Below are 55943 nucleotides of genomic sequence, written 5' to 3'. Positions count from 1 at the left end.
GCTGATGCGCTTCGCCGGGCGCGGCACCCCCGCGAAGCGCGGCGGTCTGTTCAGCCGTGCCAAGAAGGAGCCCGAGCTCAAGCCGGGCGTTTATCTCGACGGCGGGTTCGGTGTCGGCAAGACCCACCTGCTGGCCTCGATCTACCACGCGATGCCCGCTCGGCGGAAGTACTTCGGCTCGTTCATCGAGTACACCGCGCTCGTCGGGGCACTCGGGTACAAGAACACCGTCGACCTGCTCAAGGGCGCCGATCTACTCTGCATCGACGAGTTCGAGCTCGACGATCCGGGCGACACCATGGTGATGACCCGCCTCCTGGGGGAGCTCGTGCCGACCGGCACTCGGCTCGCCGCGACCTCGAACACCCCGCCGAACGCGCTCGGCGAGGGGCGTTTCGCCGCGCAGGACTTCCTGCGGGAGATCCACGCCATGTCCGACAGCTTCCAGACGCTGCGCATCGACGGCGTCGACTTCCGCCAGCGCGCTCTCGACGGACACGCGGTCGTCCTCGACGATGACGCTTACTCCTCGGCGGTCGCGACGGCCGGTGCGGCAGCCGCGGTCTCGGATGACCGGTTCGACGACCTGATCCGCCACCTCGCCCAGGTGCACCCGTCGCGCTACATCCGACTCATCGACGGACTCGGCAGCGTGGGTCTGCGCGATGTGCGCCAGCTCACGGATCAGTCGGAGGCGCTGCGCTTCGTCGCGTTCGTCGACCGTGTGTACGACGCACAGATCCCGATCCTCGCCACCGGGCGGGGGCTCGACGCGGTCTTCTCCGATGAGATGCTCGCCGGCGGGTACCGCAAGAAGTACCTGCGCGCCATCTCACGCCTCAACGCCCTGACACATTCTGCGTAAGCCCGAAGCCTCGCGTAACGCGATGTTCACGGGCGGAGCGGTGCTGTAACAGCGGGGAAACAAACCTCACGCATTGACGAAACCGCAGGTCGTCACACTGAAGCTCTCAATTACTTCGGATGTGAGGTTTTCCTATGGATGCTCCCGGCAACATCTCGTGGGCGATCACCGCGACAGCGCTGGTTCTGCTCATGACGCCCGGCGTCGCCTTCTTCTATGGCGGTCTCGTCAAGGCGAAGAGCGTCGTCAGCATGATGATGATGAGCTTCGGCTCCATCGGACTCGTCGCCGTGCTGTGGATTCTCTTCGGCTTCTCGATGAGCGCCGTCGACAGCCCGACCGCCTTCGCGGGCAACCCGTTCGCCGACTTCGGGCTCTCGAGCCTGGCCGAGGGTGAAGGGTCGAACGTGGCGCTCCTGGGCGTCGCCTACGGCGCCACCTTCGCGATCATCACCGTCGCGCTGATCTCCGGTGCCATCGCGGACCGCGCGAAGTTCGGCAGCTGGCTGATCTTCGCCGGCATCTTCGCGACCGTCGGCTACTTCCCGGTCGCCGCATGGGTCTGGGGCGGTGGCTGGATCATGAACCTCGGCACCACGCTCTTCGGCGAGGACAGCGGCATCGGCGTGATCGACTACGCCGGTGGAACGGCCGTGCACATCAACGCCGGTGCGGCGGCTCTCGCCCTGGCACTGGTCCTCGGCAAGCGCATCGGCTTCCAGAAGGGCATCCTCAAGCCGCACAACGTGCCACTGACGCTCCTCGGCGCCGCCCTGCTGTGGTTCGGCTGGTTCGGCTTCAACGCCGGTGCGGAGTGGCTCGCGGAGGACATGGGCGGAGTCGGACTCATCGGTCTGAACACCCTGGGAGCCACGGCTGCCGCCATCCTCGGCTGGATCCTGGTCGAGAAGATCAAGGACGGCAAGCCGACCTCGGTCGGAGCAGCCTCCGGTGCGGTCGCCGGTCTGGTCGCGATCACTCCCGCGTGTGCCAACCTGACGCCGGGTTGGGCGCTGCTGCTCGGTGCACTCGCCGGTGTCGTCTGTGCCCTCGCGATCGAGCTGAAGTTCCGGCTCGGCTTCGACGACTCGCTCGATGTCGTGGGTATCCACCTCGTCGGTGGTCTGATCGGAACGCTGTACCTCGGCTTCTTCGCCACCGAGACCGGCCTGTTCGTCGGCGGTGACGCCCGTCAGCTCGCCGTGCAGCTGATCGCTGCTCTCGGAGTGCTGATCTACTCCTTCGTCGTCGCCTTCATCATCGGCTTCGCGATCGAGAAGACGATCGGCTTCCGCGTCACGAACGAAGACGAGATCGCCGGGGTCGACCAGGTCGTGCACGGCGAGGAGGGCTACGCACTCGCCGACGCGTGATCTGCGGTTAGGGTGACCGTGTGAGCAAGACCAACGGCATCCTGTCAGCACTCGCGGAGATCCTACTCAAGGCAGTGGGCTCCGGCCGGGCGTCTCGGACATCAGATCCGAGACGCCCGGACGCACGTCTGCGGCCGTCTGCGGAGCGCTCCGCACCCGCCGACACCGGCGCCGATCGAGGACGCGCACGCGGCACCGAGACTGTCCGCATCGCGCCGGACCGGATCAAGAACCTCCAGGTGGCCTACGCGCCGCAGCGGGACGACGCCCCGGACGCCGGGGAGATCATCTGGACCTGGGTTCCCTATGAGGAGAACGACGGGCGCGGCAAAGACCGGCCCGTACTGGTGATCGGCCGGGAGTCCGCGGAACGTGTGTATGCGGTGCGGATGACGAGCAAGCCGCATGACGGGGAGCGCGACTACCTCACTATCGGCACCGGAGCCTGGGACTCGCAGGGACGGGAGTCCTGGGTCGATGTCGAACAGCTGTACAGCGTGCACGAGCGAGGACTGCGGCGAGAGGCTGCCGTCCTCGATCGCGGGCGCTACGACCGTGTCGCAGCCGCTCTCACGCGGCGCTACGGGTGGTCCGTCGGGGGCTGAGGGTCGGGAAAGCCTGCAGCACCATCTCCACGAGCTCGCTCAGCGGGCGCGTCAGCGGATCGGTCGCGGGAAGGCCGGTGTCGAGCTCGATCTCGTCGATCGCCGCGGCGAGCTGCGCCGCCGTGAGGTTCTCATGGTTCACCGTGACGCCGATGACCTTGGTGTCGGCGAAAGCCTCGATGAGGGTGATCTCGCTCGTGACCGTGGGCATCGCGACCATGGGGAAGTCGCCGAGCACCCTGCGGCCGGGGGCATGCTGCACGATGACGCCCGCGGGCTGGCTGCCGCGGAGGATATGGGCCGAGGTGATGTAGGCGGGGTGGCTGAGTGCCCCCTGGCCCTCCACGATGATGACGTCGGGATCCTCGCCCTCGAAGGCTGCGACGACCTGGTTCTCGACCTCGCCGGAGCAGAACTGCGGGACGAGCGCGTCGAGCGCGACACCGTAGCGCCCACCCTGGATGATCGTGGTCTGACCGGTGCCGACCATCACGGCATGGATGCCCTGCTCGTTGAGCGCACGCACGAGGATCGTCGCCGTGGTGCGCTTGCCGATCGCGCCGTCGGTACCGAGGATCGTGATGCGCGGGCAGGTCACATCGAAGATGCGGCCGGAGAACAGATGGAGATCCTTCTTGTCGCGGGGGCGACGGATGTCCGTGATCGTGACCTCGGCAAGGAGGGCCGCCGCGACGAACTCAGCATCGTCCGTGAGGAACTCGTGAAGTCCGTTGATGATGTGCATGCCGCGGGCGATTCCGTCGAGCAGCACGGTGCGCTGGTCGGGGGAGAGCAGCCCATCGGCGGGTGCGACCCCGCAGATCAGGTAGTCCGGAACATGCCCCGCATGGGCGATCGCCGTGGGGAGACCGTTCAGGATCGGGATGCCGTTCGCGAGCCCGTCCAGAAGCACGCCTGCATCCGCGCCGGCGTGAGTGCTGTCGATGACGCTGAGGATCTCGTACTTCTCGGAGTGACGGACCAGGCCGTTCGCGGTCTTGCCGTCCTGCTCGCCGAACTGACCTTCGCAGTAGACGATCGCGGTCGTCCCCGACGGGAGAGCAATGGGGGCTGCCCACGCGTGCGCAGGGTCGCTGAAAGAGGGAACTGACGGGGTGGGCATGACGCTCCTCGGGCTCACACAGAGGAGGCGACGGAGAACGAAATGACCGATGAGGGCCCGTTGGTCGACAAGAAGTCTTCCCTGATGCCGGCAAGATACCGGCATGTTCACCGTAGCAGTGCTGCCTGGGACCGGGCCGCGAGTGCACGGCGGCCCGGTCCGGTGCCGCTGACGGACGTGAGCGAGCCGATGACGATCGGAGACGGTCAGAGGAGCAATCCGATCCGGGGCGGGCTTCGAACCAGTGGTGAGTCGCGGAAGCGGCGCCACACAAGGAGGAATCATGCGTTTCATCCCCACCAAAGTCCACGGAATTCTCGACTACATCGTCGGTGTCGCTTTGATCGCTGCTCCCTGGCTGTTCGGCTTCGCGAACGTGGGCGGAGCAGCCGTCATCATCCCGATCGTCCTCGGGGTCGGCCTCATCGTGTACAGCCTGTTCACGAAGTACGAATGGGGCCCCTTCGGATTCATCCCGATGCCGGTCCATCTGGTGTTCGACATCGTCGCCAGTCTCTTCCTCGCCCTCTCGCCGTGGATCTTCGGTTTCGCGGGCGAGGCGCTGAACGTCTGGCTCCCGCACGTCGTCGTCGGCGCCGCCGTGATCGTCGTGGTGTTGTTCTCGCAGCCGCAGCCCGCGACCACCCGGGGGCGTGCCGCCACGGCCTGATCCCCGCAGAGACGCGGTGCCGGGCGACTGGACTTCCCGAAGCAGTCGCCCGGCATCGTCACGTCCGGGTACGCGTCACGGGGCATCGAGACCACGGAGCGCGTTGCTCAGCCATCGCCCGTAGAGCGGCCACGGCTCGCCCTCGCGGCGGAGGGCGTCGATGTGCGTCCGCAGCTCGTCCGTCAATGTGAACCACTCTCCGCCTTCGCGGATCGAGGCGAATTCACGGTGTCGCTGCTGCTCCACCGGGCGTCCGCCCCGCTCGAAGGCGAGAAGCTCGTCGTGTCGGATGCTCGCCAGCCGCTGTCGGGGTCGTCGGCTCGTGCCGATCTTCACCCGACGGTCGAAACGGATGTAGTAGACGACGTCGACACGGGGGAGTGGCAGGTCGGGATCGGGGGCATCCCCGTAGCGCCATCCGCACGAGGCGCAGCGCCAGGAGTCGTCGCTGCGGGCGCCACTCGTGCCTCCGCAGAGGGCGCAGGGTCCTGGAAGAGCACGTTCCTTCGGCACGGTGGCAGGCTACGCGCCCCCGCGGACACTGGCCTCTTCTGCGGAGCGCGCCGCGCGCCTAATGTCGAACGGGAAGATGAAGGGATCGGCGATGACCACGACGCGGAGGGCGCGGAGGACGCCGGCCGATCCGTGTGTTGCCACGGTCGCTCTTGTGGCGGGCGCTCTCGTCGCGATCGCTCTCGCTGCGTGCGCTCCGACGTCTCCCGCCTCGACCTCTCCCGCGCCGCTCACGCCGTCGCCGTCCGCCGGGTCGGGCAGCATCGCGCCAGGGCGGGCGTCCACGATCGCGGGGGGACTGGAGGCGCCGTGGTCCATCGCCTTCTCCGGGAGCACGGCGTTGATCAGCGAGCGGGACACCGCCCGCATCGTCGAGGTGTCCGGCGACGGGGGGCTTCGCGAGCTCGGGGTGATCGACGGCGTCGCGCCTCGAGGAGAGGGGGGACTGCTCGGCATCGCGCTGCGGGACGACTGGCTGTACGCGTACTCGACCGCTGTCGGCGAGAACAGGGTGCAGCGCTTCGCGTTGTCGGGGGCGCCGGGTTCGTTCGAGCTCGGCGAATCCGAGACGATCCTCTCCGGACTCCCCGCCGCCGGGAATCACAACGGCGGCCGCATCGCATTCGGCCCCGACGGCATGCTCTACGTGACGGTCGGCGATGCAGGCGACCGTGAAGGCGCTCAGGATCGGGACTCGCTGGCCGGGAAGATCCTCCGCATCACACCGGATGGGGACGTGCCGGAGGACAACCCCTTCTCGGGGTCACCCGTCTACAGCCTGGGCCACCGCAATCCTCAGGGCCTGGCGTGGGACGCGCAAGGCACGCTCTACGCGAGCGAGTTCGGCCAGGACACCTGGGACGAACTGAACGTGATCGAGGCCGGCGGGAACTACGGGTGGCCGATGGTCGAGGGCATCGCCGATCGTGACGGATTCGTCGATCCGGTCCAGCAGTGGTCGCCGGACGCCGCGAGTCCGAGCGGCATCGCGATCGCGTCGGGGTCGATCTTCATCGCGAATCTCCGTGGAGAGCGGCTCCGGGAGGTGCCGCTCTCCGACCTGCACGCCGCCGGCGAACACTTCGTCGAATCGCTCGGGAGGCTTCGCGACGTCGTGGTCGCGCCGGACGGGGCGCTCTGGGTTCTCACGAACAACACGGACGGGCGGGGCGATCCCGGCGAGGGCGACGACCGGATCGTGCGTATTCCGATCGAGTAGCGCGACGACGGGCGGCGTCGAGGTCAGTCCTCGGGGATCTCACGCCCGAACGTCTCGAGCGTGATGGCCTCGGGCTCAGGCCCGCCGCGCACGCCGGTGTCCAAGGCGTCGATGCGGCCGATCTCCTCGGCGTTGAGCGCGAAGTCGAAGACGTCGAAGTTCTCGGCGATGCGCGCGGGCTTGACCGACTTCGGGATGGCCTGCACCCCGTTCTGGAGGTGCCAGCGCAGCATCACCTGCGCGGCCGTCTTGCCGTGTGCCTCGGCGATCGCCAGGATCGTGGGGTCGTTGAACGTGCTCCGGGAGTCGTCGCCTCGGTAGGACGTGATGCCTCCGATCGGAGACCAGGCCTGGGTGAGGATGCCGTGCTCCGTGCCGAATCGCTGCAGCGCTTTCTGTGTGAAGTACGGGTGCACCTCGATCTGGTTCACGGCCGGCACGATCGTTGTCTCTGTGAGCAGGCGCTCGAGATGGGGCACCATGAAGTTGCTCACGCCGATCGCGCGCACCTTCCCTTCATCGAGCAGGGTCTCGAGAGCCCGGTATGCGGCGATGGTGCGGTCGAAATCGCCAGGGAGGGCCTGATGCAGGATGAAGAGGTCGATCACTTCGCCCTGGAGTTTGCGGACGCTCTTCTCCCAGGCATGGAGCGTCTGGTCGTATCCATAGTCGGAGATCCAGACTTTCGTCTCGAGGAAGACTTCGTCGCGGGGGAGCCCCGACGCACCGAGCGCATCGCCGACCCCGCGCTCGTTCCCGTAGGCGGCAGCGGTGTCGATGAGCCGGTATCCGACGTCGAAGGCGGACGCGACGGCCTCGGCGGTCTCGGCCGGGGGAGTCTGGAAGACGCCGAAGCCCAGCGCGGGCATCACGACGCCGTTGTTCAGGGTGAGGTGAGTGGTCATGGCTTCGACGCTATGCCGGTGCGTCTGAGCGAGGGAGGTACGGGCATTACCCCGATGGCTCCGCACACACGCCTTGTCGACATACGTGCGGAGCCATCGACGATCAGATGATGTCGCGCCCTTCGCGCTTCGCCTGCTTGGCATCCTTCACGAAAGCCCGAACCACGACGACGAGCACACCGACGACGATGATCGGCCACACCAGCACGTACGCGGTCAACAGAATGGTCTCCATCAGGCGTCCTTCCCGGCGAGCGTGACGTCGCCTTTCGCATCGGCGGTTCGTGCGGCCTCCACAGTGTCGAAGCTGCCGGTGCGTTCCTTGATCAGGTCGAAATCGAATCTCCTCGATCTGTTCATCATCGTGAGGGCGACGCAGACGATCGTGCTCACCGCGTACGCGACCAGCGACCCCGACAGCACCGGATACTGGTGCAGGAAGCCGATCGCGAACGGCGCCGACGCCAGCGCGGCCAGCGTTCCGACCACGAGCGCCACCCGCAGGCCGAAGAAGCCGAACGACATCAGGGCCAGGACCACCCCGATCCCGATCACGGAGAGGACGTCACTCGCGAGCCCCCAGCCGCCCGAGAGGGAGATCCACTCGAAACGCACAGGCAGGAACGCGGCGAGAGCGGCGATCACGGCGATGCTGAACGCCGAGTTGGTGACGCGGTCCCAATAGAAACTCGCGATGACGGGGAAGACGAGCGCTCCCCACATGGCTCCGACGAACACCAGCAGGTCGAGGATGTTGAACTGCATCGATGCGAAGCCGAGCGCCGCAGCGGTCGCGCCGATCATGGTGAGTCTGCCGACGAGCAGCATCGTCTTCGGGTTGGCGTTCTTCTTGCCTGCGATGTTCTGCCCGTAGATGTCGGCCATCATGATCGACGAGAGAGCGGTCATGTCGGCATCTGCCGTGGAGGACAGCGAACCGATGATCATGACGAAGAACACGCAGATCAGCAGCGGCGGCAGATACGTCGAGGCCATCTGCGGAATCAGGTTGTTGACGTCGCCGTCCATCGGCTGGATTCCCGCGTACAGGGCGAGCACGCCGAGCATGCCGATGCCGATGATCGACGCCCCATACCCGAAGGTCGCATTGACGAACGTCTTCTTGATCAGATCCTCGCGCACGGCGAACAGTCGCTGTGCGATCGTCTGATTGCCGATGGCGTAGGCGAGCACGGCCGCGATGTAGGGCGCGCCCTGGTTGAAGAACGCATCCGACGAGAAGAAGTCGCTCTGCTGCGGGGTGAGGTTCGACGCTCCGGTGACGAACAGCTCGGGCCCGCCCGCGGCGAAGAAGATCACCGGGACGATGATGGCGACGGCGCCCAGCATGGCGATGACCTGCGCGAAGTCGGTGAGCACGGAAGCCCTGAACCCGGACCACAGCGTGTAGGCGAGGACGCCGATCGCGATGGCGACGATGCCCTGAGTGAAGGTGAACGGCGACAGCATCGCGACGAGTGCGCCTCCGGCGATCAGATTCGAGGTGAGGCTGATCAGGCTGCCGAGCACATTGGAGCCGGCGAGCATGAGCTGGCTCGAACGTCCGTGGCGGGCGAACATCACCTCGGCGATGGTGTGCGCGTGGGGTGCGACCTTGCGGATGCGTCGCCCGAAGGGATAGATGAGCAGGATCATCAGTGCGCCCCAGAGACCGTAGTGGATGGGGCCGGAGATGCCGTAGGTGTATCCGGATGTCGCAGAGGCGTACATCGAGGATGCCCAGATCCAGGTGGCGGTCATCGAAGCGGCGGAGATGCCGAATCCGATCTTGCCGCCACCGGTCATGTATCCGTCGGCGTTCTCCTTCTTCCGGGAGATGCGGATGGACATGTAGAGGCTGCCGCCGAAGAACAGCAGCATGAGCAGGATCACGACTGGTCCTGACAGTGTGTGGAAGTCTTCCACCGGGTACTCGCTTTCTCGTCTTGGTGCGGCGATGCCGCCTGTCGATGGAGAACGAGTCCCGCTAAGTGGGGGAGTAGTGCGTCGTCTGGTGTTGAGGGTTCTGGGGGGATCGGAGAACGGTCGGCATGGCGAGAACGAACCTGGACCACTGAGGCGCAACACAGCACACAGACGAGTAGCCCGGGGTGCGGCTCCTTTCGAGGACGTCCGTTTCCGGGCGCACCGAACGTCGGCGCATCCTCGAACGGGATTCGGTGATCGCGTGGCGCGCGGGTGGCGTCTAACGCGTGGGATCGCGGCGGCCCCGTGATCATCGCTCAGGGGGGTGAGCGTCTTTCCGACCATAGCAAGTTCCCAGGAAGGCCGCCGGAGGGACGATGCCATGGGACAGGAAAACCCCCGGAGTTCCGGGGGCGTGTGGTGGGCGATACCGGACTCGAACCGATGACCTCTTCCGTGTGAAGGAAGCGCGCTACCAACTGCGCCAATCGCCCATACCCGCGGGGTACGTCAACCGATACTACCGGACGCTCGGAGGCCGCGAGGACCACTCCGCGAGACACGCGCGAGATTCGCTTCCGGTTTGGCGGAGTGCGGATCTTCGGCTAATGTTTCATGAGTGCCCGGGACAACCGGGAACAAAATGCGGATGTAGCGCAGTTGGTAGCGCACAACCTTGCCAAGGTTGGGGTCGCGAGTTCGAGTCTCGTCATCCGCTCGAGTGCAGTAGATCTTCTTCGGAAGTTCTGCCGCACGTGGGGTCAATCCACACGGTGGCGTGGCCGAGCGGCTAGGCACCGGCCTGCAAAGCCGTTTACACGGGTTCGAATCCCGTCGCCACCTCACGGAAAACTGAAAAGCCCCAACGGGCGCGATTGGCGCAGCGGTAGCGCGCTTCCCTGACACGGAAGAGGTCACTGGTTCGATCCCAGTATCGCGCACAGACAAACCCCCGGTTCTCCGGGGGTTTTTTCGTGCCCGGAGACGACCGGATGAATGCGGTCGTCGTCCGGCGGCGTTAAGGTGGGGCGATCCGCGAAGATGCGGCTCACGCCAAGGAGATCGGTCATGGGATCGCTTCGATACTCGATCAACGTCACGCTCGACGGCTGCTGCCACCACGAGGCGGGTCTTCCTCCCGACGAGGAGTCGATGCGGTTCTGGACCGCGGAGATGGAGCGCGCCGACGCCCTGCTCTTCGGTCGGGTGACCTACGCGATGATGGAATCCGCATGGCGGAAGCCGGAGACGGGCGTCTGGCCGGACTGGATGAGCGAGTGGGAGGTGCCATTCGCCGAGGCCATCCACAGGGCGAAGAAGTACGTCGTGTCGAGCGCGCTGAGCGTGATCGACTGGAACGCGGAGCTGGTGCACGGCGAGCTTGCAGAGGCGGTCCGACGTCTCAAAGCCGGCTCGGACGGAACGCTGTGGGTAGGCGGCGTCACCCTTCCCGTCGCTCTGGCCGATCTGGGGCTGATCGACGAATACGAGTTCCTCGTGCAGCCGGTGCTCGCCGGGCACGGGCCCACGCTTCTCGCCGGTCTGCGCGAACGCATCCCGCTCGAGCTGATCGCTCGCCAGGAGTTCCGCTCCGGCGCGTTCGCGCTTCGATACCGACCCGCGCGTGACCGGGGGCGGTGACCGCTCGTGCGCCGCGGGATGTCGCTTTGACCGTGCCCGGACGTCGCCGAGCACGGTCAGACGATCACGACAGAAGCGTCTCGCCGATGAAACCGTCCTCCGCGCACCCGGGCGGGATCGCGAATACGGCCGAGCCGATCGGGACCGTCCACTCGTTGAGCAGGTCGAGCTCATCGAGTCGGCGCTGCATCGGGATGAACTGCCGCTCGATGTCGGCCTGGAAAGAGACGAAGATCAGCCCCGACTCGGAGACTTCGGCGTCGACCGGACGCTCGTCGTAGTTGTACGCGCGCCGGAAGATGCGCTCCGACCCGTCGCCACGCGCGCGTCGTATGTGTGCGAACTGCGGGATCACGGGGAAGCCGATCGACGTCTTCGCGTCGAAGTCGGGCTCGTCGAACTCGTCGGTCCCGGTCAAGGGCGCCCCGTTGGCGAGCGTTCTGCCCACGGATGCGTCGCGTCCGCCTCGATCCAGTCTGTCCCACTTGTCGAGGTCCATGCGGATGCGACGGACCACCATGCCGGTCCCGCCCGCGAGCCAGCCATCCGCACTCCACACGACCTCGTCGAAATCCGCTGTGCCCGGTTCGGGGTTGGTCGTGCCGTCCACCTGTCCGAAGAGGTTGCGCATCGTCGTCCCTGGACGCTCCGTGCCGTAGGCGCGGCGGAACCCCTGCTGCGTCCATCGGATGCTCGCGAACCCGCGGGCGTCCTTGAGGAGCATCCGCGTCGCGTGAGCGACGGTGAGCGGATCGTCTCCGGCGATCTGCAAGAGAAGGTCGCCGTCCGAGAACTCGGGCCGCAGCTGATCCACCCTGAAAGCCGGAAGGGGAGCGAGCCAGGAGGGCCCCGCTCCGGCGGCTCGTGCGACGAGCCCGGGGCCGAACCCGAAGGTGATCGTGAGCCGCGCCGGGGAGAGCGCCAGCTCCGGCTCGGAGTCGGCGAGGGCAGGCAGCCCCTGCGTCAGACGAGCCGCGTCATCCGTCAGGATGCGCATCAGGCGGGTGAGACCTTCTCGGTCGACATCCTCGCGGAGATCGAGGCCGAGGAAGATGCCGTGTGCCTGCGCTGCGGTGTCGACACCGGCCTGGTGGACTCCGAAGAACGGCACGGTCAGCTCACCGTTCATCGGGGCGGAGACCGGTTTCGCTGCGCTCTCCTGGCGGTTCAGGGCGAGGTCCACGCCCACGGCCGCGACCGCGCCGACTCCGGCGACAGCGCCTCCGAGGAGGAACTGCCGCCGGGTCGACCCGGCGCGGCGGGAGCGGGCGCCCTCAAGGGGCGCCGACATCAGTGATCCATACCCTCGTGCTCTTCGCCGCCCTCGTAGTTCTCGTTCGCGCCGGAGTAGTCCTTGACAGGAGCGGTGAACTCATACGTGGAGTCGTCGGAGAACGTGAGGGTGAAGGTGACGTCACTGCCCGCGGTGAGAGGACCGGAGAGGCCCATCAGCATGATGTGGTTCGCTCCCGGCTCCAGGGCGAGCTTCCCGCCGGCGGGGATGACGAATCCGCCGTCCTTCTCGCGCATCACCATCTCGCCGGCCTCGTTCTCGACCGTCTCGTGCAGCTCGATCATGTCGGAGGCCTCGGACGTGACGGTGACGACCGTCACGTCGTCGTCACCGCTGTTGAGGAGGGTGCCGAAGGCGGCGGACATCCCCTCGTCCGCGGACTTCACCCAGGCATCCTCGATGGTGACGGCCTCGCCTGCGGGGCGGGAGGCGGACTCGGAGGTGCTGCTCTCCGGCGTGCACCCGGTGAGCGCGAGCAGGGAGACCGCGATCACAGCGGCGAGGCGGGGGAGGTTCTTGGTGGTGTTCACAATGGTGCCTTTCACAGGTCATCTGCCGCGGATCCGCCGTCTTCCGGCGGTGCGGCTGCCGTCCGAGGACGGCGAAGGAATCGAATGAGCACGAGGATGAGGACGGCGATGGCCGCCCCGCCCGCGCCGATGAGCAGCACCCTGACGGCGCTGCCCGAATCTGCGGCGTTCTGATCCGGCTGTTCTGCGGATGCCGAGGGAGCGGCGGCCGTGCCTCCGGACGTCGGAGTCTGCATCGGTTCGGCATCGCCGACCGTGAAGGAGACGACGCCGGCGATCGGATGGCCGTCTTCGGACACGACCTGCCACCGCACCTGGTAGCCGGCAGTCGGCATCCCCGGTGCGAGGGGTGCGGTCACCGTGCGGCCGGCGACCGTGACGTCGCCGGAGACCCAGTCCTTCCCCGATGCGTCGACGACCAGGACGACAGCCCCGGTCAGCGACTCATCGAGCACCAGGAGCTCACCGGAGAACGTCATCGTGATGCTCTCCGGCGGGGACGCCAACTGTTCATCGGCGGCCGGAGTACTGGATATCAATTGGTCGTGGGCAGACGCGGGCGTGGCGATCGCGAGGGTCGCGACCGTCGCCAACGCCAACCCGGCCGCAATCCTGCGGACAGGGGACATGGGAATGGCCTCTCATCAGACGTCGCGTGAGCGGCGTGCATGCATGCATTCAGAACCCGCGCGCGACGAAGGCGCGCGGCGGTGACGCACCACAGGACAGGGGGAAGCCCCGGGCGCGGATCAGATCGCAGCGGAGAGAGGCGGAGCGCGACCTCTGAGGGTCGCGAGGAGAACGAGGTCGCCCGCATTCGCGACGTCGAAGAAACCGTGCAGACGGCGCGAGAGGCGCAGAGCAGGCAGGACCAGGACGTGATCGACACGGCGGCGTAGCCACCGGCCCAGTTGCACGGCGAGGTCGCGCACGGCGATGATCAGGCGCTCGCCCCGATACAGCGCAGCCACCGTCAGCAGTGCGGCGAGCGCGTGGCCCAGCCACATCGACGCGTCGGCGGTGACAGCCTCCGGGATGCCGGTCGTCGCCGGGATCACGAGAGGCGCACCGTGCACGTGGGCCGGGGAGATCCCGGACGGGGTGATGGTGCCGAGCACGAAAAGGGTGTGGAACAGGAACTGGCTCACTGCAACGGAGAGGGTGAGGCGGATGAGCGAGAGAGAACGGCCGGCGAGCAGCACGCAGATCATGAAGGAGAACACCCACGGCACGAGGATGCCGAGCGCTCCGGGCATCTGCCCGCCGCCCGACACGTGGCCGGCAAGTGCGACGAAGATCGCCAGCGACGAGGCAGCGAAGCCGCGGGCGACGGCTGGCTTCCTGGACTCGGTCACAGCTCCAGTCTGGCATGGACGGCGAGTGTGACCCATCGCGGGCTCACCGGCCCTGCCGCCCCCCTGTTCACTCGCGTCCTGACCGCGGCGCTCTCTTGACCAGTTCGTATGCGGCGAGCGCGGCCTTCCGCGTCTCCGCCAAGTCGACGAGGGGTTCGGTGGGCGCGTCAGAGGCCCACCGCGAGATGTAGAGATCCTGTGGGTCGAACTTCTTCGCCTGGAGCTCGGGGTTGAACACGCGGAAGTACGGTGCGGCGTCGGCTCCTGAGCCCGCGACCCACTGCCAGTTGAAGGGGTTGCTGGCCTCATCGGCATCGACGAGCGTGTCCCAGAACCACTGTTCTCCGAGACGCCAGTCGATGAGCAGGTTCTTCACGAGGAAGGACGCGACGACCATCCGTACGCGGTTGTGCATGTAACCGGTGTGCCAGAGCTCGCGCATCCCGGCATCCACGAGAGGAACCCCCGTGTCGCCGTGCTGCCAGGCGTCGAGGTGGGTGGGGTCCAGCGGTGGCCAGGGGAAGGCGTCGAACTCCGGTCGGAGGTTCTCGGTGGCGAGGTCGGGGGAGTGGTACAGCGTGTGCCAGGCGAACTCGCGCCAACCCAGCTCGGAGAGGAATCCGCCGGCGCCATCGACGCCGACCGCCTCATGCCACACCGTGAACGGGCTGATCTCTCCCCAACGGAGGTGGGGCGAGAGCAGGGAAGTGGCTCCTGCGGACGGCTCATCGCGAGCGCGGTCGTACTGCGGGAGGTCCTCATCGAGGAAGCTGCGCAGGCGCCGTCGCGCGGCCGGTTCGCCGGGCTCCCAAGCGGCGCGCAGGCCGCCGGCCCAGTCGGGACGGGTGGGCAGCAGGCCCCAGTCATCGAGAGTGTCGGACGCCGGAGCGCGGTCCGGGCTGTCGAGCGTTCGCGGCTCCGGCAGCGGAGCGCGGGGCGCGGGGAGGGCGAGGCACGCACGCCAGAACGGGGTGAAGACGGAGTAGTGCGTGCCGGATCCGGTCGTCACCGTCCACGGCTCATGCAGCAAAGAGGCGGCGAAGGAGGTGACCTCGAGTCCCTCGGCCCGGAGCGACGCTTTCAGTGCAGCGTCGATCTCGCGCTCGGCGCCACCGTAGCGTCGGTTCCAGAACACGGCTCCCGCTCCGACCTCCGCCACGGTGTCGCGCACGATGCGCTTGACCGGACCGCGACGCAGCACGAGTGCACCTCCACGTTCACGGAGACGCTCGTCGAGCGATGCCAGCGAATGGTGCAGCCACCAGCGGGCTGCACCGCCGAGGGGGCGGATGCCCGGCGATACCTCGTCGAGCACGTACAGCGCGATGACCGGTTCGCCTCGATCGATCGCGGCCCGCAGCGCCGGGTTGTCGGAGAGTCGGAGGTCATCTCGGAACCACACGAGCGAGGGGGAGGTCATGGACACCATTCTCTTCGAGCTCTCGGGAGGGTTCGCCGCTCAACGCCGACGGCGGCTGTGGCGGCGAGGTGCGTCGCCGCCGGTCGACCACAGCGCCCACAGGACGAGGAGCGGCTGCAGGAACAGCCGGCCGAGCCGTCGGGCATCCGTGTCGAGTCCCGGCGTCGAGCGCTTGGTCTGCCATTGGTGGACGTTCCCCGGCATCACGGCGACGAAGAACGCGGCAGTCGCCCATCCGATGCGACGGCGCTCCCTCGGCAGCGCGAGCAGCCCTGCGGCGAGCGCGATCTCGGCGGCACCGGAGGCGATCACGATCGTGTCCTTGTCGAGCCTGGTCAGGCGGGTCGCCCAGTCCGGCACCACCACCCGGAATCCGCGGGTGCTGAGGAAGTGGCCGACCCCGATCGCGCCGAGCGCGATCGCCAGGATCCAACGTGCGACTGCTCTGTCCATCCGTTCACGTTACGTGATGTTCATCGGCTCGAGCCGTGCGCGTTCGCCCGTCACTCCGCGGCGGGCATCCTGGTGCGCTCCCACGACCGGAACTCGTCGACGATGTCCGGCGTATGCGTGTGATGGAGGTAGTGATCTCCGTCGAGCGGCACGACTGTTCCATCCGCGACGGCTCCGGCCTGCTCCTCATGCAGCTCCACCCAGGTGGGGACGGTCGGATTGTTCGCCACGACGAACAGCAACAGGGGGAGGACGTCGGGGAAGCTCGTGCCGAGGGCGTCCTGGAAGTTCGCGGGGAGCAGCGACATCGCGTTCACGTAGGTGGCGCTCAGCGTGTTCCGGTTGGTGAGCAGCGCGATCTGCTCCCGGGCGTCCTCGGAGTACGTGGATTCGTCGTAGCCCGTGCCGCGGAAGGACGCGATGAGGCGCACCAGCCCGAGGTTCTTCGCCGCGGCGAAGAGTCCGACGGGCAGCTCGGTGTCGGATCCTGGCTGACCGGGGACGCTGCTGTCGATCCCGACGAATGCCCGCACCTCGTCGGGATAGCGGTTCGCGAACTGGATGCCGTAGATGCCGGCGATGGAGTGCCCCATCAGGACGTAGTCGTCGATGCCGAGCTCCTGCAGAGCGGAGTGCGTCTCGGTGACGATGTTGTCCGTGGTGCGGGCGCGATCGGTGCCGTCGCTCAGTCCGTATCCGAAGGGCTCCACCACGATCACGCGATGATCCCGCGCGAGCTCGGTGACGAGCGGCTCGAAGTCGAGCACGGGCGATGCGGTGCCGAATCCCGGCAGGAGCACGATGTCCTCCGGGCCCGTACCGGTGATCATGACGTTCATCTCCTGCCCGTCCACGGTGACCTTCTGCCCGTACGGCTCGATGCGATCCTGTTCGACCGCGGTGGCCACCGCATTGCCGACGGTGGTGGCCGCCAGCCCGACGGCGATGACAGCGACGACGGACGTGAGCGCGATGAGCACTCTCTTGACAGGCTTCTTCATGCCGACCTCTCTCGGCGCACGCGCTGTGCGCCCTCGTTCCAGCGTGCCTGCGTGGCACGCGCCGCCGCGTCGCCCGGTCGCAGACACTCGTGTACTGCGATCGCGGTACACGCAGCTCATCCCGGCGGGGGATCCGGCGCCCCCCGTGTCGGGGAATACTGGGATGATGCCGGCACCTCGTCCCCCAGGAATCGCGGCGCAGCTCGGCGACGTGATCGCCGTGGTCGTGGTGGTCCTGTTCGCCGTGTCGCCCTTCCCGGACGAGGCATTCCGCGCGAGTGGATGGCTGCTGGTCGTCGCTCTCGTCCCCGCGGCCGCGATACCGTTCCGACGTCGGCTTCCGCTCATCGTGCTCACCGTGAGTCTGCTGTGCGCAGTGGGCCTGGCATTCGCGGGAGTCCTGTCGCCGAGCGCACTCATCGCCATGGCGATCAGCGCCTTCGCCGTCGTGGACCGTCGAGGGCGACTCGTCGGGTTCGTGGCCGTCGGCGCCGCGACGGCAATCGTCTTCTTCGCCAACGCGCTGCCTCTCGACGGGGATCTCTTCGATCCGCGCGCTCTCCAGTTCGTCTTCATCATCGCTCTCGCCGGGGCACTGGGGGATGCGACCCGGTCGCGGCGGGAGTTCGTCACGGCGATGACCGAACGAGCGGAGCGCGCCGAGCAGGGGCGTGACGAGGAGGCGCGACGGCGTGTCGCCGAAGAACGGGTGCGCATCGCGCGCGACCTGCACGACGTGGTCGCCCACCAGATCTCGGTCATCAGCTTGAACGCCGGCGTGGCGTCATCCGCATTGGAGACCCGCCCGGAGCGGGCGCGGGAGGCCCTGAGCACCATCCGCCGTTCCTCCCGTACCGTGCTCGCCGACATCGGGGGACTGATGGCGCTGCTGCGTTCGGACGATCCGGATGATCTCCGCGATCTCCGCCCCCAGGCGGGCCTCGCCGGGCTTGACAGCCTGGTCACGCAGTTCCGCGAGGCGGGGCTGAACGTCGATCTGCGGGACGATCCCGATCGCCCTGCCCTGTCGCCCTCCAGCGATCACGTTGCCTACCTCGTCGTCCTCGAGGGATTGACCAATGCGCACAAGCACGGTGCGGATGGCACCGCGGTGGTCCGGCTCCAGGCGGAGGACGGGGTGCTCCGTCTGGTCGTCGACAACGCAGTGGCGGCAGAGGCCGACGCCGTATCGGATACCGGTGGCCACGGGCTGCGCGGTCTGCGCGAGCGCGTCGTCGCGGTCCGTGGAGATGTGCGGGCCGGCCGCGAGGGAAGCGCATTCCGCCTCGAGGTGCGGATTCCCCTCGACGGAGGTGCAGGATGATCCGGGTGCTCGTCGTCGACGATCAGCCGTTGGTGCGGCAGGCCGTCCGCGACATCCTCGTCGACGGCGGCATAGAGGTGGTCGGCGAGGCCGCGACCGGACGCGAGGCGATCTCCGCGGCGCGCGATTCGATGCCGGATGTCGTCGTGATGGACATTCGGATGCCGGAGCTCGACGGCATAGCCGCCACAGCGCAGATCATGAGCTCTCCGCTGTCCGCGACGACACGAGTGCTCATCCTGACGACGTTCGAGGAGGACGATTACGTCGTGGCTGCGCTCCGCGCCGGAGCGAGCGGGTTCATCGGCAAAGGTGCGGAGCCGGAGGACATCGTCAGTGCCGTGCAGGTGGTGCACCGCGGAGAGGCGCTCCTGTCGTCGGCCGCGACACGTTCGCTGATCGAGCGCTCCGTGCTGCCGCAGCCTCCGCGAGCCGACGCCTGGCACGACGACTCCCTGCGGCAACTCACGGAACGTGAGCGCGAGGTGCTCCTCCTCGTCGCGGGTGGGGCGTCGAATCAGGACATCGCGGACGGCCTCGTGATCTCGCCGCACACCGCGAAGACCCATGTGAACCGCATCATGTCGAAGCTGCACGCACGCGATCGGGCGCAGCTCGTGATCCACGCCTATGAGTCGGGGATCGTGATTCCATCGCGCGACACCGGCCCGCGCGGCTGAAAGCTGTCCACGGCCGCCGCGACCAGACGACCGCCGCGCGTGTAGCGGTCGGGAGGGCCCGGTCGTGAGAGTAACCTGGGTACCGACCCAGATGGAGAGTTTCTGTGCCTGAAAACGCCCGGCCGAATGACGGCTTCGCCCTGTTCACTGACCGAAACGTCGTCGCGATGCGCGTCAACGGCGATCTCAAGGATCTCGCCACGATCGTCACCGACACCGACGAGGTCGAAGCGGTCACGATCGACAGCGCGGACGGACTGAACATCCTCCGCCATTCCGCGGCCCATGTGCTGGCGCAGGCGGTGCAGCGCATCAACCCGCAGGCGAACCTCGGCATCGGCCCGCCCATCACGGACGGGTTCTACTACGACTTCGGCGTCGAGACCCCGTTCACGCCCGAAGACATCAAGGCGATCACCAAGGAGATGCAGCGCATCGTCCGCGAGGGTCAGCGCTTCGTCCGCCGTGTCGTTACCGATGAAGAGGCCCGCTCCGAGCTCGCGAACGAGCCGTTCAAGCTGGAACTCATCGGTCTCAAGGGTGGGAAGGAAGCCGCCGAAGGCGCTTCCGTCGAGGTCGGCGAAGGCGAGCTGACGATCTACGACAACACCACCCGTGACGGAGAGGTCGTCTGGAAGGACCTCTGCCGCGGCCCGCACCTCCCCAACACGCGCATGATCGGGAACGGCTGGGACCTCACCCGTATCGCCGCCGCATACTGGCGCGGCAGCGAGAAGAACCCGCAGCTGCAGCGCATCTACGGCACGGCCTGGCCGACCAAGGACGAGCTGCGCGCCTACCAGGAGCGCATCGCCGAGGCGGAGCGTCGTGACCACCGCAAGCTCGGTGCCGAGATGGACCTGTTCTCGTTCCCCGACGAGATCGGCTCCGGACTCGCTGTGTTCCATCCCAAGGGCGGCATCATCCGCTACGAGATCGAGGAGAACCTGCGCAGGCACCTGCTGCGCAACGGGTACGACCTCGTGAACAGCCCGCACATCACGAAGAAGGACCTCTTCATGACGTCGGGCCACCTGCAGACCTATGCCGACGGCATGTTCCCGCCGATGCACCTCGACGAGATCGTCGACGAGGAGGGGAACGTCACGCGTCAGGGGCAGGACTACTACCTGAAGCCGATGAACTGCCCGTTCCACAACCTCATCTTCCGTTCGCGCGGGCGCTCCTACCGCGAGCTGCCGCTGCGTCTGGCCGAGTTCGGGACGGTCTACCGCTACGAGAAGAGCGGCACGCTCTCCGGGCTGACCCGAGTGCGTGGTCTGACCCAGGACGACGCCCACATCTACGTCGCTCAGGACCAGGTCAAGGAGGAGCTCACCACCAACCTGAACCTCGTCCTCGACCTGCTCCGCGACTACGGCCTCAACGACTTCTACCTCGAGCTGTCGACGAATGAGGAGGGGAACCCGAAGTTCCTCGGTGAGCCGGAGCAGTGGTCGACGGCGATCGACACGCTGCGTGAGGTCGCGATCGAGTCCGGCCTCGAACTGGTCGCCGACCCCGGCGGCGCGGCCTTCTACGGTCCGAAGATCTCCGTACAGGCACGTGACGCGATCGGGCGCACCTGGCAGATGTCGACCATCCAGCTCGACTTCAACCAGCCGGACCGCTTCGAGCTGGAGTACACCGGACCCGACGGGCAGAAGCACCGGCCGGTGATGATCCACCGCGCACTCCTCGGCTCCGTCGAGCGCTTCTTCGCGATCCTCCTCGAGCACTACGCCGGCGACTTCCCGCTCTGGCTCGCACCCAGCCAGGTAGTCGGCGTCCCGGTCGCCGAGCAGTACGGCGATTATCTGGACGACGTCATCGGGCAGTTGCGCGCTGCGGGCGCCCGGGCCGACGTCGACCACTCGGATGACCGTATGCAGAAGAAGATCCGCACCCACACGACGGCGAAGGTGCCCGTCATCCTCATCGTCGGCGAGCAGGATCGTGCCGCGGGAACGGTGTCGTTCCGCTTCCGTGACGGCACGCAGGAGAACGGCGTCCCTGTCGCGGACGCGGTGCGCCGGATCAGTGCCGCCATCGACACCCACGCCCTCGTGCTGAAGGCAGGGGACCTGGCGTGACCGTGGGGGAGCAGCCGCTGGAGGACGCCGGACGCCTCGCCGGCGTGCCCGACGAGTTCCAGCGGCTGTGGACCCCGCACCGGATGGCGTACATCCAGGCGGGGCCGGAGCCGCTGCGCGAGGAGTGCCCGTTCTGCGAGGCGCCGAAGTTCCCTGACGCCGAACGATTGGTTGTCGCTCGCGGCGAGACGGCCTATGTGCTGCTCAACCTCTTCCCGTACAACTCGGGCCATCTGCTGGTCTGCCCCTACCGCCACATCGCCACCTACGACCAGGCGACGCCGCAAGAGGTCGCCGAGATCGGCGCACTGACGCAGACGGCGATGCGGGTCCTGCGGGAGGTGTCGCGCTGCGACGGCTTCAACCTGGGCATGAACCAAGGTGCGGTGGCGGGAGCGGGTGTCGACGCCCACCTGCACCAGCACGTGGTGCCGCGATGGACGTCGGATGCGAACTTCTTCCCCATCATCGCGAAGACGAAGGCCCTCCCGCAGCTCCTGGGCGAAGTGCGCGAGGCCGTGGCGAACGCCTGGCCGGAATCCGGCCACTGAGGCCGGCGCCTTCGTCTCTCAACGCTCGCTGAAGCGGCGGGCGGCCGTCGAGCGAGCGGTGCGGCGAGGGGGAAGGCGGGCTCAGCGTACCTGACGCGCGGTGAACTGCATCCGCGGGTGGGCGTAGTACTCCTGCGCCTCGACGAGCTGCAGTTCGCGTTCACCCGACTCGAGTGTCGCCTTGAGCAGGTCGTACACGCTGGAGGCCGTGCGCTCGAGAGCGATCTTCGCGCTGCCGGTCTCGACGTAGTGCGCGGTGAACAGTGCGGCGGTCACATCGCCCGAGCCGTTCGCCTTCATCGGCAGATGCGGGGTCTGCACGATCCAGGCGCCGTCCCCGTCGGCGGCGAGCATCTCGATGGTGCCCTCCTCGCGGTCGGGGCGCTCGACACTCGTCACGAGCACGGTGCGCGGACCCATCGCATGGGCGAGATCGACCGACGCGAGAGTGGACTCCAGCGTGTCCGGCTCGGTGTCGGTGAGGAAGCCGAGCTCGAACTGGTTCGGCGTGATGATGTCCGCCACTGGAACGACACGCTCGCGCAGCAGCGCCGGGATGGCCGGGGCGACGAAGCAGCCGGACTTCGCGTTGCCCATGACCGGGTCGCACGCGTAGACGGCGTTCGGGTTCGCGGCCTTGACGCGCATGACGGCGTCGATGATCACGTCGCCGATGCCCTCGCCGCCCTGGTAGCCGCTGAGGAGTGCGTCGATCTGACCGAAGACGCCGCGCTCCTCGATGCCGGTGATGACCTCGCGCACGTCGTCGGGAGCGATCATCGGTCCGCGCCAGGCGCCGTAACCGGTGTGGTTCGAGAAGTTCACCGTGTAGACCGGGAGCACCTCGACGCCGATGCGCTGCAGCGGGAACACGGCGGCGGAGTTGCCCACATGCCCGTAGGCCACGGCTGACTGGATGGAGAGGATCTTCATTCTCCGACTCTTTCGTTCAGGGCGGGCTGGTGCCCGCGACGGATGGTCATCGCCCGGCGGCGACGAGGTCTGCGACGAGGGATTCGGCCTCATCGTCGGAGAGGTCGTGCACGGTCAGGCGCAGATGGTGCGAGGGCGCTGCCTTCTCGTCGAGAGCGAAGTCGTCCCCGGTGCGCGCGAGCCATCCACGGCGCATGAGTCGGTCGGCGACCGTGCGCGCGGCCTGGGGGAACTGGACCCACAGGCTCATGCCGTCGGACACCGCCGCATCGATGCCGTTCGCGCGCAGTCGTGCGGCGAACGCGTCGTTCCGCTCGGCATAGTGCGCGGCGGCCGCAGCAACTTCGGCCATCACCTTCTCGTCGGTCAACTGGGTGAGCGCCAGACGCTGCAGCAGGTGGCTGACCCAGGTGGTGCCGGGGCTCAACCGCATGGCCAGGCGTTCGGCGGTCTCGGCGTCCGTCGCGGCGATGGCGAGGCACATGTCCGGACCCAGGAACTTCGAGACGGAGCGCACGAGCGCGAAACGGCGGTGGTCTGGTCCGATGAGTGATTCGTACGGCCGTTGCGAGAGCATCGAGAAGTGGTCGTCTTCGATGATCAGCACGTAGGGGTGATCGGCGAGCACGGCACGGAGTTCTGCAGCGCGCGACGCGGTGAGGCTGGCCCCGGTCGGATTCTGCGCCCGCGGCGTGCAGATGATGGCTCGTACACCCGCCTCCAGTGCGGAACGCAGGCCGTCGACGGTCATGCCCTCCGCATCGACCGGCACCGGAACCGCCCGGTATCCGCCCAGCCGCACCGTGTGGATGCTCGCCAGGAAACAGGGGTCTTCGAGGGCGACGGCGTCATCACGCATCAGAGCCTGGGCCAGCAGCCGCTCGACGGCATCGACCGCGCCGCTGGTGATCGTGATGCGGAAGTCGACGTCACCGAGGTCGGCAGAGATCCAGCGCCTGGACCACTCCTCGAGCCCGCGATCTATCACGGGCTCGCCGTAGAGCACCGGGCGCGAGGCGATGGTCATCAGCGCCGGTGCCGGATCAGGGATGAGGCGCGGGTCGGGGTTTCCGGTGCCGATGTCGCGGAGCACGGTGTCGGGGGCGTACCCCTCCTGGGCCACGGCTTCGAGGCCGGCGACGATGGTTCCGGCGCGCCCACGGGAGATCACGAGGCCCGCCTGGGCGAGCTGCCGATACGCGGCGACGGCTGTGTTCCGGTTGACGCCGAGGGTGGCCGCGAGCTCTCGCACCGGGGGGAGCACGGCGCCCGCGTGGAGGATTCCGCGGTCGCGCAGGGAACGCACGCTGTCGGCGATGTCCGATGCGGTGGTGCCTGTGATCTGGTCGCTCATGGTCCTCCTCAGCGATTCTAGGTCGAATCGGACAGTGCTAGGTTTGATCTAGATCAAACCCGACTTCGGTGCATCCGACAGGAGTTCCCCATGGCAGAGCAGACAACCACCGGATCCGCGCGCGTCAAGCGCGGCCTCGCCGAGATGCTCAAGGGCGGCGTCATCATGGACGTCGTCACGGCAGAGCAGGCGAAGATCGCCGAAGACGCCGGCGCGGTAGCGGTCATGGCACTCGAGCGCGTGCCGGCCGACATCCGTGCGCAGGGCGGCGTCTCGCGAATGAGCGACCCCGACATGATCGACAGCATCATCGACACGGTCTCCATCCCGGTGATGGCCAAGGCGCGCATCGGACACTTCGTCGAGGCGCAGGTGCTGCAGGAACTCGGGGTCGACTACATCGACGAGTCCGAGGTGCTCTCGCCTGCCGACTACGTCAACCACATCGACAAGTTCGGCTTCACGGTTCCGTTCGTGTGCGGCGCGACGAACCTCGGCGAGGCGCTTCGTCGTATCAACGAGGGTGCGGCGATGATCCGCTCCAAGGGAGAGGCCGGCACCGGCGACGTCTCCGAGGCGATGAAGCACATCCGCAAGATCCGCGGCGAGATCGCCGCCCTCACCGCGCTGCCCAAGGACGAGCTGTTCGTCGCAGCCAAGGAGCTCCAGGCGCCCTACGAGCTCGTGGCCGAGATCGCCGAGACCGGCAAGCTCCCCGTCGTGCTGTTCGTGGCCGGCGGCGTTGCGACCCCCGCGGATGCCGCGATGATGATGCAGCTCGGCGCCGACGGCGTGTTCGTCGGCTCTGGGATCTTCAAGTCGGGAAACCCCGTCGAGCGTGCGAAGGCGATCGTCAAGGCGACCACCTTCTACGACGACGCCAAGGTCATCGCCGAGGTCTCGCGCGGGCTGGGTGAGGCCATGGTCGGCATCAACGTCAGCGATCTCCCCGCTCCGCACCGTCTCGCCGAGCGTGGCTGGTAACACCAGGGTCGGCGTCCTCGCGCTGCAGGGCGACGTGCGCGAGCATGCCGCCCTGCTCGCGGGGCTCGGTGCCGATGTGGTGTTGGTGCGCCGCCCCGACGACCTCGCATCGGTCGACGGTCTCGTGATCCCGGGCGGAGAGTCGAGCGTGATCGACAAGCTCTCCCGCATCTTCGGCATGCAGGAGCCGATCCGCGAGCGCATCGCGGCGGGGCTCCCGGTCTACGGGACGTGCGCGGGACTCATCCTCCTCGCGAACACGGTTCTCGATGGGATCGAGGGGCAGCAGTCCTTCGGCGGCATGGACATCGAGGTGCGTCGCAACGCTTTCGGCCGTCAGACCGAGTCGTTCGAGACCGACCTCGACGTCCCGGCTCTCGGTGAGCCGACGGTGCGCGCGACCTTCATCAGAGCCCCCATCGTCGAGCGCGTCGGGGCCGGCGTCGACGCGCTCGCCTCGCTGCCGGATGGCACCGTGGTCGCCGTGCAGCAGGGCAACCTGATCGGTACGAGCTTCCACCCCGAGGTTGATGGGGAGACGCGCTTCCACGCGCGGTTCCTCGCCCTGGCCGAGGCCTTCGCCCGGACGCGGTCTATGCGTGCGGCACCAGTTCCCTGATCGCCGCCACCGTGCGGTCGATGTCAGTGGCGGTCGTCGCCCACGACGACATCGAGCATCGCTGCGTCGCGCGGCCTCGCCACTCTGCTCCGGTTACCGCCGCCGTTCCCTCATCGAGGATGGCGCGGCCGAGGGCGCGCGTGGCATCGTCGGACTCGAGTCGGAACATCACCTGGGTGTAGTCAACGTCGTTGACGACGTGGACCCCGGGGATCGACCGCAGTCCGGATGCCATCGCCACGGCGTTCTCATGCAGCCGGTTCATCAGCTGGACGATGCCCGAGCGGCCGAGGCTGCGCAACGCGGCCCACGCCGGCACCCCTCGTGCGCGTCTGGAGAGCTCGGGCGTCACGTCCCACGGATCGAGCCCCGTGTACATCAGGTAGTCGCCGCCCGTGCGGAACGCGGCGATCGAGTCGGCGGGGTCGCGCACGATCGCCATGCCGCAGTCGTACGGCACGTTGAGGGTCTTGTGTCCGTCGGTCGCCCAGGAATCCGCCCGCTCCATGCCTGCTGTGAGCGATCGGAGCGCAGGGGATGCGGCAGCCCAGAGTCCGAAGGCCCCATCGACATGCACCCAGGCCTCGTGCGCCCGGGCGATCGGGATCAGCGCTCGGAAGTCGTCGAAGGCGCCCGTGTGCACCTCGCCGGCCTGCAGGCAGACGATGAGCGGGCCGGCGCCGCCGCGGAGTTCCCGCTCGAGTGCATCGGCCTTCATCCGCCCCTGGTCATCGGAGTCGATCACGATCAGCTCTGCGCGTCCGATCCCCAGGAAACGGGCGGCGCGATCGATGGAGCCGTGCCGGTCGGCACCCACGACGAAGCGCAGCGCGGGTGCCTCACGCAGCCCGAGTTCGGCCAGGTCCCAGCCGGCTCGGGCCAGCACGGCCTGACGAGCGGACGCGAGGCAGGTGAAGTTGGCAAGCTGCCCACCGGTGACGAACCCGACGCTCGCCGAGGCAGGCAGCCCGAACAGTTCCCGCATCCAGCGTCCGGCGACCTGCTCCATGGCGACTGTCGCCGGGGCCAACGCCGAGGAACCGGAGTTCTGGTCCCAAGCCGAGACGAGCCAATCCGCCGCTAGTGCGGCCGGATGGGTGCCGCCGATGACGAAGCCGAAGAATCGTCCCCCGGGGATCGCGACGAGTCCGGGGTCGGCGCGCGTCGCGATCTCCTCGACCACCTGTGCGGGATCGGTGCCCTCCGCGGGAAAAGGGCCGCCGAAGGCATCGAGCATCTCGTCGAGGCTCGCGCGGGGCCAGACCGGTCGCTCGTCGAGGGTGTCCAGGAACTCCGTCGCACGGCGGTGGGCGGCGTCGAGAGCACGTTCCCGCTCGTCCATGGCGTCAGTCTCCCACCGCGTCGGAAGCCCGGCAAGGCGTTGACTGGCGGTCACGAGATCGATGGCAGAGCACGCCGCGATCGGAGTGCGCGTCGAGTCGGATCTCCAGACTCGATCGCATGACGTGTCCTCGTGAGTGGCAGTGCCTAGATACTGCGCGTACCTGACCCCGTCAGAGCAGTGTGGCGAGCCACCGCAGGGCGGGAATCGCCTGCGCGCGCTGGAACTCCCGGAGGCCGGGAAGCTGCGGGATTTCGGGCAGTGCCTGCTGGTACCAGAGGAACGACGCGAACGCGGAGATCACCGGAAGGAGCACGCTCTGCGGCGGTGCCTCGTGTTCCTCGAAGACCGCCCACGCCTCTTCGCATGACGGCCCGCCGGATGCCTCGATGCTCGGGAGTAGACAGGGGAGGTCGATCCACGCGGCGCCCCTCCTCGCGCGCGGCCAGTCCAGCAGGTGCGCTCGTCCGTCGCTGATCAGGATATTGTCGGCGCGCACGTCGTCGTGCACGATGACGTCGCCGTGCAGCGCGTCGCGGAATCCGTCTTCGATGCGCAGCAGCTGCGGTGTACGCTCCGACAGGCCGTGGGGGAGAGCTTCGAGAAGGTGTGGATCCGCCGCGATCTCGCTCCAACGAGTGAAACCCGGGATCATGCGGTCTTCTGCACGAGGCATCTCCAACGGCGCAGGGGTGCTCGACAGATTTCGCAGGGCACGCGCCACGGCGTGCAGATCCTCGGTGGTCCACGGCTGGCCCGGGTGGTACCCGTCGATCGCCTCGATCACTAGTGCGGTACCCACGGAGTCGTCCATGGCGGCGAGGAGGCGCGGGGCGACCGAGGACGGCAGATGCGCGAGCGTGCGCATCTCCTCGCGGAGGAAGTACAGGGAGTCCGCGTGCCAGTCGGCGGCACAGGCCTTGACGAACGCGTTCCCGGCCGTGGTCGTCACGACTCCCGCGTAGGAGGCGCTGAAGCCGCCGTGAGCGGGTTCGTCCCCCACGAAGTCACCGCCGATAGCGCTGACGATCTGTGCGCGAAGCGAGGGAGGAAGAGTCGTCCAGGTGGGCCGGAGACGGTCCGCTCCTGCCTTCATCGTGCCGTGCCCTCCGCGTCGTGACAGTTCCGCCGGTGGGAGAGCAGCCAGTCGTAGAACTCGGGGTTGTCGTACGTCTCGGTCCAGGAATCGTGACCGACGCCCGCATAACGCGTGAACCGCACGTCGGCGTCGAGCGACCGGAGCTCGGTCACGATCTGCTCGGTGGCGGAGATCGGCACGACATCGTCGGCGTCACCGTGGAACGCCCAGACGGGCAGGCTGCGGATCGGCGCGGCGCTCTGCATCCACAGCCCACCGCAGATCGGTGCGATCGCGGCGAACCGATCGGGATAGCGAATCGCCAGGCTCCAGGTTCCGAAGCCGCCCATGCTGAGTCCTGTCACCGAGATGCGCGACGGATCGATGCGGTGCGCCGCGGAGACCTCGTCGAGCAGCGCGGACAACGTCGAGAGCTCCGCGACCCACTGACTCGATTCGTCGCACTGGGGCGTGACGAGGACGAACGGGAACTCGTGGCCGTCGTCCGCCAGCTTCGGTGGGCCGTGCACCGCAGCGAGGTCGACGTCGGAACCTCGTTCGCCGGCACCGTGCAGGAACAGCACGAGGGGCCACAGCCTGCTCGGATCGGCGTCGTAGCCGTCTGGCAGATGGACGAGGTATCGCAGCGTGTCGGCGGGTGTCGGCTCGCCGTCGCGCACGTCCGACGAGCGGAGGACAGGAGTGATGTGTCGCGATCTGCGCATGCCTCCATCCTGCTCCACTTGCGCCGTTCGTTAGAATGGACGACGCGCTGAGTGCGAGCTCACGCGGATACGACGAGCGGAGACATATGTCCGGGCATTCCAAGTGGGCGACCACGAAGCACAAGAAGGCCATCATCGACTCCAGGCGCGCGAAGTCCTGGGCCAAGCTCATCAAGAACATCGAGGTCGCCGCGAAGCTCGGCGGACCTGATCTTGCGGGCAACCCGACGCTCTTCGACGCGGTACAGAAGGCCAAGAAGACCTCTGTCCCCAAGGACAACATCGACCGCGCGGTGAAGCGCGGTGCCGGAATCGGCGGCGAGGCCGTCGAGTACCTCTCGATCATGTACGAGGGCTACGGGCCCAACGGCGTCGCCCTCATGATCGAGTGTCTGACCGACAACAAGAACCGCGCGGCCGCCGAGGTGCGCACGGCCCTCAGCCGCAACGGCGGCACGCTGGCTGACCCTGGCAGCGTCGCGTACAACTTCAGCCGCAAGGGCGTCATCGTCGTCGGCTCCGAGGGCACGACCGAAGACGACGTCATGATGGCGGCGCTCGAGGCCGGCGCCGAGGAGATCGAGCCGCATGCCGAGGGCTTCGAGGTCATCACCGAGGCGACCGACCTGGTGGCCGTGCGCAGCGCGCTGCAGGAAGCGGGAATCGACTACGAATCGGCCGACGTCGAGTTCGTCCCGAACCTCAAGGTCGAGATCGACGCAGATACGGCACGCAAGATCTTCCGCCTCATCGACGCCCTCGAAGACAGCGAAGACGTGCAGAACGTGTTCACGAACTTCGACCTCACCCCCGAGGTTCAGGCCGAGCTGGAGAACGACGAGGCGTAGGCGCGCCGGACCGCCTGTGTCGGCTCCGCCGCCTAGCCTGGGGGAGTGACCTCCTCTCTGCGCGTGCTCGGTATCGACCCGGGGCTCACCCGCTGCGGTGTCGGCATCCTCGACGTCGATGGTTCGCGCCGCGGAACGCTCGTGCACGTCGGGGTGATCCGGTCGTCGCCGGATACGGAGATCGGCGAGCGCCTCGCGATCGTCGCCGCCGGCATCCGCGCCGTGATCGCTGAGCATCGTCCGGATGCGGTGGCTGTGGAGCGCGTGTTCGCTCAGCAGAACACGCACTCGGTCATGGGAACGGCGCAGGCCAGCGGCGTCGCGCTGCTGATCGCCTCCGAGTCCGGCCTGCCCGCTGCGACCCACACGCCGAGCGAGGTCAAGGCCGCTGTCACGGGATACGGCGCCGCGGACAAGCGGCAGGTGCAGACGATGATCGCGCGCATCCTGCGCCTGGATGCACTGCCGCAGCCCGCGGACGCGGCCGACGCCCTGGCGATCGCGCTGTGCCACGCCTGGCGACGCGGTGGGGCCTCATCTCCCGGACGGGGGGCGCTGACTCCGGCACAGCGCGCGTGGGCCGATGCCGAGAAGCGTGTCGGTCGAACATACCTACGAGCGACGCCGTAGGCTGAGGGGATGATCTCCTCTCTGCACGGTGTCGTCCTGCATGCGACACCCGATCAGGTCGTCATCGACGTGGGCGGAGTCGGGTTCGCCGTCGCCGTCCCCGCTGACGTCGCGCACACGGCGGTGGTGGGGGAGAAGCTCCTCCTGCACACCAGTCTCATCGTCCGCGAAGACTCGTTGTCGTTGTTCGGCTTCGCCGATCGGGGCGAGCTGGAGATCTTCGGCCTGCTGATCAGTGTGACCGGCGTCGGTCCGAAGTCGGCACTCGGGGTGCTCTCGCACCTCACGGGCGATCAGATCGCCGAAGCGGTCACGGCCGAGGACGACGCCCCGTTCCGGCGAGTCTCCGGCATCGGCCCCAAGACGGCCAAGCTCATCGTGCTGCAGCTCGCCGGAAAGGTGCAGGCCTTCGCCGCGCCGTCGAAGCCTGCCGCCTCGGGTGGAACGGATGTCGTGACGCAGGTCGCCGCGGCGCTGGTCGGCCTCGGCTGGTCGGAGAAGGTCGCCGCGGAAGCCGCAGCCCAGACGGCGGCGGAAGCCACCGAAGCGGAGAGCGCATCGGTCGCCTCGTTGCTCCGACGCACTCTCGCCCTCCTCGGCCCGGCGCAGGGAGGCCAGGCGCGTGTCTGACCCCTTCGACGCCAGCGAGCCGTCCGACGAGACCGAGCTCGCCATCGAAGGCGCCCTGCGCCCGACCAGCCTGGGTGAATTCGTCGGACAGCAGAAGGTCCGCGGCCAGCTGCAGCTGCTGCTCGACGCCGCGCGCATCCAGAGCCGCCCCGCCGATCACATCCTTCTGGCGGGACCTCCTGGCCTCGGCAAGACGACTCTCGCGATGATCGTGGCGCACGAGAGTGAGCGTCCGCTCCGGCTCTCCAGCGGCCCGGCGATTCAGCACGCCGGAGATCTCGCCGCCCTCCTGTCCAGCCTGGTGCCGGGCGAAGTCCTCTTCATCGATGAGATCCACCGCATGGCGCGCTCCGCGGAGGAGATGCTCTACCTCGCGATGGAGGACTACCGCATCGACATCATGGTGGGCAAGGGCGCCGGCGCCACGAGCATCCCGCTCGAGCTGTCGCCGTTCACCCTGGTCGGCGCGACGACACGCTCCGGGCTGCTGCCCAACCCGCTCCGCGACCGCTTCGGGTTCACCGGTCATCTCGAGTTCTACGAGGAGTCGGAGCTGGAGCAGGTGATCGCCCGCTCGGCCGCCGTGCTCGGGGTGGATCTGCCGACCGACTCGCTCTCCGAGATCGCCCGCCGTTCACGGGGCACACCTCGCATCGCCAACCGCCTGCTCCGCCGGGTGCGCGACTACGCCCTGGTGCATACAGGGGGAGTGGCGACCATCCGGGAGGTGCGCGCGGCGCTGGAGCTGTACGACGTCGACCCGATCGGCCTCGACCGTCTGGACCGAGCCGTCCTCGAAGCGCTCGTCCGGCGGTTCCGCGGTGGCCCGGTCGGGCTCAGCACGCTCGCCGTCGCCGTCGGCGAGGAGGCGGAGACCGTCGAGAGCGTCGTGGAGCCGTATCTCGTGCGCATCGGATTCCTCGGACGCACTCCCCGCGGTCGTGTGGCGATGCCGGAGGCGTACACGCATCTGGGCGTGGCACATCCGGACGGGATGCTTAAGTTGGATGACCTATAATCACTGAAGACTTCCCGGTTACCTTCGCGCGCCCAAAGGCTGGAGCGTGCACCTGAGAAAGGCGCTTCCCCCATGCCCATGGAATTCCTGCTCTTCGGCCTTCTTGCCGTCCTCCTCGTCTTCATGATCTTCAACACGCGCAAGCGCACGAAGCAGATGAAGGCCGAGCAGGAGGAGAAGGCCACCAAGACTGTTCCGGGCGCCAAGGTGCTCCTGCAGGGTGGTATCTACGGAACGATCGTCGCGTACGACCCCGAAGACCTCGACACGCCGGCACTCGTCGAGATCGCTCCCGGCACCATCATCGACGTCCACAGCCAGGCCATCCTGCGTGTCGTCGAGCCCAAGGATGCTGTCGTCGACGCACCGGCCGATGAGGTCGTCGCGGAGCAGGTCACCGACGAGTCGATCGCCCCGGCCGTCGAGACCCCCGAGGAGACCCGCGCCCGCCTCGAGCGCGACGCCGACGACAAGTAAGTCCGCGGCCGGCGCGGCCTCTCGGATCTCCGTCTTTCCAGAAAGCTGAACACACGTGGCTTCATCCTCTCCCGTCCGTCACGCCTGGCGGGTCCTTCTCGGCCTGCTCCTCGTGACGGGCGTGCTCTTCGGCATCAACGCGCTGGGCGTATACGTCTTCAAGGACAGCAACGGGGAGGCTGCGAGTTCGTGGTCGCCTGAGCTCGCCCTCGACCTGCAGGGCGGAACGCAGATCGTCCTGAGCGCGGAGACCGAGGATGGAGCTGCTCCGTCCTCCGAGCAGCTCGACCAGGCCGCGGCGATCATCCGCCAGCGTGTCGATGCGTCCGGTGTCGCTGAGGCGGACATCACGACCGAGGGCGGACAGAACATCGTCGTCCAGATCCCGGGCGAGGCCGACGCGCAGACGCGGGAGCGGATCCAATCGAGTGCTCAGCTCGAGTTCCGTCCCGTGCTGTACACCACGGCTGCCACCAACGAGTTCGTCGGGGAGGACGGCAACTCCACGCCATACCCGAGCCCGGATCCGGGGCTGAACTCGACGCCGACGGCCGAGCCGACCGACGCGAGCGACCTCTCCTGGGTCACGGACAAGCTGGCTGCGGAGTTCCAGGCGTATGACTGCGCGAACCCCGAGAACAACGCCGCGAAGGCGCCGAAGGACCAGCCGCTCATCGCGTGTTCGGCCGACGGGTCGGCGAAGTACATTCTCGGACCTGCCGAGCTCGACGGTACGGCGATCACTGATGCTTCAGCCGGCCGTGACCCGAAGTCGGGAGCGTGGCTCGTCCAGCTCACGATGAACGGCGACGGTGCCGACGCGTTCGGCAAGGTCAGCACGCGTCTGAACCAGAACCGCATCGACGGACTCACGCCGCGTGACCAGTTCGCCTTCGTGCTCGACGGCAACGTGATCAGCGCCCCGCGTATGAACGGGCAGATCCTCGATGGTCGCCCGAGCATCTCGGGCAGCTTCACGCAGGAGTCGGCGACCACCCTTGCCGACCAGCTCAAGTTCGGTGCCCTTCCGCTCAGCTTCACGGTTCAGAGCTCAGACACGATCTCGGCGACCCTGGGAACCCAGCAGCTGCAGATCGGTCTGATCGCGGGACTCATCGGTCTCGCGCTCGTGGCGATCTACTCCCTGATCGTCTATCGAGCGCTCGGGTCGGTGATCATCGCGTCGATCGCGGTGATGGCGATCCTCACCTACATCATCATCTGCATCCTGGCGTGGCGCATCGGCTTCCGCCTCTCGCTCGCGGGCGTCGCCGGTCTGATCGTCTCCATCGGCTTCACGGCCGACTCGTTCATCGTGTACTTCGAGCGAATACGAGACGAGCTCCGTGACGGCAAGTCCATCACCGCCGCGGTCGAAGACGGCTGGGGTCGCGCGAAGCGCACGATCTACATCTCGAAGTCGATCAACATCCTGGCGGCACTCGTGCTCTACATCCTGGCGGACGCCACGGTGAAGGGCTTCGCGTTCACGCTCGGACTCACGACCCTCATCGACGTGTTCATCTTCGTGATCTTCACGCACCCGGTCATGCAACTGCTCGCACGCACCCGATTCTTCGGGGGAGGCCACAAGCTCTCCGGTCTCGACCCCGAGGCTCTCGGCGCCGTATACCGCAGTCGCTCGCAGTACCGCGAGGTCACCACGGCCTCCGCAGGGCGGAGCGCGAAGAACGCCCGCTCCCGCGGCGAGGCGGATCGCAGACAGACGATCGCCGAGCGCAAGCGTGCCGAGGCCCTCACGGGCGAGAAACCCACCAACGCCGGAAGTGAGGGAGACGCCTGATGCCTTCCATGAATGAGTTCGGCAACAACCTCTACTCGGGCAAGACTTCTTTCCCGTTCGTCGGCAAACGCCGTCTGTGGTTCATCATCGCGATCGCCCTCGTCGTCGGCTCGGCACTCGTGCCGCTCATCCGCCCGATCCAGTTCTCGATCGAGTTCACCGGCGGATCGCAGTTCACGGTGCAGGCACCGGACAGCGTCGAACAGGACACCGCTACCACTGCCGTCCAGTCGGTCGTCCCGGGTGCTGCCACCAAGGTCGTCGTCGTCAACGGCAAGGACATCCGTGTCCAGACCGATCAGATGAGCGCCGCGGAGACCGAGCAGGTCGGCGAAGCGCTGGCAGAGGCGTACGGCGTGGAGTCGTCCGCCGTGACCTCGTCCTTCATCGGCCCGGCCTGGGGCGAGAACGTCACGAAGCAGTCGCTGTGGGGTCTGGCCATCTTCCTGGCGCTGACCTTCCTGATCCTGGCGATCTACTTCCGCACGTGGAAGATGTCGGCTGCGGCCATCATCGGCCTGCTGGACGTGCTCGTGATCACGGTCGGCGTCTACGCCCTGGCCGGTTTCGAGATCTCGCCCGCGGCGGTGATCGGCTTCCTCACGATTCTCGCCTACTCGCTGTATGACACCACCGTCGTGTTCGACAAGATTCGAGAGAACACCACAGAAGACGGGGAGAAGTCTGCCCGCCTGTTCGGGGAATCGGTGAACCTCGCGGTGAACCAGACCCTGGTGCGCTCCATCAACACGTCCGTCGTCGCCGCTCTGCCGGTCGGCGCGGTGCTCTTCATCGGCGCCTTCTGGCTCGGCGCGGAGTCGCTGACCGACATCTCGCTGTCGATCTTCGTCGGCATCCTGGTGGCGACCTACTCGACGCTGTTCGTGGCCGCTCCGCTCTACTCGCTGTTCCGCGAGAACGAGCCGCAGCTCAAGGCACGCGACGCCCGCATCCGCGAGGCCCGCAGCAAGGCGTCGGTCGACGTCTGATCGGTCTCCTCAGCGGGAGCTCGTCCCGCCCAGCACGCGTAGGATGAACTGATCGGGAGGTGAGTTGATGGCGGAACCGCAGACGTCATCGCAGGGTTCGAGTCTGCGACGGCTGGTTCCCCGCATCTTCTCTCGCGCCTCCAGGATCAACGACCTCGACAACCTGATCCGCACGGTGCGCGCCAACCACCCCAAGGGTGATTTCTCGGTCATCGAGAGGGCCTATGCCGTCGCCAAGGAGAAGCACGAGGGCCAGAAGCGTCAGAGCGGCGAGCCGTACATCACGCACCCGCTCGCCGTCGCGCAGATCCTCGCCGAACTCGGTCTCGGTCCGCGAGCGATCGCGGCCGCACTGCTGCATGACACGGTCGAGGACACCGGCTACGCCCTGACCGATCTCACCGCCGAGTTCGGCGACGAGGTCGCGATGCTGGTCGACGGAGTGACGAAGCTCGACAAGGTCAAGTACGGCGAGAGTGCCCAGGCCGAGACGGTCCGCAAGATGATCGTCGCGATGTCGAAAGACATCCGGGTGCTGTTGATCAAGCTCGCCGACCGCCTCCACAACGCGCGCACCTGGGGCTTCGTTCCACCGGAGAAGGCGGCCAAGAAGGCCAAGGAGACCCTGGAGATCTACGCGCCGCTGGCGAATCGACTCGGTATCCAGGCGATCAAGTCGGAGCTCGAGGATCTGTCCTTCGCGGTGCTGCACCCCAAGATCTACAACGAGATCCACAGCCTCATCGCGCAGCGCACCCCGCAGCGTGAGAAGTACCTGAACCAGGTCGTCGAGGAGATCGACGAGGACTTGCGCGACCTCCGTATCCGCGGCAAGGTCGTCGGGCGCCCGAAGCAGCTCTATTCGGTGTACCAGAAGATGGTCATCCGGGGCCGTGAGTTCGACGACATCTACGACCTGATCGGCATCCGGGTGCTCGTCGCCTCGGTGCGCGACTGCTATGCAGTCCTCGGCGCCATCCACGCGCGCTGGACGCCGCTGCCCGGCCGCTTCAAGGACTACATCGCCACCCCGAAGTTCAACCTCTATCAGTCGCTGCACACCACGGTGATCGGCCCGGCGGGCCGGACGGTCGAGATCCAGATCCGCACCCACGAGATGCACCAGCAGGCCGAGTACGGCGTCGCAGCGCACTGGATGTACAAGGAGCGGATGAACGGCGGCGGCAAGACCGAGGTCCGCGCCTCCGACACCGACATGGCCTGGCTCGCACACATCTCCGACTGGCAGGCCGAGACCGCCGATCCTGGTGAGTTCCTCGAATCGCTCCGGTTCGAGATCGGCGCGAAGGAGGTCTACGTCTTCACGCCGAAGGGCCGCGTGATCGGACTTCCGTCCGGTGCGACCCCGGTGGACTTCGCGTACGCCGTGCACACCGAGATCGGCCACCGCACGATGGGCGCCAAGGTCAACGGCCGCCTGGTTCCGCTGGAGTCCGAACTCAAGAGCGGCGACGTCGTGGAGGTCTTCACCTCGAAGAATCCCGACGCCGGCCCCAGCCAGGACTGGCTCGGTTTCGTCGCGAGCACCCGCGCCCGCAACAAGATCCGCGGGTGGTTCACGAAGGAGCGCCGCGAGGAGGCGATCGAGCAGGGCAAGGAGGCCATCGCTCGTGCGATGCGCCGACAGAACCTGCCGCTGCAACGGCTGATGAGCCATGACTCGTTCACCGAGGTGGCGCGGGGCATGCACTATGAAGACGTCTCCGCGCTCTACGCCGCGGTCGGCGAAGGACACGTCTCCACCCAGTCGGTGCTGGAGAAGGTCACCGCGCTCGTCGCGGCGAACGACCCGACCACGGGGGCGATCGAACTCCCCGGCAGCGCGCCGTCGCGCGAGCCTCGGTCCGGAGACTCCGGCGTGCTCGTGCGCGGAGCCAACGACATCCTCGTCAAGCTGGCGAAGTGCTGCACGCCTGTTCCCGGAGACCAGATCGTCGGGTTCGTGACGCGCGGCAGCGGCGTCTCGGTGCACCGTGCCGACTGCGTGAACGTGAAGGCTCTGGGCGCCGAACAGGATCGCTTCGTCGAGGTGTCCTGGGCGCCGACCACCAAGAGCGTGTTCCGTGTGCAGATCCAGGTCGAGGCGCTCGACCGCTCGGGGCTGCTCTCCGACGTCACCCGCGTCCTGAGCGAGCACCACGTGAACATCCTCTCGGCGACGGTCACCACGACGGATGAGCGTCTGGCCTTGAGCCGGTTCGTGTTCGAGATGGGCGACGCCGTGCACCTCGACCGCGTGCTCAACGCGGTGCGTAGGATCGACGCGGTCTACGACGTCTACCGCGTCACCTCTTCTTGAGGGCGAGTCTCTCCAGCACGGCCGATCCGGCGCGGCTCCCCGGAACACGGTTCATGCCGCGCAAGGTGTCAGCCGCAGCCTCGGGAACGTCGGGGAAGACGAGCGCGAGACGATCCATCCAGATCAGCACGCGTGGGTCGCGATGCAGCGTCGTCGCGAGGTCGAGCATGGTCCGCACCGGCGTCGACACACGGACTCCACCGATCAGCTGAACATCGGATGGTGGCACCATCGTGTCGTGGAAGACGAGACGTGAGCTGGTGACCGCCCGGATCCGTCGCTCGACGCAGCGCTTCACGTGATGCACCGCGGGCGCGGCGTCACCGGCGCCGTGGATCCAGGCGGCTGTCGGTCCCGAGGCTGCGGTTCCCGGTTGCACGAGGGCAGCGATCCCACTCGCCCTGACATCCGGGCCTTCGATGAAGTCCGCCGGAACGTAGGCGTCGCCCACCTCGACCACATGGCCGTCGATCCGCGCCGCGCTCAGTTCCGGCTGGCTCAAGCGGTCGCCGGGCACATACAGGAAGGCGGGGTGCATCACGCCAGTCTGACGTAGTGCACCCCGCCTCTTCAGCGGTCGCGTGTGACCTGTGGAGAACGGGTCAGCTCCCGAGGGCGCTCAGCCATGCGCGGCGCGCCTCGAGCGCATCCGCTGCGGCCTTGGCGGCCTTCTTGTCGCCCGACTTCTCTGCCGCGGCGACTTCTGCCTCGAGCTTCTCGATGGCCTCGAGCAGCTGCGAGCTCATGTCGTTGGCACGCGCCTTGGTCTCGGGGTTGTTCTTCTTCCAGTCCACATCTTCGCGGCCCTTGAGCCCCTGCTCGATCGCGCGGAGCTTGTCGTCGAGCGCACGCTCCTTCTCCCGGGGGAAGACGCGACCGATCTCGTCCCACTGCCGCTGGATGCGGGTGAGGAGGGCGCGAGCGCGCTTGATGTTCGACTCGTCCGCGACAGCCTTCGCCTCTTCGAGGAGAGCTTCGCGGGCCTCGATCTTCGGCGCGGACTCTGCTTCCTCGGCGGCCGACTGCTCCGCGCGCGCTGCGTAGAGCGCGTCACCGGCAGCCTTGAATCGCGCCCAGAGCGCGTCATCGGCCTTGCGGCCGGCTCGGCCCGATGCCTTCCACTCGTCGAGGAGGTTCCGGTACGCGGGGATTCCATCCGTTCCCCGCGGGGCGAGGGCTTCAGCGCGCTCCACCAGACGGGTCTTCGCGTCGCGGGCGACCTTGTGCGCGTCGTCGAGCTCGGAGTAGAACGCGCGGCGCTGCTTGTCGACGACGGCTCGTGCGTCGCGGAACCGCTTCCAGAGCTGCTGGGAGATGCCCTTCGACAGGCGGGGGCCATTCTGCTGCTGTGCCTGCCAGGCGTCGAACAGCTCGCCGAGTTCGGCCGTGACCTGCTTCCACTGCACCTTGCTGAGGTCACGCGCGGCGATGGCCTCGGCGCGTTCGACGAGAACCGTGCGCTCGGCGATCGCCTTGTCGACGAGTTCCTTCGCCTGCTGCGCCTCCTGCTCGGTCGCCTCCGAAAGGGACGAGGTCAGCGCGTTGAGCCGGTCGCGCAGGCCGGCGAGGTCGCCGACGGCGGCAGCATCGGTGGCTTCCTCGATCAGGTGCGACGCCTGCTTGGCGAGGTCGCTCGCTGACGCGCCGCCTGCCTGATGCCGCTGCTCGAGCGTGTGCACCTTGAACGCGATGTCATCGAACTTGCGCACGAAGTAGGCGAGAGCCTCGTCGGGGGTGCCGTCGGCATACTGGCCGACGACGCGCCAGGCATCGCCTTCCTTGACCTCGACGGTGCCGTCGTCGGAGACGCGACCCCATTCGGCTGATGTCGAAGACGCCGCAGGCACCGGAGTGACAGGTGCGGCGGCGGCCGGTGTCGGCGCCTTTCGCGGCGTCGGCACAGCGGGGGGCCCGGGGACCGCGGGGGGTCCGGGGACGGGGGGAGTCGGCTTCGTGGGCTCGTTGGCAGACACGTGATTCTCCTTGCGCGGTCGGGCCGCGGGAGGCGGAAAGGACGAGGCTCAGCCTAGTACGCCGGAGCACCGCGGGTGGGGTCCGGAGATCTCCCCTGATCGTTACCGTTTCGTGAGGAGAACTTTCGACGAAGGAAACACTCCTCGTCATCTCCGGGAAACACAACCCTCCTATCGTCGCCATCACGACAGTCTTCCGGTCGACAGGAGCAGCATGAAGGACACGACATCCCCGCCGCGGGAGGTCCTGGTCGTCGGAGCGGGGATGGCGGCGCATCGGTTCGTCGAGCATCTGCTCCGCGCACCCGACGCGGCGGTGCGGGTCACGGTGATCGGCGATGAGGGTCATGGTCCGTACGACAGATCCGCATTGCTCGGTCTTCTCTCCGGCGTCGATGCCGCAGAACTCCAGCTCGACCGCTCCGTCTTCCGCGACGACCGCGTGCGGCTGATCCGCGATGATCGCGTGCTGCGCATCGACACGTCCGCCCGCACGGTGCGAACCCGGTCCCGGCGCGCCTACTCCTACGACGTGCTCGTGTTGGCTACCGGGTCGTTCGGGGCGCGGGTGGCCGTCTCAGGGGCGCGCCTTCCCGGCTGCTTCGTCCTGCGCACGATCGAGGACGCGGAGTCGGTGCAGCAGTTCGTGGACTCCCGATCCCGCGCGCTCGGCCGTCCACTGCGGGGGTTCGTGATCGGCGGAGGGCTGCACGGAGTCGAGACGGCCGTCGCACTCAACGACGCGGGCGTCGGCACGACGATCGTGCAGTACGCGGATCGTCTCCTGCCCGCACGGCTGGACGAAGACGGTGCCGGCGTGCTGCAGACTGCCCTCGCGGAACGGGGTATCGCGGTCCGTGCCAGGACCAGGACCACGCGCCTCGACGCAGACGACTCGGGCGCGGTCACGGCTCTCGAGTTCCAGGACGGCACATTCCAGCGCGCAGACATCGTGATCTTCACGGTCGGCGTGCGGCCGCGGGACGAGCTCGCGCGCAACGCCGGCCTCGACGTGCACCCGCACGGAGGGGTGACCATCGACGATCGCTGCGTGACGTCGGATCCGCACATCCTCGCGATCGGAGAGGTCGCGTGCTTCGACGGGCGCTGCATCGACGCAGCCGCTACCGCACGTGCGACGGCGGAGGTGGCAGCGTCACGGCTGGTCGGTGCAGAAGAGCGCTTCCTGGGGCACGACGATCACGTCCATCACACCATCGCCGGGATCGGCCTCGCGAGCTTCGGAGAATCGCAGTCGCGCACCGCAGATGTCGTCGAAGTCGTCACGCAGCGTGACCGTGGCACCGGCATCTACCGCAAGCTCGTGCTCACCGACGACGCGCAGACGCTCGTCGGGGGAGTGCTCGTGGGCGACACGAGAGCACATGCCTCGCTACGCCGGCTGGTCGGCGTCGCGTCGAGGGGAGAGCTTGCCGCCGAGCTGTTCCGGACGGCGCATGACGGCGACGACGCCGCCACGGTCTGCGTCCACATCGGAATGTCGCTGCAGGAACTTGTCGCAGAACTTCGACGTGCGCAGCTGCCGACCTTCAGCGCGATCGGCGCGCGCTTCGGGCGCGAACCGGGCTGCGAACGCTGCACGCTGGCTGTGGCTCGCGCTCTCACCAGCCTGGCGGGAGAGCGCACCGCACGGCGCACGCGCCGTCTGCAAGACGAGAGCGCGCGGGCCGGCGACAGCGCTCGACCGGAGGAGATCTCGGCGTCGGTGTCGTCGGCGACGGGAGGGGAGGTCACCCCGGGGCACCTCATCGACATCGGGCGCATCGCTCAGGATCTCGGTCTGCGGCTGCAGATCGCCGACTCCCGCATCTCGTTCCACGGGGTGAGTCGGGACCAGCACCCTCTGCTGCGGGATCGGCTCGCCGCTGCGGGGCTCCTCTTCAGCCCTGGCCTCGTCGACAGCGGATTCCGTGTCTCCGAAGAGACATCGCGACCGGTGGATGAGTCGGAGTCGACGGAACCTAGGCCGTCCGTGGGGCCGAACCAGGCTCGAGGAACGGTCGTGGCAGGGGGCTGGGTCGATCGGGCGCGGAGCGGCAGTCGGCTTCGCGGTTCGCCGCTCCGGGCGGAGAATCCCGCATGACGACCGGGGGTTCGGGGGCACGCCCGGTTCTCGCAGGATGCAGGATCATCGTCTCGGTCGATGCGAGGGCGGCGAGAGCCCATGTCGCGACGAGCCCCATGGTCGGCGACGACGAGCTGGGCCTCGCCCTCGAAGGCGCGGGCGCGGACGTGATGCGCGTCGTGGCACCTCGTGCTGCCGCCCGAACGCCGATCGCCCTACGTCGTGCCGTGCACCGCGCGGGCGTCGGCGGCGCAGACGCCGTGCTCTTCACAGCGTCATCGGCGTCATGGATCGAGACGGCGGAGAGTACCGGTGCGCTCGAGGGGAATCGCCGAAGAGCGGAAGCGGGACGACTGATCCTCATCGCGATCGACGAGCAGGAGACGAGCCGTCTGCTCGATGCGCGGCTTCCTGCCCGATACGTCGAGCCGTCGACGCCTGCGGTGCTGGCGAGCCGGGTCGTCGCCCACTACGGAAGCGGAGCGGGATCGATCCTCACCGAGGCCGGGCGCCTCGAGGTACGCAGCGGTGGTGTCGTGCTGGACGATCGCTTCGTACCGCTGTCCGGTGGTGCGGTGGGACTGATCGAGGCGCTGTTCCTCGCCCGCGGACGCGTGCTCTCCCGGGCGGAGCTCGGACGGATTCTTCCCGGCGGCGAGCGTACCGATCGTGCGGTGGAAGTCGCCGTCGCCCGGCTGCGTGAGTCGCTGGGCGGGATCGACCTGATCCAGACCGTCGTCAAGCGGGGCTATCGTCTCGCCGTGGCAGAGCGCTGAGGCGAGAAGAGCTGAGATGCGAGCGGGAAATCTCCCCGGGGGTCACTCCGCTGGCTCATCCGAGGGGAGCGGTGCCGGGCTCTCGGTGGGCGCGTCGGTCGGAGCCGTCGTCGGCTCGACGGAGGGCGTGGGCGTCGGCTCCGGCTCGGGAGCGGTGACCTGGGCGTGCACGACCTGGCTGCCGATCGCCGCGACCACGATGAGGCTGCCGACGATGGCGGCGATCGTGTTGTCGCGGACACGGCGGCGGATCTGCCCCTCGTGCCACTGGGTGCGTGCGGCGTACAGTCGTGCGCGCTCCGCAGAGGTGCGCACCTGTGCGTTCTTGGAACCGCGTGCGGCCATGCCCTGGTCTCCCATCCGGACGTCGCTCCACGACGTCGCCTGAGAGCCTACCCGGAGCCGGAGGGTCGCCGAAGTGTCGGGTGCCGCCGTTAGCCTGGAGGGATGACGTCTCCTGCTGCGCTGCTCTCCGGGCAGACGCCCCTCGCCGTGCGCATGCGCCCGGTGTCCCTCGCCGAGGTCGCGGGGCAGCGTCACCTGCTGCGCGCCGGCTCGCCGATCGTCGCCCTCGCCGACCCCGAGGCGACCGCACCCGGGGCCGTGTCGATCATCCTGTGGGGTCCGCCGGGGACCGGGAAGACCACACTCGCACAGGCCATCGCGCGCTCGTCCGGACGTCGCTTCGTCGAGCTCTCCGCCATCACGGCGGGCGTGAAGGACGTGCGCGAGGTCATGCAGGAGGCGGTCACGCAGCGCGACCTCTACGGGCAGACCACGATCCTCTTCCTCGATGAGATCCATCGGTTCACGAAGGCACAGCAGGACGCACTCCTCCCCGGTGTCGAGAACGGGTGGGTGATCCTGATCGCCGCGACCACCGAGAACCCGTCGTTCTCGGTCATCTCGCCGTTGCTCTCGCGTTCGCTCCTGCTGACGCTGCAACCTCTCACCGACGACGACATCGGACTGCTCGTGGATCGGGCGGTCACCGACGCCCGCGGCCTCAACGGAACCGTGGCTCTCAGCGATGAGGCACGATCGGCCCTCGTGCGGCTCGCCTCGGGCGACGCGCGGCGCGCTCTGACGGGTCTGGAGGCCGGAGCCGCGGTCGCGCTTTCTCACGCGACGGCTGCCGACGCCGATGCGGAAGCCGACGACGCCGATGGGAAGGCCGACGGAGTAGAGGACCCCGGTGTGCCGGAGGTGTCCGCCGACGACATCTCCCAGGCGGTCGACAAGGCCCTCCTGCGGTACGACCGTCAGGGCGACGAGCACTACGACGTCATCAGCGCCTTCATCAAGTCGATCAGGGGATCCGACCCCGACGCCGCGCTGCACTACCTCGCCCGCATGATCGAGGCGGGGGAGGACCCGCGTTTCATCGCCCGGCGTCTGGTGATCTCGGCATCGGAAGACGTGGGTCTCGCCGATCCGCAGGCACTCGCCATCGCGGTCGCCGCTGCCGATGCCGTGGCGTTCATCGGCATGCCGGAGGGCCGCATCCCTCTCGCGGAAGCGACCGTGTACCTGGCGACCACCGCCAAATCCAACGCCGCGTATGTGGGCATCGACGCGGCGATCGCCGATATCCGCGCCGGTGGTTTCGGTCGCGTGCCGCTGCACCTGCGAGATGCGCACTACCCGGGCGCCAAACGTCTCGGCCACGGACGCGGATACGTCTACTCGCACGACAGCGAGTTCGGGATCGTGCCCCAGCAGTACCTGCCGGACGAGCTCGACGGGCGCCACTACTACCAGCCGAAGAACCTCGGAGCGGAGCGCGACATCGGTGCGCGGCTCGAGCGCATCCGTCGTATCCTCGGCGACCGCTGACGTGGCGGACAGGCGGCGAAACGCGATCTGTTAGACTTGAGCGGCTCGAAACCGAGTTTTCGGGCATCTCCTCGTTCACACCCCACCTTGCTGGCGCCCCGGCGTGCGCTCCAAGGCAGAACGCGGACGATACGTCCGTGAGTCGTGAAAGACGCGACCACGTCATCGGAAGGAAAACTTCGTGACCACGAAGTCCCAGGACCGCCGCAAGGTGCGTCTGAGCCGTGCCCTTGGCATCCCGCTCACCCCGAAGGCCGCCCGCTACCTCGAGAAGCGTCCCTACGCTCCCGGCGAGCACGGCCGCACCAAGCGCAAGGCAGACAGCGACTACGCCGTCCGTCTGCGTGAGAAGCAGCGTCTTCGCGAGCAGTACGGCATCCGCGAGAAGCAGATGCGCAACACGTTCAACGAGGCTCGTCGTCAGGACGGCCTGACCGGTGAGAACCTGGTCGAGCTGCTCGAGATGCGTCTCGACGCTCTCGTCGTGCGTTCGGGCTTCGCCCGCACCACCGCGCAGGCTCGCCAGCTCGTCGTGCACCGTCACATCCTGGTCGACGGCCAGCTCGTCGACCGCCCGTCGTTCCGCGTGAAGCCGGGTCAGCTCATCCACGTCAAGGCCAAGAGCGAGGGCACCGAGCCCTTCCAGGTGGCAGCAGCCGGCGGTCACGCCGAGGTCCTGCCCCCCGTTCCGGGCTACCTCGAGGTCGAGCTCGACAAGCTCCAGTCGCGTCTGGTTCGTCGTCCGAAGCGTGCCGAGGTCCCCGTGACCTGTGAAGTGCAGCTCGTCGTCGAGTACTACGCGGCTCGCTGATACAGCGAGAGACCAATCAGGCAGGAGGCGTCGGGATTCCCGACGCCTCCTGTCGTTTCCGCATACGATGGTGACACCGCGCCTTCGCGGGTCAAAGGCAAGGATGACGACATGAAGAGCTTGCAGTGGTTCCTGATCGGTGTGATCGGCGGCTTCGTCGCGGCTCACTTCATGAACAAGGACCCGCGCGGTCACGACATCCTCGCCGAGGTCGACGCCAGGATCAACGGGTTCACCGCGATCATCGGCGACGCCTACCGCGAGCAGGAGGCACGGCTCACGGAGCCGGGCACGAACTGAACCACCGCAGCAGCGCTCCGGCGCGGCATCTTCACGCAAGGACACCCGGCACCCCTATGAAAACTGCGGAGATCGCGCAGCGTTACCTCGACTTCTTCGAGAAGAACGACCACCTCATCGTCCCCTCGGCATCCCTGGTCAGCGACGACCCTTCACTGCTGTTCACGGTCGCCGGAATGGTGCCGATGATCCCGTATCTCACGGGCGTCGTCCCTGCCCCGCACCCGCGCATCGCGGACGTGCAGAAGTGCATCCGCACGAACGACATCGAAGAGGTCGGTCGTACCGCGCGTCACGGCACGTTCTTCCAGATGCTCGGCAACTGGTCGTTCGGCGACTACTTCAAGGAAGGCGCAATTCGCTACGCCTGGGAGCTGCTGACGAGCTCCGAGTCGGACGGCGGTCTCGGCTTCGATGAGAAGGACCTCTGGGTCACCGTCTACGAGACCGACGACGAGGCCGAGGCGATCTGGCGCGACATCATCGGACTCAAGCCGGAGCGCATCCAGCGTCTCGGTCGCGCCGACAACTACTGGAACACCGGACAGCCCGGCCCCGGCGGTCCCGACTCCGAGATCTTCTTCGATCGCGGTCCGGCCTACGGCAAGGACGGCGGCCCGGCTGTCGACGACTCGAGGTTCCTGGAGATCTGGAACCTCGTGTTCATGCAGGACCTCCTCGAGAACATCCGCAGCAAGACGGAGTTCGACATCATCGGGGAACTGCCGATGAAGAACATCGACACCGGTATGGGGCTCGAGCGCGTCGCGTTCCTCAAGCAGGGCGTCGAGAACATGTACGAGTCCGACCAGGTGCGTCCGGTGCTGGACCGCGCGATCGAGCTCTCCGGACGTCCCTACGGCGTGCAGCACGAGGACGACGTGCGGTTCCGCGTCGTCGCCGACCACGTGCGATCCTCGCTCATGCTCCTCTCCGACGGGGTCCGTCCTTCCAACGAGGGGCGTGGGTACATCCTCCGTCGTCTGATGCGTCGCACGGTCCGCTCGATGCGGCTGCTCGGCGTCGACGAGCCGGTGTTCCCGGAGCTGTTCGCCGCATCGCGCGATGTGATGAAGACGACCTATCCGGAGCTCGAGAAGGACTGGTCCGTGCTGTCGGCGTCGGCCTTCGCCGAGGAGGAGACGTTCCGTCGCACGCTCGTCGCCGGATCGACGATCCTCGACCTCGCTCTGGACGAGACCAAGAAGGGCGGCGGCAAGACCCTCAGCGGTCCCGAGGCCTTCCTGCTGCACGACACCTACGGCTTCCCGATCGATCTCACCCTCGAGGTCGCCGAGGAAGCGGGTCTGGACGTCGATCGGGGCGCTTTCGACACGCTCATGCAGGAGCAGCGTCAGCGCGCCAAGGACGATGCCCGCAACCGCAAGCGGCAGCTCGCCGACGTCTCGGTCTACCGCGAGCTGCGCGCCCTGGGCGAGACGGGCTTCGACGGCTACACGGCACTCGAGGTCGAATCCCGGGTCCTCGGACTCCTCGTCGACGGTGTCCCCGTGCGCAGCGCTGCCGAGGGGCAGATCGCCGAGGTCGTGCTCGCCGAGACGACGCTGTACGCCGAGTCGGGTGGACAGGTGGCTGACAAGGGCACCATCGTCGGCCCCGGTTTTGTCCTCGATGTGCTCGACGTGCAGAAGCCGGTCCCCGGCCTCATCAGCCACACGGTCGAAGTGACGCGCGGAAGCGTCGCCGTCGATGACATCGCGACCACGGTCGTCGACGGGGCGAACCGCCGTGCAGCCCGTCAGGCGCATTCGGCCACGCACCTCGTGCACGCCGCCCTGCGCGACACTCTCGGACCGACCGCGACGCAGGCGGGTTCGTTGAACCGTGCCGGCTACATGCGCTTCGACTTCGCGTGGTCGCAGGCTCTCTCGGCCGACACGCGCAGCGAGATCGAAGAGATCACGAACCGCGCGGTGCAGGACTCCCTGGAGGTGACCACGCGCATCGTCTCGCTCGATGAGGCGAAGGAAGCCGGAGCCATGGCTCTGTTCGGCGAGAAGTACGGCGACGTCGTGCGCATGGTCGACATCGGCGGCCCCTGGTCGCGTGAGCTGTGTGCAGGCACGCACGTCAGCACGAGCGCGGAGATCGGTCTGGTGAGCCTGGTCGGAGAGTCTTCCGTCGGAGCTTCCAACCGGCGCATCGAGGCGCTCGTCGGCGCCGATGCCTTCCGCGAGCTCGCGGCTGAGCGGGCGATCGTCTCGCAGCTCACCAGCTCGCTGAAGACCCCGCGGGAGCAGCTGCCCGAGCGGATCGCCGACCTCACCGCGAGCCTGAAGGCGGCGGAGAAGCGCATCGCGCAGTTCGAAGCGAAGGAGCGGGCCGGCCAGGTTCCCGCCATCGTCGAGGCCGCGACGCGCGTCGGAGCGTTCCGATTCGCGGCCCAGAACCTCGGCGACGTGGCTTCCGCGGATGACGTGCGTGACCTCGTGAACGGCGTTCGCGACCGACTCGGTTCGGATGCGGCGGTCGTCGCACTGGGCGCCGTGGTCAACGGGCGTCCGGTCGTGGTCGTGGCAACCAACGACGCCGCACGCTCGGCGGGTGCGAAGGCAGGTGCCCTCGCGAAGCGCGCCGCCGGTGTGCTCGGTGGCGGCGGCGGCGGTCGTGACGACGTCGCGCAGGGCGGTGGCGCGGATGTCGCAGCCCTTCCTGCGGCGCTCGAGGCCATCTCCCAGGAGCTGCACGGCGCGTGAGCGGCTTCCGCCGCGGTGTGCGGCTCGGCATCGACGTCGGCAGAGCGAGGGTCGGCGTCGCTCGTTGCGACCCCGATGGGATGCTCGCCGTCCCGGTCGAGACTGTTCCTCGGAACGACGCGTCGATCGATCGTCTCGTGCAGATCGCAGGGGAGTACGACCCGTTGGAATTCGTGGTCGGTCTCCCGGTGAACATGCAGGGTGCCGACACTCCGTCGACCACGGATGCACGGGAGTTCGCCGCCGCTCTTCAGGCGCGCAGCGGGCTTCCCGTGAGGCTGGTCGACGAGCGCCTCAGCACTGTGAGTGCGCACGCCGCTTTGCGAAGTTCCGGGAGATCTCAGAAGAACTCTCGTAGCATTGTGGATCAGGTCGCCGCCGTGGTGCTTCTGCAGCAGGCGATCGACATGGAGAAGAGCACCGGAAACCCGGCCGGTGCCACCATCTCGCCTGACGAGGAGCACGCCTGACGATGTCTGAACGTGACAGCGCCACCCCCCGGCACGACCCTGATTCCCGGCTGGGCGACCTGTTCGAGAATCTGCCCGACCCTACGCCGCAGATCCCGACCGTCGACAACAGCGCTCCGGCGCCCGGCTCTCGTCGCGCCGCCCGTGAAGCGGCTGCCGGTGAGGGAACCGCGACACCCCCGCGGGGCACGGCCAGCACGCCTGCCGACCCGTCGGCTGTACCGGTGCGGGGATCTGCAGATGAAGCCGTCCACTCGAACGCGGTGCCGTCTCCGACGCCCGTCCGCGCCTCGGCCGACGCCGCAGAGACTCCTACCCGTGCTCTGCCACAGGTGGCACCCGCGGTCACGGCCTCGGCTGCCGACGCGCCCGAACCGGTGATCGGCGGTGGCCTCGACGACCTCTTCGTCCCGCACGACGACCACGTGGATCCGAAGCCGGCGAAGAAGAAGCGCCGCAAAGGATGCCTGATCGCGCTGATCATCGTCCTCGCCGTCTTCGGCGGTATCGCGGCGGGTGGGGCCTGGGCATGGAGCACGTACGGGGACAAGATCAGCGATGCCATGGGCTGGGGCGAGTCGAAGGACTGGGAGCCGGGGCTGGCGAACGGCGAGGCCCTGGTCACGATCAAGCAGGGCGACACGGGTGGGCCGGTGTCCACGGCGCTCTACGAAGCGGGTGTGACGAAGACTGAAGATGTGTTCTACGACTACATCGTCGACGAGAACCTCGCCGTCACGTTCTATCCGGGTGTCTACCGCCTGCAGAAGAAGATGACCGCAGAAGCCGCTCTCGCCGCGCTCAAGGACGATGCCAACAAGATGGCGAACGCCGTCTCCGTCTCGGAGGGCGGCACGATCGTCTCCTCACTGCCCGGGATGGCAGAGACACTGGGACTCCCGCTGGCCGACTTCGAGGCCGCAGTCCAGGATCCGTCGGCTTACGGCGTCGATGCGCCGAGCCTGGAGGGCTGGCTGTTCCCCGCGGTGTACGAGTTCGATCCGGGGGTGACCGCACCCCAGGTGATCCAGCGCATGGTGGACCGCACCCGCGAATCGCTCGCCAATGCCGGCGTTCCTGCGGAAGATGCCGAGCGGATCCTGACGATCGCCTCGATCATCCAGCGCGAGGGACGACTCGACGACTTCGCGAAAGTCTCGAGAGTCATCCAGAACCGTCTCGACATCGACATGAAGTTGCAGATGGACTCCACGGCGCAGTACGGATATGGTTCGCTGCACGAAGGCGTCGTGTCGAGCTCCAAAGAAGCCCTCGAGGACGACAACGACTGGAACACCTACGTGCGTACCGGTCTCCCCGCGACGCCGATCGCCAGCCCGAGCGACGCGGCCATCAAGGCGGCGATGGAACCCGCCGACGGTCCGTGGCTGTACTTCGTCACGATCAACCTGGCGACGGGCGAGACGCAGTTCTCCGAGACCATGGCCGAGCACGAGCAGGGGATCGAGAAGTGGCGCGAATGGTGCCGGGCGAACCCCGAGGGTGGCTGCTGAGACGGTGACACGTTCTCGATTGGCGGTCTGGGGCGACCCGATCGCGCATTCCAAGTCCCCGGCCCTGCACGCCGCCGCATACCGCGTGCTCGACCTGGATTGGGAGTACGGGCGGCGTCAGGTGTCGGCTGCGGACTTCGCTCCGGCCCTCGTTCAGCTCGACGGCACGTGGCGCGGCCTCTCGCTGACGATGCCGTTGAAGGAGGAGGCGTTCCGTGCGGCAGCGACGCGGGATCGTCACGCGGAGCTCACCGGGGCTGTCAACACCCTCCTGCTGGGGGAGTGTCCCGCCGGGTTCAACACCGATGTCGGTGGGATCGTCGACGCCCTCGCGGAGGCGCACGTGACCGAGGTCGAGCAGGTGCGGATCCTCGGAGCCGGGGCCACCGCCGCGTCCGCTCTCGTCGCCGCGTCCGAGATCGGTGCGGCGCGAGCTGATGTGCGAGCGCGGCGTCCCGAGTCCGCGGTCCCACTGGTGGCTCTCGGCGAGCAGCTCGGCGTCGTCGTGGAGGTCGACTCCTTCGACGCGTCGGCACCCGCCGTCGGCCTGACGGTGGCCACCCTGCCCAGCGGCACCGCGCTTCCCGCCGATATCGCCACCGCACTGGCCGCGCAGGGAGGTGTGCTCTTCGATGCCGCGTACGCGCCGTGGCCGTCCGCTCTCGCGGCGACCTGGGAGGGCGACCGCGCGATCTCAGGACTCGGCATGCTGCTGCACCAGGCGGTCCGCCAGATCCGCATCTTCCGGCACGGCGATCCGGCGATCGAGCTGCCCGGTGAGGACGCGGTGATCGCCGCGATGCGCGCTTCCCTCTGAGGCGGACGGCGCACACGACGAAACGCGGCGCGGCGGGGGGCCGAACCCGTGGGAGACTGGAGCAATGCTCCGCGTGCTCACGGCCGGCGAATCGCACGGCCCAGAACTCATCGCCGTCATGGAGGGTCTGCCCTCCGGCGTCCCTGTGTCTTCCGAGGCCATTCAGGCCGATCTCGCTCGTCGCAAGCTGGGCTATGGCCGCGGCTCGCGGATGAAGTTCGAGCAGGACGAGCTGACGATCTCCGGCGGTGTGCGCCACGGAAAGAGCCTCGGCAGCCCGATCGCCCTGCGCATCGGCAACACCGAGTGGCCGAAGTGGATCGAGGTCATGAACCCCGAACCCGTCGAGCTCACGGACAAGTCCCGCGGGCGCAGCGCTCCCCTCACGCGTCCGCGACCGGGGCACGCCGACCTGGTGGGCATGCAGAAGTACGACTTCGACGAGGCGCGGCCGATCCTCGAACGCGCGAGTGCCCGTGAGACGGCTGCTCGTGTCGCGCTCGGAGCGATCGCCCGGTCCTTCCTCGGCGAACTGGGCATCCGCCTCGTCAGCCACACGCTGTCGATCGGCCCGGTGCGCGTGCCCGAGGGCGCGCCGCTGCCCACCCCGGATGACGTCGACGCGCTCGACGCCGATCCGCTGCGGTGCTTCGATGCCGCGACCTCCGCGCTGATGGTCGCCGAGGTCGATGACGCGAAGAAGGACGGCGACACGCTCGGCGGCATCGTCGAGGTGCTCGCATACGGATTGCCTCCGGGGCTCGGCTCCCACGTGCACTGGGATCGGCGCCTCGATGCGCGTCTGGCCCAGGCGCTCATGAGCATCCAGGCGATCAAGGGCGTCGAGGTCGGCGACGGCTTCGAGACCACACGTCGTCGCGGCTCTGCAGCCCACGACGAGCTCTTCGCCACCGCCGACGGCATCACGCGGGGCTCCGACCGTGCCGGTGGCACCGAGGGCGGTATGTCGACCGGCACCGTGCTGCGTGTGCGCGCCGGGATGAAGCCGATCGCCACCGTGCCGCATGCGCTGCGCACGATCGACATCGCGACGGGAGACGACGCCACCGCCCACCACCAGCGTTCCGATGTGTGCGCGGTGCCGGCGGCGGGTGTGGTAGCCGAGGCGATGGTCGCGGTCGAGCTCGCCAACGCCGTGCTCGAGAAGTTCGGCGGCGACAGCATCCGCGAGACGCGTCGCAACCTCGACGGGTACCTGGATGGCATCCCCGCCGAGCTGCGCACGACACCCGCGTCCGAGGCGGCGCTCATCGCGCATGACGAGCGCGGCTGATCCGCTGACGCTGGTGCTGGTCGGTCCCATGGCCGCCGGGAAGACCAGCGTCGGCAGACGCGTCGCTCGTCGTCTCGGAGTCGCCTTCATCGACACCGACAAGCGCATCGTCGCCGCTCACGGACCCATTCCCGGCATTTTCGAGGAGCACGGTGAGGAGCACTTCCGTGCCCTCGAACGAGAAGCCGTGGCCGAGGCCCTCTCCGAGGGCGGCGTGATCTCGCTCGGTGGCGGTGCGGTGACCGAGGCGGCGACGCGCGAGCTGTTGACGGAGCACCCGGTCGTGTTCCTGACCGTGAGCCCCGAGGCGGTCGCCGACAGATTGCGGGGAAGCAGTCGTCCGCTGCTGGCGGGCGAGGACCCGCTGGAGCGGTGGAAGAAGATCTTCGAGGAGCGTCGGGGGTGGTACGCCGAGGTGTCCTCGGCGACCTTCGACACCTCACGTCGTCCGATGCAGAAGATCGCGGACGAAATCGTGGCATGGAGGAGAGAGCAGCGATGAGCACGACGACCATCAACGTCACCGGGAACGACGCCTACGACATCACGATCGGACGAGGGATCCTCGACCGGGTCTCCGCCGCCCTTGCGCCCGGGGTGCGCAAGGTTCTGGTCGTGCACCCGCCGACGCTCGCCGCGCGCGCAGCCGAACTGCGCGATCGCCTCCTCGCCGACACCGCGGAGGGCCCGCGCGAAGTGCTCCTCGCCGAGATCCCGGATGCGGAGCAGGGCAAGCGCATCGAGGTCGCGGCCTTCTGCTGGCAGGTCATGGGTCAGGCCGACTTCACCCGCAGCGACGCCGTCATCGGGTACGGCGGCGGCTCGGTCACCGATCTCGCAGGCTTCGTCGCGGCCACCTGGCTGCGCGGCGTGCAGCTCGTCCAGGTGCCGACCACTGTGCTCGGACTCGTCGATGCCGCGGTCGGCGGCAAGACCGGGGTCAACACGGCGGAGGGCAAGAACCTCGTGGGCGCCTTCTGGGCACCGACCAGTGTCGTCGGAGACCTCGACGAGCTGGCTAGCCTGAGCCCGAATGAGGCCACGGCCGGTTTCGCCGAGGTCGTGAAGGCCGGGTTCATCTGGGCCCCCGAGATCCTCGACCTCGTCGAGGCCGATCCCGCTCGTGTCGTGGACCCGACGACAGACGAGTTCCGTCGTTCCATCGAGTTCGCCATCGACATGAAGGCCAAGGTCGTGTCCGACGACTTCCGCGAGGCGGGTCTTCGCGAGATCCTGAACTACGGTCACACGCTCGGGCACGCGATCGAGCACGCGGAGCGGTACCGATGGCGTCACGGCGCCGCGATCTCGGTCGGCATGCTGTATGCGGCCGAGCTCTCCCGTCTCGCGGGACGGCTGTCCGACACCGCGGCCGAGCGCCACCGCACCATCCTGGAATCGCTGGGTCTTCCCACCTCGTACCGCGCCGGGGCCTGGCCGCAGCTGCTCGCCACGATGCAGCGCGACAAGAAGAGCCGTGGCGGGATGCTGCGCTTCATCCTGCTCGACGACATCGCGAAGCCGACGGTGCTGCAGGCTCCCGACGAGTCGCTGATGTTCGCCGCCTATCAGGAGGTCGGCGCGTGAGCCGACGCATCCTCCTCGTCAACGGGCCGAACCTGAACCTGCTCGGTTCGCGGGAGCCGGAGGTCTACGGCACGGCGACGCTCTCCGACGTGGAGCGCATCGTCGGCGATGCTGCGGCCGAGTTCGGGATCGAGGTGCGCGCTGTGCAGAGCAACCACGAGGGGGTGCTCATCGATGCGATCCACGACGCCCGTGAGGACTGCGCAGCCATCGTGATCAATCCCGGGGGCCTCACACACACCTCCGTGGTGCTCCGCGATGCGCTCACCGGAGTGTCCCTGCCGTTCGCCGAGGTGCACATCTCCGACGTGTACGCGCGTGAGGAGTTCCGGCACCACTCGTACCTCGACGATGTCGCCGCCGTGCGTGTCGTCGGGCGCGGTGTCGACGGCTACGCGGACGCCGTGCGACAGCTCGCAGCACTCATCCCTTAGAATCGACTGTCGGCCTCGTCCGACCCCGCAGACTCACGAACGGAACTCGCAGCGCATGGCATCTACCGCAGACATCAAGAACGGCGTCGTCCTCAGCATCGACGGGCAGCTCTGGAGCGTCATCGAGTTCCAGCACGTCAAGCCCGGCAAGGGTGGTGCCTTCGTGCGCACCAAGCTGAAGAACGTCGTGTCCGGCAAGGTCGTCGACCGCACGTACAACGCCGGTGCGAAGATCGAGATCGAGAACGTCGATCGCCGCGACTACACGTACCTGTACACCGATGGCGACGGATACGTCTTCATGGACCAGACCGATTTCGACCAGATCACGGTCGGCGCAGCCACGGTCGGCGACGCGAAGAACTTCCTGCTCGAGAACCAGGCGGTCACGATCGCCCTGAACAACGGCAACCCCCTGTACATCGACCTCCCGGCGTCCGTGATCCTCGAGATCACCTACACCGAGCCGGGTCTGCAGGGCGACCGCTCTTCGGCCGGCACCAAGCCCGCCACGCTCGAGACCGGCTACGAGATCCAGGTGCCGCTGTTCGTCGAGGCCGGCACCAAGGTCAAGGTCGACACCCGCACGGGTGACTACCTCGGCCGCGAGAAGTAAGGCGTGAGCGCCCGGACGAAGGCGCGCAAGCGCGCTCTCGACATCCTGTTCTCCGCCGATGTGCGCGGTGACGACCTCGCGGTGACGCTGGCTGCTGAGGCGAAGCGCGCCGCGAGCGAGCCCGCACGCGAGGCCTCGTGGCTCTACGCCCGCGAGATCGTGGACGGCATCATCGACGCGCGCGACGAGATCGACGAACACATCACCACTCACAGCAGGGACTGGAAGCTGGAGCGGATGCCCGCAGTGGATCGCGCTCTGCTCCGCATCGCGGTGTGGGAGATCATCTACAACGACGAGGTGCCGACGGCTGTCGCGATCGATGAGGCCGTCGAGCTCGCGAAGGAGTTCTCGACCGACGACTCCGGCGCGTTCGTGCACGGTGTGCTCGCACGGGTGGCCCGCGCCGCCTGACCCGTCCGGGCCGCCTGACCCGTCCGGTAGGAGGCACCGTCGGCGGTGGCGTTGTCGGCGGTGTCGGAGAGGATGGCCGCATGTCCCTCTCACACGACCCGTCCCGCTCGGAGGGCTCGTCATCCGCGGATTGGCGGAGCATCCTCGGCTCGGCGCCGGCGGATGCTGACACCCCGCTCGCGCTCGGAGTCGAGCTCCGGGTGCGCGATGGTCGTGGGGCGAATCCGTGGGCGTCCCGCCCCCAGCGCACGGCGACAGCCCGTGATGTCGCGAAGCGCACGGGCGAGATCCTGCTCGGCATCCGCCCTGTCGAGAAGAGCACGGCCACGGGTTCCTGGGTGCAGGGGGCAGCGACGTGGGACGCGGTGCGGCGTTCACCGACACAATACGGACGCGATCGCTCGCGATGGTTCGCCGATCTGCTCAGCATCGCCCGCGACACGCTGCTGTCCGGCACGGCCGGTGACTGGCTCGTCGCCGATCTGATCGAGTCGGGACTCTTCTGGGGGCACCTGCGCGCCGCCGCGGACGTCGGCATCCCGCTCGTCGCCATGCAGAAGAGCACGACCGTCGTGCTCGCGGATCGTGCGTCCATCGGTGCGACGGTCGAGCGCGACGACGGAGGCGGACTCATCGTACGACCCCAGATCGTGATCGACGGCCGCGACGCAGACCCCGTCACCGTACAGGCGATCGGTCACAGCGGCGTGTACGAGATCGCGCAGCGGGGGACTGCGCTGCGCGTGACGCTCGCAGAGGTGCCGATCAGCGAGCCGGTCCACGCTCTGCTCGGCGCCCGGACGGGGCTCGAGGTGCCGGCGAGCGACGAGTCCGTCTTCTTCCGTGACGCTTATCCACTGCTTGCCCGGCGTATCGAGGTGCGCCCGGTCGGCCGCGTCGAGCTGCCCGCGCTGCCCGCTCCTCGGCCGGTTCTGGAACTCTCGTTCCACCGTGGCGACACGGTCAAGTACACGTTCGAATGGGACTATCGCGGGTTCGGCCGCGT

General features: G+C 67.8%; 57 protein-coding genes and 4 tRNA genes (2 of these 61 only partly in view). 39 read left to right on the top strand and 22 right to left on the bottom strand.

Annotated features, from left to right (window positions below; translation table 11 throughout):
* From zapE to ACFVWL_RS16315, 3 genes are all read left to right on the top strand, one after another.
* Positions 1–865 carry the 3' portion of a cell division protein ZapE gene (gene zapE / locus ACFVWL_RS16325; protein ID WP_387184933.1) on the top strand. Its footprint begins 173 nt before the window's first position, so 865 of the gene's 1038 nt are visible here — the last part of the coding sequence; the start codon falls outside the window, past its left edge; it ends in the stop codon at positions 863–865.
* A gap of 134 nt (positions 866–999) precedes the next feature.
* Complete coding sequence (locus tag ACFVWL_RS16320) at positions 1000–2238, top strand: ammonium transporter (protein ID WP_387184930.1); 1239 nt, start codon at positions 1000–1002, stop codon at positions 2236–2238.
* A gap of 20 nt (positions 2239–2258) precedes the next feature.
* Positions 2259–2843 carry a type II toxin-antitoxin system PemK/MazF family toxin gene (locus ACFVWL_RS16315; RefSeq protein ID WP_387184927.1) on the top strand — a complete coding sequence of 195 codons (585 nt, stop codon included), beginning with the start codon at positions 2259–2261 and terminating at the stop codon, positions 2841–2843.
* Here ACFVWL_RS16315 and ACFVWL_RS16310 read toward each other — a convergent pair.
* Complete coding sequence (locus tag ACFVWL_RS16310) at positions 2809–3966, bottom strand: DUF1611 domain-containing protein (RefSeq protein WP_387184924.1); 1158 nt, start codon at positions 3964–3966, stop codon at positions 2809–2811. The genes ACFVWL_RS16315 and ACFVWL_RS16310 overlap by 35 nt on opposite strands.
* A 283-nt stretch (positions 3967–4249) precedes the next feature.
* Here ACFVWL_RS16310 and ACFVWL_RS16305 point away from each other — a divergent pair, with 283 nt between their 5' ends.
* Positions 4250–4636: an SPW repeat protein gene (locus tag ACFVWL_RS16305; protein WP_387184922.1), complete on the top strand. Its 387-nt coding sequence runs from the start codon at positions 4250–4252 to the stop codon at positions 4634–4636.
* 75 nt (positions 4637–4711) lie between these two features.
* Here the strand turns inward: ACFVWL_RS16305 and ACFVWL_RS16300 are convergent, their stop codons facing one another.
* Positions 4712–5149: a GIY-YIG nuclease family protein gene (locus ACFVWL_RS16300; RefSeq protein ID WP_387184919.1), complete on the bottom strand. Its 438-nt coding sequence runs from the start codon at positions 5147–5149 to the stop codon at positions 4712–4714.
* A gap of 9 nt (positions 5150–5158) precedes the next feature.
* Positions 5159–5509: a hypothetical protein gene (locus ACFVWL_RS16295; protein ID WP_387184916.1), complete on the bottom strand. Its 351-nt coding sequence runs from the start codon at positions 5507–5509 to the stop codon at positions 5159–5161.
* On the opposite strand from ACFVWL_RS16295, the gene ACFVWL_RS16290 reads away from it, so the two are divergent.
* Positions 5490–6368: a PQQ-dependent sugar dehydrogenase gene (locus ACFVWL_RS16290; RefSeq protein ID WP_387184914.1), complete on the top strand. Its 879-nt coding sequence runs from the start codon at positions 5490–5492 to the stop codon at positions 6366–6368. The two genes, ACFVWL_RS16295 and ACFVWL_RS16290, sit on opposite strands and share 20 nt — an antisense overlap.
* 23 nt (positions 6369–6391) lie before the next feature.
* Here the strand turns inward: ACFVWL_RS16290 and ACFVWL_RS16285 are convergent, their stop codons facing one another.
* From ACFVWL_RS16285 to ACFVWL_RS16270, 4 genes are all read right to left on the bottom strand, one after another.
* Positions 6392–7273 (bottom strand): aldo/keto reductase, encoded by an 882-nt coding sequence (locus tag ACFVWL_RS16285; protein WP_387184911.1) that lies wholly within the window; start codon positions 7271–7273, stop codon positions 6392–6394.
* Positions 7274–7376: 103 nt separating this feature from the next.
* Complete coding sequence (locus ACFVWL_RS16280) at positions 7377–7508, bottom strand: putative transporter small subunit (RefSeq protein WP_387184908.1); 132 nt, start codon at positions 7506–7508, stop codon at positions 7377–7379.
* The gene (locus ACFVWL_RS16275) at positions 7508–9154 is read right to left on the bottom strand and encodes a sodium:solute symporter family protein (protein WP_387185343.1); all 1647 of its coding nucleotides are present in this window, start codon (positions 9152–9154) and stop codon (positions 7508–7510) included. Before ACFVWL_RS16275 ends, ACFVWL_RS16280 begins: the two co-directional genes overlap by 1 nt.
* 463 nt (positions 9155–9617) lie before the next feature.
* Positions 9618–9693, bottom strand: a tRNA-Val gene (locus ACFVWL_RS16270).
* 151 nt (positions 9694–9844) lie between these two features.
* Here ACFVWL_RS16270 and ACFVWL_RS16265 point away from each other — a divergent pair.
* From ACFVWL_RS16265 to ACFVWL_RS16250, 4 genes are all read left to right on the top strand, one after another.
* A tRNA-Gly gene (locus ACFVWL_RS16265) sits at positions 9845–9917 on the top strand.
* 54 nt (positions 9918–9971) lie between these two features.
* Positions 9972–10042: transfer RNA gene (locus ACFVWL_RS16260), tRNA-Cys, on the top strand.
* A 26-nt stretch (positions 10043–10068) separates the two neighbouring features.
* A tRNA-Val gene (locus ACFVWL_RS16255) sits at positions 10069–10140 on the top strand.
* Between the two features lie 127 nt (positions 10141–10267).
* Entirely contained in the window at positions 10268–10840 is a 573-nt protein-coding gene (locus ACFVWL_RS16250; RefSeq protein ID WP_387184906.1) for a dihydrofolate reductase family protein, read from the top strand.
* 64 nt (positions 10841–10904) lie between these two features.
* Here ACFVWL_RS16250 and ACFVWL_RS16245 read toward each other — a convergent pair whose 3' ends face one another.
* From ACFVWL_RS16245 to ACFVWL_RS16215, 7 genes are all read right to left on the bottom strand, one after another.
* Positions 10905–12131, bottom strand: coding sequence for a Dyp-type peroxidase (locus tag ACFVWL_RS16245; protein ID WP_387184903.1), 1227 nt, complete (start codon positions 12129–12131; stop codon positions 10905–10907).
* On the bottom strand, positions 12131–12664 hold the full coding sequence (locus ACFVWL_RS16240) for a copper chaperone PCu(A)C (protein WP_387184901.1): 534 nt from the start codon (positions 12662–12664) through the stop codon (positions 12131–12133). Before ACFVWL_RS16240 ends, ACFVWL_RS16245 begins: the two co-directional genes overlap by 1 nt.
* Before the next feature lie 11 nt (positions 12665–12675).
* The gene (locus ACFVWL_RS16235) at positions 12676–13293 is read right to left on the bottom strand and encodes a copper resistance protein CopC (protein ID WP_387184899.1); all 618 of its coding nucleotides are present in this window, start codon (positions 13291–13293) and stop codon (positions 12676–12678) included.
* 120 nt (positions 13294–13413) lie between these two features.
* Complete coding sequence (locus ACFVWL_RS16230) at positions 13414–14019, bottom strand: hypothetical protein (protein WP_387184896.1); 606 nt, start codon at positions 14017–14019, stop codon at positions 13414–13416.
* Positions 14020–14086: 67 nt separating this feature from the next.
* Positions 14087–15439 (bottom strand): cryptochrome/photolyase family protein, encoded by a 1353-nt coding sequence (locus ACFVWL_RS16225; protein WP_387184894.1) that lies wholly within the window; start codon positions 15437–15439, stop codon positions 14087–14089.
* Between the two features lie 39 nt (positions 15440–15478).
* Complete coding sequence (locus ACFVWL_RS16220; protein WP_387184892.1) at positions 15479–15892, bottom strand: hypothetical protein; 414 nt, start codon at positions 15890–15892, stop codon at positions 15479–15481.
* A gap of 50 nt (positions 15893–15942) precedes the next feature.
* Positions 15943–16893 (bottom strand): alpha/beta hydrolase, encoded by a 951-nt coding sequence (locus ACFVWL_RS16215; protein ID WP_387184890.1) that lies wholly within the window; start codon positions 16891–16893, stop codon positions 15943–15945.
* A 166-nt stretch (positions 16894–17059) separates the two neighbouring features.
* Between ACFVWL_RS16215 and ACFVWL_RS16210 the strand changes: the two genes are divergently transcribed.
* The 4 genes from ACFVWL_RS16210 (at position 17060) to ACFVWL_RS16195 (ending at position 21541) form a co-directional block, all read left to right on the top strand.
* A complete protein-coding gene (locus ACFVWL_RS16210) occupies positions 17060–18217 on the top strand; it encodes a histidine kinase (RefSeq protein WP_387184887.1) in 1158 nt (385 codons plus the stop codon).
* On the top strand, positions 18214–18897 hold the full coding sequence (locus ACFVWL_RS16205) for a response regulator (protein ID WP_387184884.1): 684 nt from the start codon (positions 18214–18216) through the stop codon (positions 18895–18897). Before ACFVWL_RS16210 ends, ACFVWL_RS16205 begins: the two co-directional genes overlap by 4 nt.
* A gap of 167 nt (positions 18898–19064) precedes the next feature.
* The gene (gene thrS, locus ACFVWL_RS16200) at positions 19065–20990 is read left to right on the top strand and encodes a threonine--tRNA ligase (RefSeq protein WP_387185341.1); all 1926 of its coding nucleotides are present in this window, start codon (positions 19065–19067) and stop codon (positions 20988–20990) included.
* Positions 20987–21541: an HIT family protein gene (locus ACFVWL_RS16195; protein ID WP_387184881.1), complete on the top strand. Its 555-nt coding sequence runs from the start codon at positions 20987–20989 to the stop codon at positions 21539–21541. Before thrS ends, ACFVWL_RS16195 begins: the two co-directional genes overlap by 4 nt.
* Before the next feature lie 81 nt (positions 21542–21622).
* Here ACFVWL_RS16195 and pdxY read toward each other — a convergent pair whose 3' ends face one another.
* Together pdxY and ACFVWL_RS16185 are read right to left on the bottom strand one after the other, a co-directional pair.
* Positions 21623–22474 (bottom strand): pyridoxal kinase PdxY, encoded by an 852-nt coding sequence (pdxY, locus tag ACFVWL_RS16190; protein ID WP_387184879.1) that lies wholly within the window; start codon positions 22472–22474, stop codon positions 21623–21625.
* 46 nt (positions 22475–22520) lie between these two features.
* Positions 22521–23828 (bottom strand): aminotransferase class I/II-fold pyridoxal phosphate-dependent enzyme, encoded by a 1308-nt coding sequence (locus ACFVWL_RS16185; protein WP_387184876.1) that lies wholly within the window; start codon positions 23826–23828, stop codon positions 22521–22523.
* Between the two features lie 90 nt (positions 23829–23918).
* Between ACFVWL_RS16185 and pdxS the strand changes: the two genes are divergently transcribed.
* Both pdxS and pdxT read left to right on the top strand, forming a co-directional pair.
* A complete protein-coding gene (gene pdxS, locus ACFVWL_RS16180) occupies positions 23919–24812 on the top strand; it encodes a pyridoxal 5'-phosphate synthase lyase subunit PdxS (protein WP_387184874.1) in 894 nt (297 codons plus the stop codon).
* Positions 24802–25431 carry a pyridoxal 5'-phosphate synthase glutaminase subunit PdxT gene (gene pdxT, locus ACFVWL_RS16175; RefSeq protein ID WP_387184872.1) on the top strand — a complete coding sequence of 210 codons (630 nt, stop codon included), beginning with the start codon at positions 24802–24804 and terminating at the stop codon, positions 25429–25431. The genes pdxS and pdxT overlap by 11 nt, the downstream gene beginning before the upstream one ends.
* Here pdxT and ACFVWL_RS16170 read toward each other — a convergent pair.
* The 3 genes from ACFVWL_RS16170 to ACFVWL_RS16160 form a co-directional block, all read right to left on the bottom strand.
* The gene (locus ACFVWL_RS16170) at positions 25406–26773 is read right to left on the bottom strand and encodes a pyridoxal phosphate-dependent decarboxylase family protein (protein WP_387184869.1); all 1368 of its coding nucleotides are present in this window, start codon (positions 26771–26773) and stop codon (positions 25406–25408) included. The genes pdxT and ACFVWL_RS16170 overlap by 26 nt on opposite strands.
* Before the next feature lie 172 nt (positions 26774–26945).
* Positions 26946–27869: an aminoglycoside phosphotransferase family protein gene (locus tag ACFVWL_RS16165; protein WP_387184867.1), complete on the bottom strand. Its 924-nt coding sequence runs from the start codon at positions 27867–27869 to the stop codon at positions 26946–26948.
* On the bottom strand, positions 27866–28576 hold the full coding sequence (locus ACFVWL_RS16160; RefSeq protein WP_387184865.1) for a dienelactone hydrolase family protein: 711 nt from the start codon (positions 28574–28576) through the stop codon (positions 27866–27868). The genes ACFVWL_RS16165 and ACFVWL_RS16160 overlap by 4 nt, the downstream gene beginning before the upstream one ends.
* Before the next feature lie 86 nt (positions 28577–28662).
* On the opposite strand from ACFVWL_RS16160, the gene ACFVWL_RS16155 reads away from it, so the two are divergent.
* The 8 genes from ACFVWL_RS16155 (at position 28663) to ACFVWL_RS16120 (ending at position 37292) form a co-directional block, all read left to right on the top strand.
* A complete protein-coding gene (locus ACFVWL_RS16155; protein ID WP_267418550.1) occupies positions 28663–29424 on the top strand; it encodes a YebC/PmpR family DNA-binding transcriptional regulator in 762 nt (253 codons plus the stop codon).
* Positions 29425–29469: 45 nt separating this feature from the next.
* Complete coding sequence (gene ruvC / locus ACFVWL_RS16150; RefSeq protein ID WP_387184861.1) at positions 29470–30054, top strand: crossover junction endodeoxyribonuclease RuvC; 585 nt, start codon at positions 29470–29472, stop codon at positions 30052–30054.
* Between the two features lie 9 nt (positions 30055–30063).
* Positions 30064–30684 (top strand): Holliday junction branch migration protein RuvA, encoded by a 621-nt coding sequence (gene ruvA, locus ACFVWL_RS16145; protein ID WP_387184859.1) that lies wholly within the window; start codon positions 30064–30066, stop codon positions 30682–30684.
* Positions 30677–31702, top strand: coding sequence for a Holliday junction branch migration DNA helicase RuvB (ruvB, locus tag ACFVWL_RS16140; protein ID WP_387184856.1), 1026 nt, complete (start codon positions 30677–30679; stop codon positions 31700–31702). Before ruvA ends, ruvB begins: the two co-directional genes overlap by 8 nt.
* 72 nt (positions 31703–31774) lie before the next feature.
* Positions 31775–32179 carry a preprotein translocase subunit YajC gene (gene yajC / locus ACFVWL_RS16135; protein WP_387184853.1) on the top strand — a complete coding sequence of 135 codons (405 nt, stop codon included), beginning with the start codon at positions 31775–31777 and terminating at the stop codon, positions 32177–32179.
* 55 nt (positions 32180–32234) lie between these two features.
* Positions 32235–33983 (top strand): protein translocase subunit SecD, encoded by a 1749-nt coding sequence (gene secD / locus ACFVWL_RS16130; protein WP_387184851.1) that lies wholly within the window; start codon positions 32235–32237, stop codon positions 33981–33983.
* The gene (gene secF / locus ACFVWL_RS16125) at positions 33983–34972 is read left to right on the top strand and encodes a protein translocase subunit SecF (RefSeq protein ID WP_387184848.1); all 990 of its coding nucleotides are present in this window, start codon (positions 33983–33985) and stop codon (positions 34970–34972) included. The genes secD and secF overlap by 1 nt, the downstream gene beginning before the upstream one ends.
* Positions 34973–35039: 67 nt before the next feature.
* On the top strand, positions 35040–37292 hold the full coding sequence (locus tag ACFVWL_RS16120) for a RelA/SpoT family protein (RefSeq protein ID WP_387184845.1): 2253 nt from the start codon (positions 35040–35042) through the stop codon (positions 37290–37292).
* Here ACFVWL_RS16120 and ACFVWL_RS16115 read toward each other — a convergent pair.
* Both ACFVWL_RS16115 and ACFVWL_RS16110 read right to left on the bottom strand, forming a co-directional pair.
* Positions 37279–37830 (bottom strand): type IV toxin-antitoxin system AbiEi family antitoxin, encoded by a 552-nt coding sequence (locus ACFVWL_RS16115; RefSeq protein WP_387184843.1) that lies wholly within the window; start codon positions 37828–37830, stop codon positions 37279–37281. The genes ACFVWL_RS16120 and ACFVWL_RS16115 overlap by 14 nt on opposite strands.
* Positions 37831–37894: 64 nt before the next feature.
* Positions 37895–39265: a DUF349 domain-containing protein gene (locus tag ACFVWL_RS16110; protein WP_387184841.1), complete on the bottom strand. Its 1371-nt coding sequence runs from the start codon at positions 39263–39265 to the stop codon at positions 37895–37897.
* Between the two features lie 214 nt (positions 39266–39479).
* Between ACFVWL_RS16110 and ACFVWL_RS16105 the strand changes: the two genes are divergently transcribed.
* Together ACFVWL_RS16105 and ACFVWL_RS16100 are read left to right on the top strand one after the other, a co-directional pair.
* Entirely contained in the window at positions 39480–41369 is a 1890-nt protein-coding gene (locus ACFVWL_RS16105; protein WP_387184839.1) for an NAD(P)/FAD-dependent oxidoreductase, read from the top strand.
* Positions 41366–42127, top strand: a complete 762-nt coding sequence (locus ACFVWL_RS16100; RefSeq protein ID WP_387184836.1) for a winged helix-turn-helix domain-containing protein — start codon at positions 41366–41368, stop codon at positions 42125–42127. The genes ACFVWL_RS16105 and ACFVWL_RS16100 overlap by 4 nt, the downstream gene beginning before the upstream one ends.
* Before the next feature lie 42 nt (positions 42128–42169).
* On the opposite strand, the gene ACFVWL_RS16095 is transcribed toward ACFVWL_RS16100, so the two are convergent.
* Positions 42170–42472, bottom strand: a complete 303-nt coding sequence (locus ACFVWL_RS16095) for a hypothetical protein (protein WP_387184833.1) — start codon at positions 42470–42472, stop codon at positions 42170–42172.
* Positions 42473–42574: 102 nt separating this feature from the next.
* Between ACFVWL_RS16095 and ACFVWL_RS16090 the strand changes: the two genes are divergently transcribed.
* From ACFVWL_RS16090 to ACFVWL_RS16025, 14 genes are all read left to right on the top strand, one after another.
* Complete coding sequence (locus ACFVWL_RS16090; protein WP_387184831.1) at positions 42575–43963, top strand: replication-associated recombination protein A; 1389 nt, start codon at positions 42575–42577, stop codon at positions 43961–43963.
* A gap of 181 nt (positions 43964–44144) precedes the next feature.
* Positions 44145–44774, top strand: coding sequence for a 30S ribosomal protein S4 (gene rpsD / locus ACFVWL_RS16085; protein WP_028501817.1), 630 nt, complete (start codon positions 44145–44147; stop codon positions 44772–44774).
* Positions 44775–44885: 111 nt separating this feature from the next.
* Positions 44886–45074 carry a hypothetical protein gene (locus ACFVWL_RS16080; protein WP_387184828.1) on the top strand — a complete coding sequence of 63 codons (189 nt, stop codon included), beginning with the start codon at positions 44886–44888 and terminating at the stop codon, positions 45072–45074.
* 56 nt (positions 45075–45130) lie between these two features.
* On the top strand, positions 45131–47791 hold the full coding sequence (gene alaS, locus ACFVWL_RS16075; RefSeq protein ID WP_387184825.1) for an alanine--tRNA ligase: 2661 nt from the start codon (positions 45131–45133) through the stop codon (positions 47789–47791).
* The gene (gene ruvX / locus ACFVWL_RS16070) at positions 47788–48261 is read left to right on the top strand and encodes a Holliday junction resolvase RuvX (protein WP_387184822.1); all 474 of its coding nucleotides are present in this window, start codon (positions 47788–47790) and stop codon (positions 48259–48261) included. The genes alaS and ruvX overlap by 4 nt, the downstream gene beginning before the upstream one ends.
* Positions 48262–48263: 2 nt before the next feature.
* A complete protein-coding gene (gene mltG, locus ACFVWL_RS16065; RefSeq protein WP_387184819.1) occupies positions 48264–49775 on the top strand; it encodes an endolytic transglycosylase MltG in 1512 nt (503 codons plus the stop codon).
* 4 nt (positions 49776–49779) lie between these two features.
* Positions 49780–50592 (top strand): shikimate dehydrogenase, encoded by an 813-nt coding sequence (locus ACFVWL_RS16060; protein WP_387184816.1) that lies wholly within the window; start codon positions 49780–49782, stop codon positions 50590–50592.
* Between the two features lie 64 nt (positions 50593–50656).
* The gene (aroC, locus tag ACFVWL_RS16055; RefSeq protein WP_387184813.1) at positions 50657–51886 is read left to right on the top strand and encodes a chorismate synthase; all 1230 of its coding nucleotides are present in this window, start codon (positions 50657–50659) and stop codon (positions 51884–51886) included.
* Positions 51870–52388 carry a shikimate kinase gene (locus ACFVWL_RS16050; protein WP_387184810.1) on the top strand — a complete coding sequence of 173 codons (519 nt, stop codon included), beginning with the start codon at positions 51870–51872 and terminating at the stop codon, positions 52386–52388. Before aroC ends, ACFVWL_RS16050 begins: the two co-directional genes overlap by 17 nt.
* Complete coding sequence (gene aroB / locus ACFVWL_RS16045) at positions 52385–53473, top strand: 3-dehydroquinate synthase (RefSeq protein WP_387184809.1); 1089 nt, start codon at positions 52385–52387, stop codon at positions 53471–53473. Before ACFVWL_RS16050 ends, aroB begins: the two co-directional genes overlap by 4 nt.
* Positions 53470–53907: a type II 3-dehydroquinate dehydratase gene (gene aroQ, locus ACFVWL_RS16040; protein ID WP_387184808.1), complete on the top strand. Its 438-nt coding sequence runs from the start codon at positions 53470–53472 to the stop codon at positions 53905–53907. The genes aroB and aroQ overlap by 4 nt, the downstream gene beginning before the upstream one ends.
* Before the next feature lie 55 nt (positions 53908–53962).
* The gene (efp, locus tag ACFVWL_RS16035; protein ID WP_387184805.1) at positions 53963–54523 is read left to right on the top strand and encodes an elongation factor P; all 561 of its coding nucleotides are present in this window, start codon (positions 53963–53965) and stop codon (positions 54521–54523) included.
* A gap of 3 nt (positions 54524–54526) precedes the next feature.
* Complete coding sequence (nusB, locus tag ACFVWL_RS16030; protein ID WP_387184802.1) at positions 54527–54937, top strand: transcription antitermination factor NusB; 411 nt, start codon at positions 54527–54529, stop codon at positions 54935–54937.
* A gap of 80 nt (positions 54938–55017) precedes the next feature.
* Positions 55018–55943: the beginning of a DEAD/DEAH box helicase gene (locus ACFVWL_RS16025; RefSeq protein WP_387184799.1), read on the top strand. Its footprint extends 2035 nt past the window's final position; the window shows 926 of its 2961 coding nt (coding positions 1–926); it begins with the start codon at positions 55018–55020; its stop codon lies off the right edge, out of view.

This window comes from Microbacterium sp. NPDC058269, from assembly GCF_042881445.1.
Taxonomy (GTDB): Bacteria; Actinomycetota; Actinomycetes; order Actinomycetales; family Microbacteriaceae; genus Microbacterium.
Note: the sequence above shows the minus strand (reverse complement) of the source record. Positions and strands in the feature narration are given on the sequence as shown.

Coding starts and splice junctions, on each gene's coding strand:
- ACFVWL_RS16275 (WP_387185343.1), bottom strand. CDS start 9,154: ATGCTGCTGTTCTTCGGCGGCAGCCTCTACATGTCCATCCGCATCTCC.
- ACFVWL_RS16115 (WP_387184843.1), bottom strand. CDS start 37,830: ATGCACCCCGCCTTCCTGTATGTGCCCGGCGACCGCTTGAGCCAGCCG.
- ACFVWL_RS16120 (WP_387184845.1), top strand. CDS start 35,040: ATGGCGGAACCGCAGACGTCATCGCAGGGTTCGAGTCTGCGACGGCTG.
- alaS (WP_387184825.1), top strand. CDS start 45,131: ATGAAAACTGCGGAGATCGCGCAGCGTTACCTCGACTTCTTCGAGAAG.
- ACFVWL_RS16080 (WP_387184828.1), top strand. CDS start 44,886: ATGAAGAGCTTGCAGTGGTTCCTGATCGGTGTGATCGGCGGCTTCGTC.
- ACFVWL_RS16280 (WP_387184908.1), bottom strand. CDS start 7,508: ATGGAGACCATTCTGTTGACCGCGTACGTGCTGGTGTGGCCGATCATC.
- ACFVWL_RS16320 (WP_387184930.1), top strand. CDS start 1,000: ATGGATGCTCCCGGCAACATCTCGTGGGCGATCACCGCGACAGCGCTG.
- aroC (WP_387184813.1), top strand. CDS start 50,657: ATGCTCCGCGTGCTCACGGCCGGCGAATCGCACGGCCCAGAACTCATC.
- ACFVWL_RS16220 (WP_387184892.1), bottom strand. CDS start 15,892: ATGGACAGAGCAGTCGCACGTTGGATCCTGGCGATCGCGCTCGGCGCG.
- ACFVWL_RS16235 (WP_387184899.1), bottom strand. CDS start 13,293: ATGTCCCCTGTCCGCAGGATTGCGGCCGGGTTGGCGTTGGCGACGGTC.
- ACFVWL_RS16205 (WP_387184884.1), top strand. CDS start 18,214: ATGATCCGGGTGCTCGTCGTCGACGATCAGCCGTTGGTGCGGCAGGCC.
- ACFVWL_RS16170 (WP_387184869.1), bottom strand. CDS start 26,773: ATGGACGAGCGGGAACGTGCTCTCGACGCCGCCCACCGCCGTGCGACG.
- ACFVWL_RS16245 (WP_387184903.1), bottom strand. CDS start 12,131: ATGTCGGCGCCCCTTGAGGGCGCCCGCTCCCGCCGCGCCGGGTCGACC.
- mltG (WP_387184819.1), top strand. CDS start 48,264: ATGTCTGAACGTGACAGCGCCACCCCCCGGCACGACCCTGATTCCCGG.
- ACFVWL_RS16310 (WP_387184924.1), bottom strand. CDS start 3,966: ATGCCCACCCCGTCAGTTCCCTCTTTCAGCGACCCTGCGCACGCGTGG.
- thrS (WP_387185341.1), top strand. CDS start 19,065: ATGCGCGTCAACGGCGATCTCAAGGATCTCGCCACGATCGTCACCGAC.
- ACFVWL_RS16155 (WP_267418550.1), top strand. CDS start 28,663: ATGTCCGGGCATTCCAAGTGGGCGACCACGAAGCACAAGAAGGCCATC.
- ACFVWL_RS16105 (WP_387184839.1), top strand. CDS start 39,480: ATGAAGGACACGACATCCCCGCCGCGGGAGGTCCTGGTCGTCGGAGCG.
- secF (WP_387184848.1), top strand. CDS start 33,983: ATGCCTTCCATGAATGAGTTCGGCAACAACCTCTACTCGGGCAAGACT.
- ACFVWL_RS16165 (WP_387184867.1), bottom strand. CDS start 27,869: ATGAAGGCAGGAGCGGACCGTCTCCGGCCCACCTGGACGACTCTTCCT.
- ACFVWL_RS16050 (WP_387184810.1), top strand. CDS start 51,870: ATGACGAGCGCGGCTGATCCGCTGACGCTGGTGCTGGTCGGTCCCATG.
- ACFVWL_RS16100 (WP_387184836.1), top strand. CDS start 41,366: ATGACGACCGGGGGTTCGGGGGCACGCCCGGTTCTCGCAGGATGCAGG.
- ruvA (WP_387184859.1), top strand. CDS start 30,064: ATGATCTCCTCTCTGCACGGTGTCGTCCTGCATGCGACACCCGATCAG.
- ACFVWL_RS16090 (WP_387184831.1), top strand. CDS start 42,575: ATGACGTCTCCTGCTGCGCTGCTCTCCGGGCAGACGCCCCTCGCCGTG.
- pdxY (WP_387184879.1), bottom strand. CDS start 22,474: ATGAAGATCCTCTCCATCCAGTCAGCCGTGGCCTACGGGCATGTGGGC.
- ACFVWL_RS16210 (WP_387184887.1), top strand. CDS start 17,060: ATGCCGGCACCTCGTCCCCCAGGAATCGCGGCGCAGCTCGGCGACGTG.
- efp (WP_387184805.1), top strand. CDS start 53,963: ATGGCATCTACCGCAGACATCAAGAACGGCGTCGTCCTCAGCATCGAC.
- yajC (WP_387184853.1), top strand. CDS start 31,775: ATGCCCATGGAATTCCTGCTCTTCGGCCTTCTTGCCGTCCTCCTCGTC.
- aroB (WP_387184809.1), top strand. CDS start 52,385: ATGAGCACGACGACCATCAACGTCACCGGGAACGACGCCTACGACATC.
- ACFVWL_RS16160 (WP_387184865.1), bottom strand. CDS start 28,576: ATGCGCAGATCGCGACACATCACTCCTGTCCTCCGCTCGTCGGACGTG.
- ACFVWL_RS16185 (WP_387184876.1), bottom strand. CDS start 23,828: ATGAGCGACCAGATCACAGGCACCACCGCATCGGACATCGCCGACAGC.
- ACFVWL_RS16285 (WP_387184911.1), bottom strand. CDS start 7,273: ATGACCACTCACCTCACCCTGAACAACGGCGTCGTGATGCCCGCGCTG.
- ACFVWL_RS16215 (WP_387184890.1), bottom strand. CDS start 16,893: ATGAAGAAGCCTGTCAAGAGAGTGCTCATCGCGCTCACGTCCGTCGTC.
- ACFVWL_RS16305 (WP_387184922.1), top strand. CDS start 4,250: ATGCGTTTCATCCCCACCAAAGTCCACGGAATTCTCGACTACATCGTC.
- ACFVWL_RS16250 (WP_387184906.1), top strand. CDS start 10,268: ATGGGATCGCTTCGATACTCGATCAACGTCACGCTCGACGGCTGCTGC.
- pdxS (WP_387184874.1), top strand. CDS start 23,919: ATGGCAGAGCAGACAACCACCGGATCCGCGCGCGTCAAGCGCGGCCTC.
- ACFVWL_RS16095 (WP_387184833.1), bottom strand. CDS start 42,472: ATGGCCGCACGCGGTTCCAAGAACGCACAGGTGCGCACCTCTGCGGAG.
- ACFVWL_RS16225 (WP_387184894.1), bottom strand. CDS start 15,439: ATGACCTCCCCCTCGCTCGTGTGGTTCCGAGATGACCTCCGACTCTCC.